This window comes from Pseudobacillus badius, from assembly GCF_002189605.1.
Classification (GTDB): domain Bacteria; phylum Bacillota; class Bacilli; order Bacillales; family Domibacillaceae; genus Pseudobacillus; species Pseudobacillus badius.
This window is the reverse complement of sequence record NZ_MWMM01000016.1, coordinates 1-54,665: the sequence shown is the minus strand read 5'-3', so window position 1 is coordinate 54,665 and position 54,665 is coordinate 1. Positions and strand designations below refer to the sequence as shown.

The following is a 54,665-nucleotide window of genomic DNA, read 5'->3' as shown; positions in this document are numbered from 1 at the left end:
GCTTTCATATTCACGAACGAACAGGTCCACCTTCATACAAAAAAAGCCTTGATCCAGAAGATCAAAGCTTAGCTGATCACGAGCCTTGAGAAATTTGAGCAAGGTATTGGCGCGGGGTCCCATAATAAAAAATGCGGTTATAGGACGGATAAGCAGATTCATAATGGATAAAGATCGGGGCATTCAGCAAAGCCGGATAGCTGCTGTAAAATGACCAATCGCCATATACGATGCCCTTTAGCGCCGTACTCATCTCCCTCTGGAAAATGTTAAACCGGGCACCCGCTTCTTCCTTGCTGAATTCTCCTCCGTCTACATAGGCTTTTCCCGCTAGACGGAGTCTGCCCTCGCGATCTTTTTTCCATTCTGCCAGTACTTCATCTCTCATTTTCCAATTGACGGCTTTATAGTTATATACGTACCCAATGTCCAAAAATAATTGAGCAGTCACATCTGAATGGGTGAGCGTATATTTTCTCCCGTCTACCGGCTGTTCAGACGCAGCAGGCGGGATCAGCTTCACAGATAGTTTTCGCGGATCAAACATCGGCATCGGCTCCTTCACTGTTACTCCATACAGGAAACAACCTTTTCATCCACTCTCTTTTGGTGTTTATATCCCTAGCATATCTTTTGTCTTTCTATAATAGAACCGCCCATTTAGCAAACGGGCGGTCTTTTTGGAATGATCTCTTTAAGGCTGCAGGCGCCGAGCGGCTTGCTGCAGCGGGTCCCACACTCCATTAAATGGCGGGGCATAGGCGAGATCAAGATCCAGCAATTCATCAATGGTCATTTCAGCATATAAAGCTGTCGCAGCGACATCAATCCGCTTATCCACTCCTTCTCCTCCAATCGCCTGAGCCCCTAACAGCCGTCTATTCCTCGGATCATAATAAAGGGTTAGCTTTATTTTCTCCTTCCCAGGGTAATATCCGGCAATATGGTAGCCTTCAAAAGTATATTGTTCATAAGAATAATCAAGCAGTTCCAGCTCGTTGGCATGAAGACCGGTTCTCGCTGCCGCCAAATCAAAAAACTTTAAAATGGAGGTCCCGACAACCCCTTGAAATTGGGCCTGCATTCCGCACATGGAGAGCCCGGCAATTCGCCCTTGCTTATTTGCCGTCGTTCCAAGAGGGATATAATCATATCGCCCCTTCAAGCGATGAAAATGCGCCGCACAATCTCCCGCCGCATATATATCTTTGATGGATGTCTCCATCTGCCTGTTTGTCAAGATCGCTCCGTTATTCAAACGATGAATGCCTGTATGATCTAAAAACTGCGTGGCAGGCTTTATCCCAATAGCAATCACCACAAGATCCGCCTGATACTCTCCCTTGTCCGTCTGCACCTTCTCTACTCGCTTTTCTCCTAAAAAACCGGTTACTTTCTCATTTAAATGAAGAGCTATTCCCTTTTCTGCCGCTTTTTCTTGAATGGCGGCCGCGATCTCTTCATCGAATACCTTAGCTACCCGCTCACCTCTATGGATCAGCCTTACTTGCTTCCCTGCGCAAACCAACGCTTCAGCTACTTCCAAACCGATATAGCCGCCGCCAATCACACATACCTTCTTAACACCGGGCAATCGCTCGACTAATTGATTGGTATCTGGAATGGTTTTGAAATGCTGTATACCCTCTAAGTGCACACCAGGCCAATTCGGCTGGACAGGAGCGGCTCCTGTCGCAATTAATAATTTATCGTAGGATAGCTGGAACGATGTACTTTCCGGCAGTACTGTTCCATGCACCGTTTTGCTTTCACTATCGATCCCGGTCACCAGATGGCCGACCCGGGCATCTACTCCATATTTTTCACGGAATGCTTCCACAGACCGGGCAATCACACGGTCGGTGCTTTCAATTCGGCCATCAATCACATAAGGCAACCCGCATTGTCCATAGGAATAAATAAACCCTTTTTCCAATGTAATGATTTCAGCCTTTTCATCGTGCCGGACAATTTCCATCGCAGCACTCATCCCAGCAGCATCGCCGCCAACAATAACATATTTCATGTCTGATCCCTCCAGTCACAATCCTTTCCTCTTCCTGAACCTCTGCTTCAGCAAGTGCTCGCCTAGTTAACATTATAACCAAGTCCTCTTCCCATCAGCGTACCGTTTGATTATTTCCTCGGAAAACCTCTTTAACAGCTTTGTTTTCCGACAAGCCATCGAATTTGTGCAATTTTTATGGAGTTTTCATTTTTGCGTTTAAATAGCAACTAAACGGGAAGCGTGAGTACCGAAGGCAATAAACAGCATAGGAGGGAATATACATGGCAACTGAACAGTATAGCGGACTATTACAAGCACTGCATGAATGCATGGAAGCCTGCAACCGCTGCTTTGACGCTTGCTTAAAGGAAAAGGATGTCAGCATGATGACTGCATGCATCCGTCTGGACCGTGAGTGCGCAGACATCTGCGGCTTCTTGGAAGCCGCAATCGCGCGTAATTCTCCATTCATTTCCAGCCTTACGAAACTATGCGCAGACATTTGTGAAGCCTGCGGAAACGAATGCAAGAAGCACCATCATGACCATTGCCAGCGATGTGCGGAAGCCTGCATGAAATGCGCAGAAGCTTGCCGAGGTACTCTATAAGAACAAGCAGGGAGTTTGGTCTCCCTGCTTGTTTTTCGTTTGATATGCCTGCTGAATCACAGCCTCCTATTGGTGCTTTAGTAGTATAAATCAAAAAAGACCCCCAACCAAAATGGTTGAGAGCCTTTGAAAACGCCAAAATTAACGTTTTGAGAACTGAGGTGCACGACGAGCTGCTTTAAGACCGTATTTTTTACGTTCTTTCATGCGGGCATCACGAGTTAGGTAGCCAGCACGTTTTAAAACAGCGCGGTATTCAGGGTCTACATGAAGAAGCGCACGCGCGATGCCGTGACGGATCGCTCCCGCTTGTCCAGTGTAGCCGCCACCGTTTACATTAACAAGTACATCGTAGCTGCCAGCTGTTTCAGTTGCTACAAGCGGCTGCTTGATTACTGTACGTAATGCTTCGAATGGGATATAGTCTTCTACGTCACGTCCATTGATGACGATTTTTCCGTCTCCAGGTACTAGGCGCACACGAGCAACAGAGCTCTTGCGGCGGCCTGTTCCGATATATTGAACTTGTGCCAAGATAATAACCTCCTCTTAATAATTAGCCGCGAAGTTCGTAAACTTCCGGTTGTTGAGCTTGGTGCTTATGTTCAGAACCAGCGTATACATGTAATTTTTTAGCCATTTGACGTCCTAAAGAACCTTTTGGAAGCATGCCTTTGATAGCAAGCTCAAGCATTCTTTCAGGGTAGTTTGTGCGCATTTCATTAGCTGTACGAGTTTTCAAACCGCCTGGATACATGCTGTGGCGGTAGTAAATTTTGTCCGCTAATTTGTTGCCTGTTAATTCGATTTTTTCTGCGTTGATGATAATCACATGATCACCAGTGTCAACATGTGGTGTAAATGTTGGTTTATGTTTACCACGTAAAATAGACGCAACTTCGCTAGCAAGGCGGCCTAGTGTTTGGCCTGCAGCATCAACTACGTACCATTTACGTTCGATTTCGCTTGCTTTCGCCATATAAGTCGTACGCATTGGTATTTGCCCTCCTAAATTGAATTCATTGTTTCATTGTTCATTGTATTTTATTTATATCACGAATAAGTTTCCGGGGCTTATCGTGGGGTTAAATAACGTACCATAGGATATAATATAACTTCCAGGAGTCAATGTCAAGAAAAAATGTGACACCCGGGCTAGTTGCCATGGCAGCGGCCGGCTGGAAAGGCTAATAGAATACTTCCCACAAATACAGGCCTTCTGCCGGAGCCGTCTTTCCTGCCAAGGAACGGTCACGGCCGGCAAGAATGTCCGGCATACGATCGGGGGCGATCCTTCCCCTGCCCACTTCCATTAGTGTGCCGGCGATAATCCGGACCATATTGTATAAAAACCCGCTCCCGGCCACCTGGAGCTCCATTTCTTTGCCATGCTGGATAACCTCCAGTTTGGTAATGGTCCTCACCTTGTCCTCAACTTCTGTTTTCGCCGAACAAAAGCTTGTAAAGTCATAGGTTCCGATAAGCGAGCGCGCCGCTTTCTGCATCAGCGCCTGGTCTAATTCCAGCGGCGAGTGACAGGCATAGAAGCGGTGAAACGGATCGCGGACAGCCTCTTGATAAATTTTATAGCGGTATTCCTTGCCGACAGCTGAAAAACGCGCGTGAAAGGATTCTGCCACGATTTCCGCCTGCTTCACTGCTATGTCTTCCGGAAGGCGGCTGTTCAAGGCTGATGGCCAGCGAAGAGCCGGAATAGCGAGAGGTGTATCAAAATGAATGACCTGTCCTTTCGCGTGAACACCGGCATCCGTCCGGCCCGACGCTGTCACCTTCACATCCAGTCCTTTATGAATCACAGACAGCGCCTTTTCCAGCTCTTCTTGCACCGTGCGGCTGTTCGGCTGAATCTGGTAGCCGGAAAAACGTGCGCCATCATAAGCTATTGTACATTTCACTCGCGGCATATCATCACTCCATTAACTTCTTGTCCACCATAGCAGGGCAGCCAGCACGACTAATATAATAAGAGCAGCCGTGTCCCTTCCCTGCCAGTGCAGCAGCCGGTATTTCGTCCGTCCTTCTCCTCCTTTATAGCCGCGCGCTTCCATCGCCACGGCCAGCTCCTCGGCCCGCTTAAACGCGCTGACGAACAGAGGAATTAACAAAGGAATCACTGCTTTCACCCGCTCTTTGATCGGGCCGCTGGAAAAGTCTGCGCCCCTGGCCATTTGCGCCTTCATAATTTTATCCGTCTCATCCATCAAAGTCGGGATGAAGCGCAGAGAAATCGACATCATCAATGCCAGCTCATGCACGGGCAGTTTCAGCTTTTTAAAAGGCTTCAGCAAGCTTTCCAGCCCGTCTGTAATGGATATAGGAGAGGTAGTCAGCGTCAGCAAAGAAGTAACAAAGATTAATAGCAAGAAGCGCAAGGAGATAAAGGCGCCTTGCCGGACTCCTCCCTCATAAACCTTTAAAAAGCCCGCTTCAAACAATAAATCGCCTTCTCTTGTTAAAAAGATATGCAATAAAAACGTGAAAGCAATAAGCCAAATAACCGGCTTCAGCCCAGCGAGAAGAAAGCGAACGTTAATTTTTGATAAATAAATGAATACGAGCGTAAAAACGGCTAATAATCCATAAGAAAGGGCATTGTTCGCCAAAAAAACAACGATCACAAACCCGAATATAAACAGCAGCTTTGCCCGCGGATCAAGCCGGTGAACGACCGATTGCAGCGGCAAATAACGGCCGAAAATCATTTTCTCCATCATTTGGCGCCACCCCGCTCTTTCGCACGCGCCAGCTCTTCAGCCAGCTCTTCAATCGTCAGGCACGTTTTCTCCAGCGTGATGCCAGACAAGGCCTCAAAGCTTTGCTGGAACCGAACGACCTCCGGAACGCTCAGGCCAAAAGCAGCAAGCTCTTCCGGGTGGGAAAACAGCTCCCGCGGCTTTCCTTGCTTACAGACTTTTCCCTGGTGCATAATGATCATTTCGTCCGCGTACAATGCCGCATCCTCCATGCTGTGGGTCACCAAGATCGTCGACAGCCCCCGCTCTCGATGAAGCGTATAAAACATCTCCATAATCTCTTTTCGGCCACGGGGATCCAAGCCTGCTGTCGGCTCATCAAGCACAAGCACCTCCGGCTCCATAGCCAGCACACCGGCAATAGCTACCCGCCTCATTTGTCCTCCCGATAAATCAAAAGGAGACTTTTGCAGCACTTCCTCAGGAAGCCCGACCTGGCCAATTAAACGCCGGGCGCGTTCCTTCGCTTCTGCCTCGGGCACGCCGAAATTAACCGGCCCGTAGCAAATATCCTTTTCTACGGTTTCTTCAAATAATTGATGTTCAGGAAATTGAAAGACCGTCCCTACTTTTTTGCGGACGGATTTTAAGTTCTTCTCTTTCTTTCCGGCTGCAATGACCCGATCACCAATAACCACTTGCCCTTTCGTAGGCTGCAGCAGAGCATTGAGATGCTGAATGATCGTTGATTTTCCAGAGCCCGTGTGGCCGACTACCGCTAAGAAGGCCCCCGCTGGGATGGCAAAGCTGACGTCCTGAATCGCCAGACGCTCAAACGGTGTTCCTGCTGCATAGCGATATTCTACTTCTTGAAGTTGGATGTCCATAGCTCTCTCACCAGCTCTTCTTCTGTTAAATAATTGCTTGCAATCTCAAAGTCTTGCGAACGAAGGACTCCGCTCAATTTGACTGGAAAAGGAACATCCAAGCCAAGTTCCACTAATTCCTCATTCATCTGAAAAATCTCTTCTGGAGTTCCTTCCCGGTAAACCGATCCTTTATTCAATACAATGATGCGATCCGCACGGGAAGCTTCCTCCAAATCGTGCGTAATAGAAATGACTGTTAGGTCCTGTTCGTCCTTCAACTGGCGGACGGTTTGAAGCACCTCTTCCCTTCCGCGCGGATCGAGCATCGAGGTTGCTTCATCTAATAAAATAATATCGGGCTGGAGAGCAATCACTCCGGCGATCGCTACCCGCTGTTTTTGCCCGCCGGACAGATGGTGCGGCTCTTGATTCAGAAAATCAAGCATGCCCACGCGCTGAAGCGATTTTTCCACTCGTTCAACCATCACTTCATGCGGCACTCCATTATTTTCTAACCCAAAAGCCACATCATCCTGTACTGTTGTGCCGACAAACTGATTATCAGGGTTTTGAAACACCATGCCAAGACGTCTGCGTATATCCCAGACAAACTCGTCTTTCAGAGGAAAATCACAGATCGTTACTTCGCCTTCTTGCGGATAATGGAGGCCGTTCAGCATCTTCGCCAGCGTGGACTTCCCTGAGCCGTTATGACCGACAATGGCCAGCCATTCACCTTTTGCTACCTGGAATGTAATGTCTTTTAGAGCGTGTTCTGTTTGCTCCGGATAACGAAAGTGGACGCGATTGATCGAAATAATACTCTCTTTCATGGTTCCCCTCTTTTCCTAGCTGAATAGACGGTCAAAACATTCTGAATACAAAAAAAGCCCGCACCCCGTTCCAAGGAAAAAGATCCTGCCCATAAAGCGGCCTCTTAAACAAGTTAAGAGCGGAAGGGGTGCATGAGCTAGACGAGTCACCTAAGAGAATGCTCATCGTAACGCTCAAGCTTCAAATGATTCAGTCTTTAACGAAAATTACGAGAAAAGGGCAAAACACAGCCGCGCTGGATGGTTCTGCCCTTGTGGTGGTTTTATCGAAAATTACACAAGCTCAATAATAACCATTGGTGCACCGTCACCACGACGAGGACCGATTTTCATGATGCGCGTGTAACCGCCTTGACGCTCGTTGTAACGAGGAGCGACATCAGAGAAAAGCTTTTGCAATGCGTAAACTGGTTTTTCTTTTTTCTTGCCGTCTTTGCCTTCAACTTCAATTGTTGATGCTACTTCGTTGCGAAGGAAAGCAGCTGCTTGGCGGCGTGCGTGTAAATCACCGCGTTTACCAAGTGTAATCATTTTCTCGACAACTGAGCGAAGCTCTTTTGCACGTGCTTCAGTTGTTTCAATACGCTCGCTGATAATTAAATCAGTTGTCAAATCACGAAGCATCGCTTTACGCTGAGCGCTTGTACGTCCTAGCTTTCTGTAAGCCATGAAGATACCCTCCTTTGTTGAATTTTACTTTTATTCGATGTTTAATCTTCTTTTTTCAGACCTAATCCGAGCTCATCCAGCTTTGCTTTCACTTCTTCAAGTGACTTACGGCCAAGATTTCGGACCTTCATCATATCTTCTTCACTCTTATTAGCAAGCTCTTGCACCGTATTGATGCCAGCACGCTTTAAGCAGTTGTAAGAACGGACGGACAGATCAAGTTCTTCAATAGTCATTTCAAGAACTTTTTCTTTTTGGTCTTCTTCTTTTTCTACCATAATTTCTGCATTCTGAGCTTCGTCTGTTAAGCCGACAAAGATGTTTAAGTGTTCAGTTAAGATTTTGGCGCCTAAAGAAATCGCTTCTTTCGGGCCGATGCTGCCATCAGTCCACACATCCAATGAGAGTTTATCATAGTTCGTTAACTGCCCCACGCGAGTGCTTTCCACTTGATAGTTTACACGGGCAACCGGAGTGTAGATGGAGTCAACTGGAATGACACCAATTGGATGATCTTCCTTTTTGTTCTGATCAGCTGGATTATATCCTCTTCCGCGCTGTGCAGTGAGACGCATGCGGAAATGAGCGTTCTCTCCTAAAGTAGCAATATGCAAATCAGGGTTTAAGATTTCCACATCGCTGTCATGTGTAATGTCAGCAGCAGTTACTACGCCGCTTCCTTGTACATCTATTTCCAGCGTTTTCTCTTCATCTGAGTAGATTTTGAGCGCCAGTTTCTTAATGTTTAAGATGATAGATGTAACGTCTTCCACGACACCTTCAATTGTTGAGAACTCATGCAATACTCCATCAATCTGGATAGATGTGACTGCAGCACCTGGAAGTGAGGATAATAGTATGCGACGTAAGGAGTTACCCAAAGTTGTACCATACCCACGCTCAAGTGGTTCCACGACGAATTTGCCATGAGTGGCATCATCGCTGATCTCGACCGTTTCAATTTTTGGCTTTTCAATTTCGATCATTCAATTATACCTCCTTCAATACGTCGAAACTCCGGCCTGAACCTTATAACCGAAATTTCCCCATGTTTACGTTCCCGACTGTGCACCACAACTGGTTTAGTAGTCCTGTAACGAGCGCAACATTCAATTATATCCCATTATTGCCAAAGATATAATTATTATACAGGAAAATTAAACACGGCGACGTTTTGGAGGGCGGCATCCGTTGTGAGGAACAGGAGTAACGTCTTTAATAGCAGTTACTTCAAGACCTGCAGCTTGCAAAGCGCGGATCGCAGCTTCACGGCCAGAACCAGGACCTTTAACTGTTACTTCAAGAGATTTCATACCATGTTCCATTGATGCTTTTGCAGCTGTTTCAGCAGCCATTTGAGCCGCGAATGGAGTAGACTTACGAGAGCCTCTAAATCCAAGGGCACCTGCACTAGACCAAGCAAGAGCATTACCATGAACGTCTGTAATTGTTACGATTGTATTGTTGAATGTTGAGCGAATGTGCGCAATACCTAATTCGATATTCTTTTTCACACGACGCTTACGAGATTGTTGTTTACGAGCCATGTCTAACATTGACCTCCTTTACCAATTATTTTTTCTTGTTAGCTACAGTTTTACGAGGACCTTTACGCGTACGCGCATTGTTCTTCGTGTTTTGTCCGCGAACTGGTAAACCGCGACGATGACGGATACCACGGTAAGAACCGATCTCCATTAAACGTTTGATGTTAAGAGAGATCTCACGACGAAGGTCACCCTCAACTTTCAATTTATCGATGATCTCACGAATTTTGTTTAATTCGTCTTCTGTCAGATCACGCACACGAGTGTCTTCAGAAACACCGGCTTCAGCCAGGATTTTTTGGGCAGTTGGTCTGCCAATACCGTAGATGTAAGTTAATGAGATAACTACACGCTTGTCGCGTGGAATATCAACACCTGCTACACGTGCCATATGAATGTGCACCTCCTATTCAAATTAACCTTGTTTTTGTTTATGTTTAGGGTTTTCACAAATAACCATTACTTTGCCGCGTCTGCGAATGACTTTACATTTCTCACAGATTGGCTTTACTGATGGTCTAACTTTCATTTTTTCCAACCTCCTTATAGTCCGGAGTGCATAAGTTATTTATAGCGGTAAGTAATACGGCCGCGAGTTAAGTCGTAAGGAGAAAGTTCAACAGTTACCTTATCTCCAGGCAGAATACGGATAAAATGCATACGGATCTTTCCAGATACATGGGCAAGGATCGTATGGCCATTTTCTAATTCTACCTTAAACATAGCGTTCGGCAAAGTTTCAACTACAGTACCTTCAATTTCAATTACATCGTCTTTCGCCATTCTTTACTCTCCCTTCTCTTTTCATACAGAACTCGCTGCAAATCAAGCGGCCCTGGTTATTAGACTTATGTGAACCAACCTCTGGAGAAGCACATATGTGTTAGGCTTTAGTTAAAATCTCAAAACCTGTTTCGGTAATTGCAACTGTATGCTCAAAATGAGCGCACATTTTCCCGTCTTGGGTAACAACTGTCCAGTTATCTCCAAGTGTTTTTACATAGCGGCTTCCAGCATTCACCATCGGTTCGATTGCAAGCACCATTCCAGGTTTGAGCTTTGGACCTTTTCCAGGAGGACCATAATGAGGAATTTGCGGGTCCTCATGTAAGTTTTGACCAATCCCGTGTCCTACATACTCGCGCACTATTGAAAAGCCGTGAGATTCTACATATGTTTGAATCGCATGGGAGATGTTTGAAAGACGTTCACCCGGCTTCGCTTCCTCTAAACCAACAAAGAGCGATTCCTCAGTCACTTTCAACAGCTGCTGGACATCAGAAGAAATGGTGCCAACAGGGTAAGTCCAGGCAGAATCACCATGGTACCCCCGATAGTCAGCGCCAATGTCCAGACTGATGATGTCCCCATCCTTTAAAATTCGGTCTCCAGGAATCCCGTGGACGAGCTCTTCGTTAACAGATGCACAAATGCTGCCACGAAAACCATTATACCCTTTAAAAGAAGGAATTGCATCATGCTGCCTAATAAATTTCTCTGCAATTTCATCTAACTGCTTCGTGCTTATACCGGGAGAGATAAATCTCTGCAGTTCCCTGTGTGTCAAAGCCACAATCCGTCCTGCTTCTCTCATAATCTCTATCTCTCGAGGGGTTTTGCAAATGATCATTCAGTTAAGCCTTTCAGAAGCTGATCAATGTCTTCAAAGACTTTGCCGATTTCCTGCTGGCCGTTGATGTCTTTTAAATAACCTTTTTGCCGGTAGAAATCTAGTAATGGTTCAGTTTGTTTTAAATTGACATCCAGACGGTTTTGAACAGTTTCTTCATTGTCATCTGCACGCTGATAAAGTTCCCCGCCGCAACGGTCGCATTTGCCTTCAGCAGCTGGCGGATTAAATACGAGATGGTAAGTAGCTCCGCAGCTTTTGCAAATACGGCGACCTGTTAAACGTGCCATAAGAATATCTTTATCAACATCTACGTTGATTACATAATCGATTTTATTTCCAAGAGCTTCCAGGATGCCTTCAAGCGCTTCCGCTTGGGCAACAGTTCTCGGAAAACCATCAAGAAGAAAGCCGTTTTGACAATCTGGCTTGCTCAATCTTTCGCGAACAATTCCGATCGTTACTTCATCAGGAACGAGCGCGCCTGCATCCATAAAGGATTTGGCTTTCAGCCCTAATTCCGTGCCTTCTTTCATAGCTGCGCGGAACATATCACCTGTAGAAATATGCGGAATGTCATATTTTTCAACAATTCGTTCGGCCTGCGTGCCTTTTCCGGCACCTGGCAGCCCCATTAATACTAGATTCATTTGTATACCCCCCTCAGTCTGATTCGAGACGTGCAACAGCTTGCCTTTATTTAATAAAGCCTTTGTAATGGCGTTTGACAAGCTGGGCTTCCAATTGCTTCATTGTTTCCAATGCAACTCCAACTACGATCAGCAAGCTCGTGCCGCCAATTTGTGCAGCTGGTGGAAGACCTGCAAATTTAATAAAGAATACAGGAAGGATGGAGATGACAGACAGGAATATTGCTCCAACAAATGTTAGTCGGTATAAAACGCTTGTCAGATAGTCCTGCGTGTTTTTCCCAGGACGAATGCCCGGAATGTATCCACCTTGTTTCTTCAAATTATCGGCTAATTGCTCCGGATTGACTTGAATAAACGCATAGAAATACGTAAATGCAACGATCAATGCGATATAAATGACCATTCCTACTGGCTTTTGATAATCAAAGATGTTTTGAATTGTCGTCGTCACTTCATTCGAACCGAAGAAAGACGCTAGTGTTTGCGGTGTAACCAGGAAGGCTACAGCAAAAATGACAGGAATAACTCCAGCAGCATTTACTTTTAACGGTAAATGTGTGGACTGAGCTCCCCGTGCACCCATTCCGCCTTCTCCTGTTACGCGCTTGGCATATTGAATTGGAATCTTACGCAATGCCTGCTGGAAGAAGATGACTCCAACGACAATGGCCAGAACAGCCAAGGCAATCAATAATAGCACGACAATTTTCAGGAACAGCTGCTCGCCAGCTCCCTCAATTTGCTGTGCATAAATTTGATTTATCGCATTTGGGATCCCTGCAACAATTCCGGCAAAGATAATAACCGAAATTCCGTTGCCGACACCTTTAGAAGTTATTAACTCCCCAAGCCACATAAGAAAAGCCGTACCCGCTGTTAATACGAGTGCAATAAGGAGATAAGCGCCTACGCTGTTGCTTTCAATCAGCATTCCGCCGTATAAACGGTTGAAGCCGTAAGACATTCCGAGCGCCTGGATAAATCCAAGAACAACTGTGAAATATCTAGTGAATTGAGAGAGCTTGCGCCGGCCAACCTCCCCTTGCTTTGACCATTCCGTGAACTTCGGAACCACGTCCATTTGCAATAGCTGAACGATGATGGAAGCAGTGATATAAGGCATAATTCCCATAGCAAGGATGGAGAAGTTTTTGAGTGCCCCTCCCCCAAAGGTATTAAGGAAACCAATTAATCCTGCCTGCTCCTGCATCTTCAGTACATTTGCATCCACATACGGAACTGGAATAAATGTGCCGATACGGAAAATGATTAACATAAGGAGGGTGAATATAATTTTTCTTCTTATATCACCCACACGCATAAAATTGGAGATTGTGCGAAACATTAAATCACCTCAGTCTTACCGCCGGCAGCTTCAATTGCTTCTTGAGCAGCAGAAGAGAATTTATGAGCTTTTACAGTCAATTTTTTCTCAACGTTGCCTTTAGCAAGAATTTTGATTCCTGCTTTTTCACTGCTGACAACACCAGTTTCGATAAGAAGCTCTGGTGTGACTTCTGTGCCTTCATCAAAGCGATTTAATGCATCAAGGTTAACGATCGCATACTCTTTTCTGTTGATGTTAGTGAAACCGCGTTTCGGCAAACGACGGAATAAAGGAGTTTGTCCCCCTTCAAATCCAAGACGTACACCACCGCCGGAACGAGCTTTTTGTCCTTTATGTCCTTTACCAGCAGTTTTGCCGTTACCAGAACCTGGACCACGTCCAACACGATTGCGAGCTTTACGAGAACCTTCAGCAGGTTTTAATTCATGAAGTTTCATGTTCGTGCACCTCCTTATTCTCTAGATAAAAATTATTGTTCGTTGACAGTTACTAAGTGAGATACTTTATTAATCATACCTCGGATTGCTGCGTTATCTTGGTGCTCCACTGTTTGGTGCATTTTGCGGAGGCCAAGAGCTTTAACTGTTTCACGTTGATCTTTCGGACGACCGATCAAGCTGCGAGTGAGGGTAATTGATAATTTTTCAGCCATTGTAAATCCCTCCTTATCCTAACAGTTCTTCTACTGATTTTCCGCGTAATTTAGCAACATCCTCTGCACGCTTCAATTGCTTAATTCCTTCAATAGTAGCGCGTACCATGTTGATTGGTGTGTTTGAACCATGTGATTTAGAAAGAATGTTTTCTACACCGCCAAGTTCAAGTACCGCACGAACCGGTCCGCCAGCGATAACTCCCGTACCTTCAGAAGCAGGCTTCAAGAGAATTTCGCCACCGCCAAAACGGCCAATTACTTGGTGTGGAATTGTTGTTCCAACGATCGGAATAGTAACCAGGTTTTTCTTTGCATCTTCGATTGCTTTGCGGATAGCATCAGGTACTTCTTGTGCTTTACCAGTACCAAAGCCTACGTGTCCGTTTTTGTCACCGACAACCACAAGCGCAGTAAAACGGAAACGACGTCCGCCCTTTACTACTTTTGCTACACGATTGACCGTAACTACGCGTTCTTCAAGTTCAAGTTTATTTGGATCAATGCGACGCATTAATTTGTCCCTCCTTCTTTATTAGAATTCCAGTCCATTTTCGCGCGCTGCTTCTGCTAAAGCTTTTACGCGGCCATGATATAAGTAACCTCCGCGGTCAAATACTACGGATTTGATTCCTTTTTCGCTCGCTCTTTTAGCAACTAGTTCGCCAACTTTGGCAGCTGCTTCAGCGTTGCCTGTTTTTTCTAGACCGAAATCTTTTTCGATTGTAGAAGCACTGGCAAGCGTTACACCGTTCGCATCATCGATCACTTGAGCATACAAGTGCTGATTAGAACGGAAGATATTTAAGCGTGGACGAGCTGCTGTACCGCTGATTTTCGCGCGTACACGAGCATGTCTCTTTTTACGCGTTTTATTCTTATCTTGCTTCGTAATCATTGTGGTCACTCCTTTCGTTTACTTAAGCGACATTACTTACCTGTCTTACCTTCTTTGCGGCGTACGTGTTCGCCTTCATAACGGATCCCTTTGCCTTTATAAGGCTCTGGCGGACGAGTTGCGCGAACGTTTGCAGCGAAAGCTCCTACACGCTCTTTGCTGATTCCTTTAACAATTACTTTTGTGTTAGAAGGAACTTCAACTTCTAAGCCATCTTCTGGTTCCATTTCAACCGGATGAGAGTAACCGACATTAAGAACAAGTTTGTTTCCTTGTTTTTGTGCACGGTATCCAACACCGATCAATTCAAGAGATTTTTCGAAACCTTTAGATACACCTTCAACCATGTTTGATAAAAGCGCACGAGTCGTACCATGGATTGTACGGTGTTCTTTAGATTCTGAAGGACGAACGACTGTGATCACATTGCCTTCAATCTCAATTTTCATATCTTTGTTAAATGTTCTTACAAGCTCACCTTTTGGGCCTTTTACAGTAACTGTGTTGTTGTCGTTTGTTACTGTTACGCCTTCTGGAAGCTCAATAGGTTTTTTCCCTACACGAGACATATTGTTGCACCTCCATTCATTACGAGAATATTACCAAACGTATGCTAATACTTCGCCGCCTACTTGTTTAGCGCGGGCTTCTTTATCAGTTAACACACCGTTAGATGTGGATACAAGAGCAATACCTAAACCGTTAAGTACTCTTGGCATTTCGTCAGCTTTCGCGTATACGCGCAAACCAGGTTTGCTGATACGTTTCAAGCCAGTAATAACACGCTCATTGTTCGCACCATATTTTAAGAAAATACGGATTACGCCTTGCTTGTTGTCTTCGATAAATTCTACGTCGCGTACGAAACCTTCACGCTTTAAAATTTCAGCGATCTCCTTCTTGATGTTAGAAGCAGGCACTTCTAATTTCTCGTGACGTACCATGTTCGCATTGCGAATGCGAGTCAACAAATCTGCAATTGGATCTGTCATAACCATTCTATTTACCTCCTTCCCAATTCTGGGTATTACCAGCTAGCTTTTTTAACACCAGGAATTTGTCCTTTATATGCAAGTTCACGGAAACAAATACGGCAAAGCTTAAATTTGCGGTATACAGAGTGTGGACGCCCACAACGTTCGCAGCGTGTATACTCTTGCACCTTAAATTTAGGTGTGCGTTTTTGCTTCGCAATCATTGATTTTTTAGCCACATTTTCGCCTCCCTTTTTATAGAGATTACTTTTGGAACGGCATTCCAATTTGAGTTAACAATTCGCGAGCCTCTTCGTCAGTGTTCGCAGTTGTTACAATTACGATATCCATACCGCGGATTTTGCTTACTTTATCGTAATCAATTTCAGGGAAGATCAATTGCTCTTTCACACCAAGTGTGTAGTTGCCGCGTCCGTCGAATGCTTTTTTAGAAACACCACGGAAGTCACGTACACGTGGAAGTGATACAGCGATTAATTTATCAAGGAATTCGTACATACGCTCACCGCGTAATGTTACTTTCGCTCCGATAGGCATACCTTCACGAAGGCGGAAGCCCGCAATCGAATTCTTAGCGCGTGTAATCATTGGCTTTTGACCAGTGATCAAGGCTAATTCTTCAACAGCTGTGTCAAGTGCTTTCGCGTTTTGAACAGCATCGCCTACCCCCATATTAACTACGATCTTTTCAACTTTCGGTACTTGCATAATTGATTTGTAATTGAATTTATTCATTAAAGCAGGTGTAATTTCCTCATTAAACTTTGCTTTAAGGCGGTTCATATAGTGTACCTCCCTTCATTAACAGACTTATTATTTATCTAAAGTTTCACCAGATTTTTTTGCTACACGTACTTTTTTGCCGTCAACCACTTTGAATCCTACGCGAGTAGGCTCGTTTGTTTTCGGGTCTAAAAGCATAACGTTAGAAACGTGAATAGGTGCCTCCTGGCTAATAATTCCGCCTTGCGGATTTACTTGTGAAGGTTTCGCATGCTTCTTCACGATATTAATGCCTTCTACAAGCACACGGTCTTTTTTAGGAAAAGCTGCAAGCACGATGCCTGTTTTTCCTTTGTCTTTGCCCGTGATGACCATTACTTTATCGCCTTTTTTAACATTCATTTCATCGCACCTCCTTGAATGGCCAAGTTGATAAAATTGCTTTCATTTAGATTACTTCCGGAGCAAGAGAAACAATTTTCATAAAGTTGCTGTCACGCAATTCACGTGCAACCGGGCCAAAGATACGAGTTCCACGAGGGCTCTTGTCATCTTTAATGATTACGCACGCATTTTCATCGAAACGGATATAAGATCCATCGTTACGGCGCATTCCACGTTTTGTACGTACGATAACAGCTTTTACTACGTCACCCTTCTTGACAACGCCGCCTGGTGTTGCTTGTTTCACCGTGCAGACGATGATGTCTCCGACATTTGCAGTTTTACGGCCAGAGCCACCAAGAACTTTGATCGTTAACACTTCACGAGCTCCTGAGTTGTCAGCTACTTTTAAACGAGATTCTTGTTGGATCATTTATGTTACCTCCCTTCGGATTCACTTTCTATCCGAACAATAATGAATTAGATAATAACTGCTTTTTCTACAACTTCAACTAAACGGAAGCGTTTCGTAGCAGATAATGGGCGAGTTTCCATGATGCGGACAACATCACCGATTTTTGCTTCATTCAGCTCATCATGAGCTTTGAATTTTTTAGAGTACTTAACGCGTTTGCCGTAAAGTGAGTGCTTTTTGTAAGTTTCTACGAGAACAGTCACAGTTTTGTCCATTTTGTCAGACACAACACGTCCAGTATAAACTTTACGTTGGTTACGTTCACTCATTGTGCAAACCTCCTCTCAATTATCGATTGTTAACATCGATCTCTCTTTGACGAATAACAGTTTTCATACGAGCGATCGCTTTGCGTACTTCACGGATGCGAGCAGTGTTTTCAAGTTGACCAGTCGCTAATTGGAAACGAAGATTAAAGAGCTCTTCTTTTAAAGACTTAAGTTTTTGCTCAATTTCGGCAGTGGTTAATTCAATAATCTCATTAGCCTTCATTTGATTCACCACCAATTTCTTCTCGTTTTACAATTTTACATTTAACTGGCAACTTGTGTGATGCCAGACGAAGTGCTTCACGAGCTACCTCTTCAGATACACCAGCAATTTCAAACATGATTTTCCCTGGTTTTACTACAGCGACCCATCCTTCAGGAGCACCTTTACCGGAACCCATCCGAACTTCAAGAGGTTTTGCAGTGTAAGGCTTGTGTGGGAAAATTTTGATCCATACTTTACCGCCACGTTTCATGTAACGAGTCATCGCAATACGGGCAGCTTCGATTTGACGGTTTGTGATCCATGAAGCTTCAATAGCTTGAAGACCATATTCGCCAAATGCTACTTCTGTACCGCCTTTTGCTTGACCGCGCATTTTTCCACGGTGTACACGACGGTATTTTACGCGTTTAGGCAATAACATGATTATTTTCCTCCTTCCTCAGACTTCTTCTTCGTAGGAAGAACCTCTCCACGATAAATCCATACTTTCACGCCAAGCTTACCATAAGTAGTGTCAGCTTCAACATGCGCATAGTCAATGTCCGCACGAAGTGTATGAAGTGGAACTGTTCCTTCACTGTAATGTTCAGCACGAGCGATATCAGCGCCGCCAAGACGTCCAGAAACTTGTGTTTTGATTCCTTTTGCACCAGCGCGGATTGTGCGTTGGATCGCTTGCTTTTGCGCACGACGGAAAGATACACGGTTTTCTAATTGGCGAGCGATGTTTTCAGCTACAAGCTTAGCATCTAAATCAGCTCTTTTAATCTCAACGATGTTAATATGAACTCGTTTGCCTGTTAGTTGATTTAAAGACTTGCGAAGTGCTTCAACCTCAGATCCACCTTTACCGATAACCATACCAGGCTTAGCTGTATGAACAGTAATGTTGATGCGGTTAGCAGCACGCTCAATTTCAATTCGAGATACAGAAGCATCTTTTAAGCGGTTTTCGATATATTCACGAACTTTAAGATCTTCATGCAAAAGGTTTGCGTAATCTTTCTCTGCATACCATTTTGAATCCCAGTCACGGATGATACCGACACGTAAACCATTAGGATGTACTTTTTGACCCACGAATTATCCCTCCTTCTTTTCTGATACCACGATTGTGATGTGGCTTGTACGTTTATTAATTGCGCTTGCGCGTCCCATTGCACGTGGACGGAAACGTTTTAAAGTCGGACCCTCGTCAACAAATGCTTGTTTAACAACAAGGTTGTTAATGTCCATGTCATAGTTATGTTCTGCATTAGCAATCGCAGAGTTAAGTAGTTTTTCAACGACCGGAGATGCAGCTTTTGGTGTATGACGCAAAATAGCTACCGCTTCCCCTACTTGCTTTCCTCGAATCAGATCAATCACTAAACGTGCTTTACGAGGAGCAATACGAACTGTTCTTACAACAGCTTTTGCTTCCATTGGGATACCCTCCTCTCATTAGCGTCTTGTTTTTTTATCGTCACTAGCGTGACCTTTATACGTGCGCGTTGGCGCAAACTCGCCAAGTTTGTGTCCTACCATATCTTCTGTTACATAAACAGGAACATGCTTACGGCCATCGTATACAGCGATTGTGTGACCGATAAAAGCAGGGAAGATTGTTGAACGGCGAGACCAAGTTTTTACCACTTGTTTCTTATCAGCTTCATTTAATTTTTCAATTTTATTGAATAGATGATCATCAACAAAAGGTCCTTTTTTCAAGCTACGGCCCATTTTGGTACCTCCCTTCGCAATTGGTCTACGGTTCGCGAAAGGAACCGTAGTGCAATTACGTTATTTTTTACGACGACGTACGATAAACTTGTCGCTTTTGTTTTTCTTCTTACGAGTTTTGTAACCAAGAGTTGGTTTGCCCCATGGTGTAACTGGTGATTTACGTCCGATTGGAGAACGTCCTTCACCACCACCGTGTGGATGGTCATTCGGGTTCATTACAGATCCGCGTACAGTTGGCTTCTTGCCTAACCAGCGAGAACGACCTGCTTTACCGATGTTTACAAGTTCATGCTGCTCGTTGCCCACTTGGCCGACAGTTGCACGGCAAGTAGCAAGGATCATGCGAACTTCACCAGAGTTCAAACGAACAAGAACGTATTTTCCTTCTTTACCTAACACTTGTGCAGATGTACCAGCTGAACGCACCAATTGTCCGCCTTTGCCAGGCTTTAATTCGATGTTGTGAACAACTGTACCTACAGGAATGTTAACTAAAGGAAGAGCATTACCTACTTTGATATCTGCTTCCGGTCCGGACATAACTTCCATTCCGACTTTTAAGTTCTTAGGTGCTAGAATGTAGCGTTTTTCACCGTCAACATAGTTGATTAACGCAATGTTTGCTGAGCGGTTTGGATCATACTCGATTGTGGCAACGCGTCCAGGTATACCATCTTTATCGCGTTTGAAGTCGATAATACGGTATTGACGCTTATGGCCGCCACCTTGATGACGAACAGTAGTTCTACCTTGGTTGTTACGGCCGCCTTTCTTTTTAAGAGGCGCCAACAACGATTTTTCCGGCTTATCAGTTGTAAGCTCTGCAAAATCAAGTGACGTCATGTTACGACGGCCGTTGGTAGTTGGTTTATACTTTTTAATCGCCATGTCATTTCCCTCCTCTTCTTATATTGTTGAATTAAACTTCAAATAGTTCGATTTCTTTGCTGTCTTGAGTTAATGTAACAACCGCTTTACGGCGTTTGTTTGTATAACCTGCATAACGACCCATACGCTTGAACTTACCTTTGTAGTTCATGATGTTTACTTTTGCTACTTTCACGCCAAAGATTTCTTCAATCGCATCTTTAACTTGAGTTTTGTTAGCTTTCACATCAACTTCAAACGTATATTTTTTATCAGCCATAATTTCAGTTGAATGTTCTGTAATGACGGGGCGCTTAATGATATCGCGAGCATCCATTATGCAAGCACCTCCTCTACTTTTTCAACAGCTGCTTTAGTGATGATTAGTTTTTCGTGTCCAAGAACATCTAAAACACTAACGCCGTTTGCATCTACTACTGTCACGCCTGGGATGTTGCGTGCAGACAATGCAACATTTTCATTTAAAGCTTCTGTTACGATTAGCGCTTTGCTGTTCACAGAAAGATTTTTCAATACGCTTGCGAATTCTTTTGTTTTTGGAGCATCGAAAGATAGAGCTTCTAAAACAATGATGTTTTGCTCTGCAACTTTAGAAGAAAGGGCAGATTTAATCGCTAAGCGACGAACTTTTTTCGGTAATTTGTAGCTGTAGCTGCGTGGAACAGGTCCGAATACTGTTCCGCCTCCGCGCCATTGTGGAGAACGAATAGATCCTTGACGAGCACGTCCAGTACCTTTTTGACGCCACGGTTTGCGGCCGCCGCCACGTACTTCAGAACGATTTTTCACTTTGCTAGTTCCTTGGCGTAAAGATGCGCGTTGCATCATTACTGCTTCGAATAAAACATGTTGATTAGGTTCAATACCGAAAACGGAATCGTTCAGTTCGATTTCACCAACTTCAGCTCCGTTTTGGTTTAATAATGTAACTTTCGGCATTCTTGTTTCCTCCTTTCTAGAAAAAGTTGATTATTTTACTTTTACCGCACTTTGAATTTTCACTAGGGATTTTTTCGGTCCAGGAACATTTCCTTTAACCAAAATTACGTTGCGCTCTGCGTCAACTTTCACTACTTGCAGGTTTTGGATAGTGATTTGTTCGCCACCCATACGGCCTGGAAGCAATTTGTTTTTGAATACGCGGTTAGGAGCAACTGGTCCCATAGAACCTGGGCGACGGTGGTAACGGGAACCGTGGGACATAGGTCCGCGGCTTTGTCCGTGGCGTTTGATTGCACCTTGGAAACCTTTACCTTTTGATACTCCTGTTACGTCGATGATATCTCCTTCAGCGAAAATATCTACTTTAACCTCTTGACCAACCTCTACTTCTTCACCGAAGTTACGGAACTCACGAATGAAGCGCTTAGGTGCAGTGTTAGCTTTTGCAACGTGACCTTTAGCTGGTTTGTTTGCAAGCTTTTCACGCTTGTCATCAAAACCTAACTGAATAGCTTCATAGCCATCGCCTTCGATCGTTTTCTTTTGCAGTACAACGTTTGCAGCTGCTTCGATCACAGTAACTGGAATTAGTTCACCGTTTTCAGCAAATACTTGAGTCATACCGATTTTTCTTCCTAAGATTCCTTTGGTCATGAGTCACACCTCCTGAATTAATAATTTTTTATAGTAATTAAAGTTTAATTTCAATGTCAACGCCTGATGGCAGGTCTAAACGCATTAATGAATCAACAGTTTGTGGTGTTGGATTCACGATGTCGATTAAACGTTTATGTGTACGCATCTCGAATTGCTCACGAGAATCTTTGTACTTATGAACCGCACGTAAGATTGTGTAAACAGATTTTTCTGTTGGCAACGGGATCGGACCCGATACGTTAGCACCAGAACGTTTTGCTGTTTCAACGATCTTTTCTGCTGATTGATCTAAAATTCTGTGGTCATATGCCTTCAAACGAATACGAATTTTTTCTTTTGCCATTATTTTCCCTCCTTTTCCGCCTATTTGCTAATAGACATTCTCCGCAGAAATATCCTGACGACACTCGCCATGGCAAAGCGGCCGGGTGTGTCAGCAACCTTCTGCATCATCGCTGTCAAAAACCAACGTTATTGATTATACACGAAGTTTTCGATGTGTGCAACTATATTTACTATATTTCTTCTCTAGCACACCTTTACTATTATACACGCATTGTCTCTGTATATCAATAGCAGAAAGAAGCAAATAAAAAAGCAGGCGGTTTTTCCGCCTGCTTTCTTCAAGCTGTTATTATTTTTCGATTGTAGATACAACGCCTGAACCTACAGTACGTCCACCTTCACGAATAGAGAAACGAGTTCCTTCTTCGATCGCGATTGGAGAGATAAGTTCTACGTTCATTTCGATGTTGTCTCCAGGCATAACCATTTCTACGCCTTCAGGAAGATTAACGACACCAGTTACATCAGTTGTACGGAAGTAGAACTGAGGACGGTAGTTAGAGAAGAATGGAGTGTGACGTCCACCCTCTTCTTTAGACAATACGTAAACTTCAGCTTTGAATTTAGTGTGTGGAGTGATTGAACCTGGCTTAGCAAGTACTTGTCCACGTTGGATGTCTTCACGTGCTACACCACGAAGAAGAGCACCGATGTTGTCGCCAGCTTCTGCATAGTCAAGAAGCTTACGGAACATTTCTACACCTGTTACAGTTGTTTTCTTAGCTTCTTCAGCTAAACCGATGATTTCAACTTCGTCACCGACTTTAACTTGTCCACGCTCTACACGGCCAGTTGCAACTGTACCACGGCCAGTGATTGAGAATACGTCCTCAACAGGCATCATGAATGGTTTGTCAGTGTCGCGCTCTGGAGTTGGAACGTACTCATCAACAGCGTCCATAAGCTCGATGATTTTTTCTTCCCATTGTGCTTCGCCTTCAAGAGCTTTAAGAGCAGAACCTTTGATTACTGGTACGTCATCTCCAGGGAAATCGTACTCAGAAAGAAGGTCACGAACTTCCATTTCAACAAGCTCAAGAAGCTCTTCGTCGTCTACCATGTCGCATTTGTTTAAGAATACAACTAGGTAAGGTACACCTACGTTACGAGAAAGAAGGATGTGCTCACGAGTTTGTGGCATTGGGCCGTCAGCAGCAGATACTACTAGGATACCGCCGTCCATTTGAGCAGCTCCAGTGATCATGTTTTTAACGTAGTCAGCATGTCCTGGGCAGTCAACGTGTGCATAGTGACGTTTGTCAGTTTCATATTCAACGTGAGAAGTGTTGATTGTGATACCGCGCTCGCGCTCTTCTGGAGCGTTGTCGATTTGGTCGTAACCACGTGCTTCACTTCCGCCTTTTTTAGCAAGAACAGTTGTGATTGCTGCTGTTAAAGTTGTTTTACCATGGTCAACGTGACCAATTGTACCGATATTCGCATGTGTTTTGGAACGGTCGAATTTTTCCTTAGCCATTAGGAAATCCTCCTTTGAATTGTCAAATTAATTAATTTATATAGGGACTTTGAAGGCGGAACTTAATTCCGTCTTCAAAGATACCAAAGCTTACATTGTATTTATACTTCATTAAAGAGTATAAATCAATTATTCACCTTTATTTTTCTTGATGATTTCTTCAGAAACTGATTTCGGCACTTCTTCGTAGTGGTCAAAGTGCATAGAATAAGTTCCGCGACCTTGTGTATTAGAACGCAGGGAAGTAGCATAACCGAACATTTCAGAAAGTGGAACGAACGCTTTTACTACTTGAGCGTTACCGCGAGCTTCCATACCTTCCACGCGTCCGCGGCGGGAAGTGATGTCGCCCATGATATCTCCAAGGTATTCATCAGGAATAACAACTTCTACTTTCATCATTGGCTCAAGAAGAACCGGATTACATTTAGAAGCCGCATTTTTCAATGCCATAGATGCAGCAATTTTAAACGCCATCTCACTGGAGTCAACATCATGGTAAGAACCGTCAAACAGTCTTGCTTTAATGTCGATCAATTGATAGCCGGCAAGTACACCGTTTTGCAATGCATCTTCAAGACCAGCTTGAACAGCCGGAATGTATTCACGCGGAACAACCCCACCAACGATGCCGTTTTCAAATTCGAAACCAGCGCCTTCTTCGTTAGGTGTGAATTCGATCCAAACGTGACCATATTGTCCGCGTCCACCGGATTGGCGGGCAAACTTACCTTCTACTTGTGCAGAAGAACGGAAAGTTTCGCGGTAAGCTACTTGTGGAGCACCCACGTTTGCTTCTACTTTAAATTCGCGACGCATACGGTCTACGATGATATCCAAGTGAAGCTCACCCATACCGGAGATAACAACTTGCCCTGTTTCAGGGTTTGTTTCTGCGCGGAAAGTAGGATCTTCCTCTTGAAGTTTTTGCAGAGCAGTTGTCATTTTATCTTGGTCGCCTTTTGATTTCGGCTCAACTGATAAAGAGATAACCGGCTCTGGGAATTCCATAGACTCTAAAATAACGAGATGCTTCTCATCACAAAGAGTGTCCCCAGTAGCTGTATCTTTCAAACCAACTGCTGCAGCGATATCGCCTGCATGCACTTCAGAGATTTCTTCACGGGAGTTCGCATGCATTTGCAGGATACGACCGACACGCTCGCGCTTGCCTTTTGTAGAGTTTTGTACGTATGAGCCTGAATTTAAAATACCAGAGTACACACGGAAGAATGTTAACTTACCTACATAAGGGTCAGTCATAACTTTAAATGCAAGAGCTGAGAATGGTGCATCGTCTGATGAAGGACGAGTAACTTCTTCATCGCTGTCTGGCAGAGTACCTTTAATGTTTGGTACATCTGTTGGAGCTGGAAGATAGTCGATAACTGCATCCAACATTAATTGAACACCTTTGTTTTTGAATGCTGTTCCGCAAAGTACAGGGAAGAACTCAACGTTGATTGTACCTTTACGGATAGCGGCTTTGATTTCTGGAATTGTTACTTCTTCGCCGCCAAGGTATTTTTCCATGATGTCTTCATCGAATTCAGCAATCGCTTCGATTAACTTTTCACGGTACTCTTCTGCTTGGTCTTGCATATCTTCAGGGATATCCCCTACTTCGATTTCAGTTCCAAGGTCGTTTCCGTAGAAAGTTGCTTTCATTTCAACTAGGTCGATAATGCCGCGGAATTCATCTTCGGCACCGATCGGAAGTTGAATTGGATGTGCATTTGCCATCAAACGGTCATTGATTGTGCCGACAGAATAAAGGAAGTCTGCACCGATCTTATCCATTTTGTTAACAAATACGATACGCGGAACGCCATATGTAGTTGCTTGGCGCCAAACTGTTTCTGTTTGCGGCTCAACTCCGGATTGGGCATCAAGTACAGTTACTGCACCATCAAGTACACGAAGGGAACGTTCAACCTCAACAGTGAAGTCTACGTGTCCTGGTGTGTCGATGATGTTTACACGATGGCCTTTCCACTGAGCAGTTGTCGCAGCAGAAGTGATTGTGATACCGCGCTCTTGTTCTTGCTCCATCCAGTCCATTTGAGACGCACCTTCGTGAGTCTCACCAATTTTATGGATACGGCCTGTATAGTAGAGAATACGCTCGGTAGTCGTCGTTTTACCGGCATCGATGTGAGCCATGATGCCGATATTCCGAGTGTTTTCTAAGGAGAACTCTCTTGCCATGTATGTCTTTCTCCTTCCTTAAGTTAAGATGATTTTAAAAGTAATCTTACCAGCGGTAGTGAGCAAATGCTTTGTTTGCTTCTGCCATTTTGTGAGTATCTTCGCGCTTCTTAACTGAAGCACCAGTGTTGTTAGCTGCATCAAGGATCTCGCCTGCAAGGCGCTCTTCCATTGTTTTCTCACCGCGAAGACGAGAATAGTTAACTAACCAGCGAAGACCAAGAGTTGTACGGCGTTCAGGACGAACCTCAACTGGTACTTGGTAGTTTGCACCACCTACACGGCGTGCTCTAACCTCTAATACTGGCATGATGTTTTTAATTGCTTGATCAAATACTTCCATTGGATCTTTGCCCGTACGTTCACGGATAAGATCGAATGATGCGTAAAGAATAGCTTGTGATTTACCTCTTTTACCGTCGATCATCATTTTGTTGATGAGACGAGTAACTAATTTGGAGTTGTACATTGGATCTGGCAGTACATCTCTCTTCGCTACAGGACCTTTACGTGGCATGTAAAATCCTCCTTTCATGTAATTCCTTTAGTATAGTTAATGGTTTTATTTTTTAGCTTCTTTCGGACGCTTCATTCCGTATTTAGAACGGCCTTGACGACGAGTTTCTACGCCGGCAGTATCAAGCGCACCGCGGACAATGTGGTAACGAACCCCTGGTAAATCCTTTACTCTTCCTCCGCGAATCAGCACAACGCTGTGCTCTTGAAGGTTGTGTCCAATACCAGGAATATAAGCATTCACTTCAATGCCGTTGCTCAAGCGAACACGTGCATATTTACGCAAAGCTGAGTTAGGCTTTTTAGGAGTCATTGTACCAACACGAGTACAAACTCCGCGTTTTTGTGGTGAATTAATATCCGTTTGCGCTTTTTTGAAGCTGTTATAGCCTTTATTAAGTGCTGGTGATTTGGATTTAGAAATTTTTGATTTACGAGGTTTACGCACTAACTGGTTAATAGTAGGCATATATAAATCCTCCCTTCCTTTTTCTTAAGCCCACACATCCAGGTGGACCATTTTTAATTAAAAACAAAGTCTTTGCACTTTCATGCAAAAACATTATTCATTAATAATAGCAACAGCAGCTGCCTTGACATCAATCCCGCATGCTTTTCCTAATTTCAGCATAGAATCCACATAAGTAAACGGCACTGCTTTTTGTTTCGCCAGATCTTCCACCTTTTTTCGCAAAAAGGGGCTGGCATCAGCAGCGATCATTACTTGCTGGGCTTGATCTCTCTCAAGAGCTCTTACTGTTTGTTTTGTTCCTATCGCTAAGTGTTGCGCCTTCGCTACTTTATCATAAGACATGTGAACATCCTCCAAAGTAACAAGGTTCATAGGAGCACCTTGATTATATTATCACTCATGTTTTTAAATGTCAACTGTGAAAATAAATTATTATGCCGGAGCCAAAGAAGCAGGCTCCGGCCAATAATCAGCTAAAGAGAAGAGGATCGCTCCCCCCTCATTTAGCGTGCGTTATCATTCTACTGTAACAGACTCTTCAGGTGCCGCTAAGATCGGCTCTGAATTGCGGTACCGCTGCATACCTGTTCCAGCTGGAACAAGTTTTCCGATAATCACGTTTTCTTTCAATCCTAACAATTCGTCGCGCTTGCCCTTGATAGCAGCATCGGTCAGGACACGAGTTGTTTCCTGGAAGGACGCCGCAGACAAGAATGAATCTGTCTCCAAGGATGCTTTTGTAATACCGAGAAGAACAGGTCTTCCTGTTGCCGGCAATTTACCTTCAAGCAATGCTTGCTCATTGGCATCTCTGAATTGATGGATTTCAAGCAGGCTTCCTGGCAGCACATCGGTTTCACCCGCATCAATTACGCGCACTTTGCGAAGCATCTGCCGTACCATAACTTCAATATGCTTATCGCCGATTTCTACCCCTTGCATCCGGTATACTTTCTGTACTTCGCGCAGCAAGTATTCTTGAACAGAAGCCACATCGGTGATCTTCAAGTATTCTTTCGGATCGATAGAACCTTCCGTCAGCTCTTGGCCGCGGGTAACTTGATCATTGACAGCCACTTTCAAGCGAGCTGTGTAAGGAGCCGTATATGTGCGGCTTTCTACATCGCTTTGGACAACGATCTCTTGCTGGCGGTCGCGGCCTTCATTAATGGCTGTAACCACACCATCAATTTCGGAGATAACCGCTTGACCTTTCGGGTTACGCGCTTCGAACAATTCCTGAATACGCGGCAAACCTTGGGTAATATCGTCCCCGGCTACCCCGCCTGTATGGAACGTACGCATCGTTAACTGCGTACCAGGCTCACCGATGGATTGAGCAGCGATGATGCCGACTGCTTCGCCGACTTCCACTTGTTGACCGGTCGCCAGGTTGCGGCCGTAACATTTTTTACATACGCCGTGGCGGGTATTACAAGTAAAGGCAGATCGAATCCACACTTCCTCAATGCCCGCATTGACGATGACACTAGCCATATCCTCATCAATCAGATCGTTTTCCCGCGCGATTACTTCCCCTGTTTCAGGATGAGCAATCGTTCTTCTTGCATAACGGCCAACGAGACGCTCTTCTAATGGTTCAATAATCTCTGTGCCTTCTTTAATGGAACGAATGAGCAGACCGCGGTCTGTTCCACAATCATCTTCACGAACAATAACATCCTGCGCCACATCAACGAGACGGCGAGTTAAGTAACCCGAGTCAGCTGTTTTAAGAGCTGTATCTGCCAGACCTTTACGCGCTCCATGTGTGGAGATAAAGTATTCCAATACGGTTAAGCCTTCACGGAAACTTGACTTGATCGGAAGTTCAATAATCCGGCCAGCCGGGTTGGCCATGAGACCGCGCATACCTGCAAGCTGCGTAAAGTTAGATGCGTTACCACGGGCACCTGAGTCACTCATCATAAAGATTGGGTTGCGCTTATCTAATGAAGCCATCAATTTGCCTTGGATCGTATCTTTCGCTGCACTCCAGACAGAAATTACGCGATCATAGCGTTCTTCCTCAGTGATTAAACCGCGTCTGAACTGCTTCAGGACGTTATCCACTTTTGCTTGTGCTTCTTTAAGGATTTGTTCTTTCTCACCCAATACGACGATGTCGGCGACACCTACTGTAATACCGGCTTTTGTCGAATGTTTAAAGCCTAAGTCTTTCATGCGGTCAAGCATCTTGGACGTTTCGGTAATTTTGAAACGCTTGAACACTTCCGCAATGATGTTTCCAAGAATTTTCTTCTTAAACGGAGCAATCAGCTCTTGTTTTTGGATATGTTCTTTAACATTTTCTGTTGGCTCGACAAAATACTTTTCTGGTGTTTTCACGACCAGGTTCGTGTTTGTCGGCTCATTGATGTATGGGAAGGTATCCGGAAGAATCTCATTGAAAATCATCTTTCCGACTGTAGTAATTAACAGCTTTTTGTTTTGTTCTTCGGTAAATGTTTGATTATTTAAAGCAGAAGCAGCGACTGCTACTCGTGTATGAAGATGTACATAACCATTTTGATAGGCAATTAACGCTTCATCTACATCTTTAAAAATCATGCCTTCGCCGATTGCGTCTTCGCGCTCAAGCGTCAAGTAATAGTTACCTAATACCATGTCCTGAGACGGCGTAACAACCGGTTTACCATCTTTCGGGTTCAAGATATTTTGAGCTGCCAACATCAGCATCCGGGCCTCAGCCTGCGCTTCTGCTGACAACGGTACGTGAACAGCCATCTGGTCACCGTCAAAGTCCGCGTTGTACGCTGTACAAACGAGCGGATGAAGACGGATCGCACGCCCTTCTACCAGCGTAGGTTCAAATGCCTGAATACCTAGACGGTGAAGAGTCGGTGCCCGGTTTAGAAGAACAGGGTGCTCTTTAATGACCTCTTCAAGCACGTCCCATACTTCCGGCTGTACGCGTTCAATTTTGCGTTTTGCGCTTTTAATATTATGAGCAAGACCTTTTTCAACCAATTCCTTCATAACGAACGGCTTGAACAATTCTAATGCCATCTCTTTCGGAAGGCCGCACTGGTACATTTTCAAGTTCGGTCCTACAACGATAACGGAACGGCCGGAATAGTCCACACGCTTTCCTAACAAGTTTTGGCGGAAACGGCCTTGTTTTCCTTTCAGCATATGTGAAAGTGATTTTAATGGACGGTTACCTGGTCCTGTCACCGGACGGCCGCGGCGGCCATTATCGATTAAGGCATCTACCGCTTCTTGAAGCATCCGTTTTTCGTTTTGAACGATAATGCTTGGAGCTCCAAGGTCCAGCAGGCGCTTTAAGCGGTTGTTCCGGTTAATCACCCGGCGGTATAAATCGTTCAAATCAGAAGTTGCGAACCGGCCGCCATCAAGCTGTACCATTGGACGCAGTTCCGGCGGAATAACAGGAAGCACGTCGAGAATCATCCAGCTCGGGTGATTTCCGGAATGACGGAATGCTTCAATGACTTCCAGGCGCTTGATTGCTCTTGTACGGCGCTGGCCCTGTGCACTTTTTAACTCTTCTTTCAAAAAGTCTACTTCTTTTTCAAGATCGATGTCCTGAAGAAGTTTTTTAATCGCTTCAGCACCCATTGACGCTTGGAACTTGTTGCCGTATTTTTCGCGATATGCACGGTATTCTTTCTCAGAGAGAAGCTGTTTCTTTTCAAGCGCTGTATCTCCAGCTTCAGTAACAACGTAAGAAGCAAAGTAAATCACTTCTTCTAGAGCACGCGGAGACATGTCGAGCACAAGTCCCATGCGGCTTGGAATGCCTTTAAAGTACCAGATGTGCGAAACAGGAGCTGCCAATTCAATGTGGCCCATGCGTTCGCGGCGGACTTTCGCTTTTGTCACTTCCACGCCGCAGCGGTCACAGACAACGCCTTTGTAGCGTACTCTCTTATACTTCCCACAATGACATTCCCAGTCTTTCGTAGGTCCGAAAATACGCTCACAAAACAATCCGTCTTTTTCTGGTTTTAATGTACGATAGTTAATCGTTTCCGGTTTTTTCACTTCACCGTATGACCAAGATCTAATCTTATCCGGTGACGCCAGACCGATTTTCATGTATTCAAAATTGTTTACATCTAGCAAGGGGCCTACCTCCCTTTCAGTCTACAGGTTCTAACGAGTATGCTTAAACTGCTATCTATGAAAGACAGCCGGAGAAAGCTGATGAAATTCCCCGGCCTGCTAATAAATTAATCCGTTGAACTTACTTTTTCGGACAGGTTTTCTTCAGGAGCGATGTTTAATGTATCCGCCTGCTGAATGTCATCCTCGTCCTCCAAATCCCGCATTTCAATTTCCTGATCGTCGCCGGACATAATCTTAACGTCCATTCCTAAACTTTGAAGCTCTTTGATCAAGACTTTAAATGATTCCGGAACGCCTGGCTCTGGAACATTTTCACCTTTGACAATCGCTTCATATGTCTTCACACGACCAACAATATCATCGGATTTGACAGTAAGAATTTCTTGAAGTGTATAAGCAGCACCATAAGCTTCAAGCGCCCATACCTCCATCTCTCCGAAACGCTGACCGCCGAATTGAGCTTTTCCTCCAAGCGGCTGCTGGGTAACAAGAGAGTAAGGACCTGTTGAACGGGCATGAAGTTTATCGTCAACCATGTGAGCAAGTTTGATCATATACATGATACCGACAGATACACGATTATCGAACGGCTCTCCGCTGCGTCCGTCATAAAGAACGGTTTTCGCATCACGGGACATGCCGGATTCTTCAATTGTTTCCCATACATCGTCTTCCGTTGCTCCATCGAATACAGGGGTTGCTACATGCATTCCTAAATAACGGGCTGCCATACCTAAATGGAGCTCCATTACCTGTCCGATGTTCATCCGTGAAGGTACCCCTAATGGGTTTAACATAATGTCGATCGGTGTGCCATCTGGAAGGAAAGGCATGTCTTCTTCCGGCAAGATCCGGGAGATAACCCCTTTGTTTCCGTGGCGTCCGGCCATTTTATCTCCTTCAGAGATTTTACGTTTTTGAACAATGTATACGCGAACAAGCTGATTTACGCCCGGTGGCAATTCGTCGCCATCTTCACGGTTAAACACCTTCACATCAAGGACGATTCCGCCCCCGCCGTGCGGCACACGCAAGGATGTATCGCGCACTTCACGCGCCTTTTCCCCGAAGATCGCATGTAAAAGCCGCTCTTCTGCCGTCAGCTCTGTGACACCTTTTGGCGTTACTTTTCCGACGAGAAGATCGCCGTCTTTTACCTCGGCTCCGATGCGGATAATTCCGCGTTCATCAAGGTTGCGAAGCGCATCCTCTCCGACGTTTGGAATATCGCGGGTGATTTCTTCCGGTCCAAGCTTTGTATCACGTGACTCTGATTCATATTCTTCAATATGAATCGATGTATAAACATCATCTTTCACAAGTCTTTCACTCATGATGATGGCATCTTCATAGTTGTAACCATCCCATGTCATAAAGCCGACCATAACATTTCGGCCCAAGGCAAGTTCACCTTTCTCCATGGATGGACCGTCCGCAAGAATTTCTCCTTTTGTCACACGGTCACCTACGCTGACAATCGGACGCTGGTTGTAACATGTACCTTGGTTAGAGCGGATGAATTTCAGGAGACGGTACTTATCAAGATCCCCTTTGATTTCTTTTCCATCCACCTCTTCTACGCGGCGGACCCAGATCTCTCTAGCCTCTACGTGCTCAACGATTCCAGCCCGTTTACAAATGACGGCAGCTCCAGAGTCTTTTCCTGAAACGTATTCCATTCCAGTACCGACAATTGGCGCTTCCGGCTGCATCAAAGGCACAGCTTGCCGCTGCATGTTCGCACCCATCAATGCACGGTTGGAGTCATCGTTTTCCAAGAACGGGATACATGCTGTCGCAGCCGATACAACCTGCTTCGGAGAAACGTCCATGTAATCCACACGCTCACGTTTAACGACGGTGTTCTCGCTTCGGAAGCGGGCTACTACTTCTTCGTCGGCAAACGAACCGTCTTCATTCAGACGAACATTCGCTTGAGCGACTACATAGTTATCCTCTTCATCCGCTGTTAAGTAGTCGATCCGGTCGGTTACCCGGCCAGTATCAGGATCTACTTTCCGGTAAGGTGTTTCAATAAAGCCGAAACGGTTCACCTTCGCATAAGTGGAAAGTGAGTTGATCAGCCCGATGTTTGGTCCCTCCGGCGTCTCAATTGGACACATGCGGCCATAGTGGGAATAGTGAACGTCACGGACTTCAAAGCCGGCGCGCTCCCTCGTTAATCCACCAGGTCCAAGGGCCGACAGACGGCGCTTATGCGTCAATTCAGCCAGCGGATTCGTCTGATCCATGAACTGTGAAAGCTGGGAGCTTCCAAAGAACTCCTTGATTGAAGCAATCACCGGACGGATGTTAATCAATTGCTGCGGTGTGATCGTATTCGTATCCTGGATGGACATCCGTTCGCGAACAACACGCTCCATACGGGACAATCCGATACGGAATTGATTTTGGAGCAATTCGCCGACAGAACGAAGGCGGCGGTTACCAAGATGGTCAATATCATCTGTGTCGCCCACACCATACAGCAGGTTAAAGAAATAGCCGATGGATGAAATGATATCAGCTGGTGTAATATGTTTGACATTCACATCAGGGAAACCATTCCCGATGATATTAATCACTTTTTCATCTTCACTGTTCGGGGCATAAATCTTAATGGATTGGACAACGATATCCTCTTCCACTACCCCGCCGGATTGGCGATAAACCTTAAAGCCGACACCATTTTCCAGGTTCGGTATAATCTTATCGAGTGCACGGCGGTCAAGAAGTGTGCCTTTTTCCGCAATGATTTCACCAGTTTCTGGATCTGCTAAAGTTTCAGCTAAACGCTGTCCAAACAAGCGATTTTTCGTGTGGAGCTTTTTGTTCATTTTGTAGCGCCCAACACTCGCTAGATCATAGCGCTTTGGATCAAAGAAACGGGAAATCAGCAAGCTCTTGGCATTTTCGACTGTCGGAGGCTCGCCCGGACGCAAGCGCTCATAAATTTCAATAAGTGCTTTTTCGGTGCTTTCCGTATTGTCTTTTTCCAGAGTATTGCGGATGTACTCGTTATCACCTATAAGGTCAATGATTTCTTGATCAGAGCCAAACCCGAGAGCACGCAGCAATACAGTCACTGGCAATTTGCGTGTGCGGTCGATACGAACATATACAATATCCTTTGCATCTGTTTCATATTCCAACCAAGCCCCGCGGTTCGGAATAACGGTAGCAGTAAAACCGCGCTTTCCGTTTTTGTCCATTTTTCCGCTGTAGTAAACACTTGGAGAACGAACAAGCTGGGAGACGATAACGCGCTCTGCTCCATTGATAATAAATGTTCCTGTTTCAGTCATAAGCGGGAAGTCGCCCATGAATACTTCCTGATCCTTCACTTCTCCAGTCTCTTTATTTAAAAGACGGACTTTGACTCGAAGCGGAGCAGAATAAGTTACATCGCGCTCCTTAGACTCATCCACCGGATATTTCGGTTCTCCGAGACTGTAATCGATAAATTCCAATGCAAGATTACCAGTAAAATCTTCAATAGGAGAAATATCCTGAAACATTTCTCTCAAGCCCTCATCAAGAAACCACTGATAGGAGGATGTTTGAATTTCAATGAGATTTGGTAATTCTAAAACTTCACTAATGCGCGCATAGCTTCTGCGCTGGCGGTGTCGTCCGTACTGAACTAGTTGACCTACCAACTGATTCACCCCTCAAATCAAGCGTTTTAGTTGCCTATATACTTCTTATAGCAGGGCAGCCAGCCTTGCTGTAAGACAAAAAGAAAAAGGTTTTTTCAAAGAAAACCTCATTTTACGCGTGATGAACTATTATTTTAGCATCGTAGCCATTTCAACCAATAATTATACAACCTAAAAGAATTTATAGCAAAAATGGTCACAATTATTATTCTGGCATTTTACAATAATAACATAGAGCTATTTGCGAGTCAACGCTTTTCCGCCTTGATAATATAATATCCCTTTGAGCGGTCTACCAGCTCCACATTTCCAAACAGCGATTCAATTTCTTTCACAGCAGAAGGCGCGCCTTGCTTCTTTTGAATAACAACCCATAACGTTCCGCCCTCAGCCAGCCTTTCGTAGCTTTGATGAAAAAAGTCAAAGACGACCTTCTTCCCTGCCCGGATCGGCGGATTCGTTAGGACAGCAGCAAAACCGTGCTCTTCCACCCCTTCCAGACGGTCACTCTCATAAATCTTCACATTCTGAATCTGGTTAAGGCCCGCATTGTCTTTCGCTAAAGAAAGAGCCCGCTGATTCACATCAATCATGTGAACGGTTCGATCAGGAAAAGCATGGGCAATAGAAAGACCAATCGGCCCGTACCCGCAGCCGGCATCAAGAATAGGACCTTCCGTTTCAGGAAGCTTGAATGTTTCAATCAAGAGACGCGAACCGAAGTCCACTTCTTTTTTTGAAAAAACCCCCGCATCTGTTTTGAAGCGGAATTTTCGGCCTTTTAAAGAATACTCCCAAAACCTTGGCTCACTCTCGCTATCAGGTGTTTGAGAAAAATAATGGTTGGTCATGCGTGTCCCTCCATTCTGATAATTTATTAGAAAAAGCGGAAGTGCCTTGTTAACTCCGGCAAATATAAGACACGAAGAGGAAAAAGCATGTTTCGGTCATACAGCCGGACCGGCAAATGACCTTGAGGGATTAGTGCCTGCTCACAAATAAAAGCCCGCTGGATCCAGCGGGCTTTGTCATCATCCGTGCTTAATTACTTAACTTCTACGCCAGCGCCAACTTCTTCAAGTTTAGCTTTGATTTCTTCAGCTTCTTCTTTAGAAGCTCCTTCTTTAACTGGTTTCGGAGTGTTGTCAACAAGTTCTTTTGCTTCTTTAAGTCCAAGACCTGTGACTTCACGAACAACTTTAATAACTTTGATTTTTTGAGCGCCTGCATCAGTAAGCACAACGTCAAACTCAGTTTTTTCAGCTGCAGCGTCTCCGCCAGCAGCTCCGCCTGCTACTGCTACTGGAGCAGCTGCAGTTACACCAAATTCTTCTTCAATAGCTTTTACTAGGTCGTTCAATTCAAGAACGGACATTTCTTTAATCGCATCAATGATTTGTTCTTTAGTCATTTTAAAGTTTCCTCCTTATGTTTGCTTTCTGTTTTTATTCGTTTACGCGGCTTCTGAAAAAATCAGCTTACGCGCCTTGTTCTTCTTTTTGATCGGCAACAGCTTTTGCTGCAAGAGCGAAGTTGCGCATAGGAGCTTGCAACACGCTGAGTAGCATAGAAAGAAGGCCTTCGCGGGATGGAAGTTCAGCAAGAGCTTTCACTTCTTCTACCGTTACAACGTTTCCTTCTAATACACCTGCTTTGATTTCTAACGCTTCGTTTTCTTTCGCAAAGCTGTTAAGAATTTTTGCTGGTGCAATTACATCTTCTGCACTGAATGCAATCGCATTCGGGCCAGTTAAGAATTCTTCTAGGCCAGAAATCTCAGCAGCTTCAGCCGCACGGCGAGTTAAAGTATTTTTGTATACTTTAAATTCAACGCCAGCTTCACGAAGCTGTTTACGAAGTTCAGTTACTTGGCTTACTGTTAATCCGCGGTAGTCTACGATAACTGTAGATGCACTGCCTTTGAATTTATCAGCAATATCGCTTACTAACTGTTTCTTTTGCTCAATTACACTGCTCATCTTTTACACCTCCTGTAGATTTCTCAGCAAACAAATGGTTTGCTGCTTTGCTTGTCCATTCATACCTTAGATGAAAGTAAAAAACCTCCACATGTCCGATAGACGTGGAGGTTACGAAAAGCACAGCATACAGCTACACTCTATATATTCGTATTACCTCGGCGGGGAATTAAGCTTTTCAGCACCTGCTGTCTACGGTATAAATGTTCAATTATTTTGCAACAAAACGAATTATATCAAATTCGGCTTTTGTTGTCAATTTATTTTGCAACAGCTACAGAAGAAGGATCTACTTTAACGCCAGGACCCATTGTTGAAGTGATGGTAACGTTCTTCATGTATGTGCCTTTTGCAGCTGACGGTTTGGCTTTCAGCATTGTTTCGAAGATTGTGTTAAAGTTTTCGATTAACTTTTGGTTGTCGAAAGAAACTTTACCAATCGGAACGTGGATGTTTCCAGCTTTATCAACGCGGTATTCTACTTTACCAGCTTTGATTTCTTGAACAGCTTTCGTTACATCGAAAGTTACTGTGCCTGTTTTAGGGTTTGGCATAAGACCTTTAGGTCCAAGCACGCGTCCAAGCTTACCAACTTCACCCATCATGTCAGGAGTAGCTACGATAACATCGAACTCAAACCAACCTTGTTGGATTTTGTTGATGTAGTCAGCATCTCCTACATAATCAGCTCCAGCTGCTTCTGCTTCTTTCGCTTTTTCACCTTTTGCAAATACTAAAACTTTTTGTGTTTTACCAGTTCCGTTTGGAAGCACAACTGCTCCGCGGATTTGCTGGTCAGCTTTCTTCGGATCTACGCCAAGACGGAAAGCTGCTTCTACTGTTGCATCAAACTTCGCAAAGTTTGTTTTCTTTACTAATTCAACTGCTTCGTCAAGAGCATAAGCTGCCGTACGATCAACAAGCTTCGCTGCTTCTTGAAACTTTTTACCTTTTTTAGCCATTTAAAACTTCCTCCTTATGTGGTTTTAGCGGAATAACCTCCCACGAATAAAGGTTGCGTGTGAAGTAATGATAAAATACATTCACAGCGCAACCCTTGAACAACATCTACAGACGATTAGTCTTCAATCACAATACCCATGCTGCGGGCAGTACCTTCAACCATGCGCATAGCTGCTTCAACGCTAGCTGCGTTAAGGTCAGGCATTTTTGTTTCAGCGATTTCGCGAACTTTATCGCGTTTTACTGTCGCAACTTTATTGCGGTTTGGTTCACCGGAACCAGACTCAATACCTGCTGCTTTCTTAAGAAGTACAGCAGCCGGCGGAGTTTTTGTGATGAATGTAAATGAACGGTCTTCAAAAACCGAAATTTCAACTGGAATGATCAAACCAGCTTGATCCGCTGTACGTGCATTAAACTCCTTACAGAATCCCATGATGTTTACACCAGCTTGACCAAGTGCAGGACCAACCGGCGGCGCAGGGTTTGCTTTGCCTGCAGGGATTTGCAACTTAACAACTTTAATAACTTTTTTAGCCACGAGACACACCTCCTTAAGTCCGTGATGTGGTATTTGGGGGTTTCCCCTCCCACTCAATAACATCTTTAACTATAATTAAAGATGGTCAATTAAAATTAGTCTGTCTTTAAAGACATACTGACTTAAAAATATTATCATTATTTACTCAATATTTCAAGACGTTTTCCATTATAATTTATTCACTTGGTTAAAATCAAGCTCGACCGGAGTTTCACGGCCAAACATGTTCACAAGCACTTTGAGTTTTGCTTTGTCAAAGTCGATTTCTTCCACTGTTCCTTCAAAGTTGGCAAATGGCCCTTCATTAACGATAACCGTTTCGTTTACCTCGAAGTCTACGTCCTTGCGTTTTTCATCCATGCCCATTTGCTTCAGAATGTTCTTGACCTCATCCGGCAAGAGCGGGGTCGGCTTTGATCCGTGGCCAGAGGAGCCTACAAACCCGGTAACGCCCGGCGTATTGCGGACAACATACCAAGAGTCATCCGTCATCACAATTTCTACCAGAACGTAACCTGGGAATACCTTCCTCTTTGTTACTTTCTTTTTACCGTTTTTCACATCAGTTTCTTCCTCTTCCGGAACAATGACACGAAAGATTTTATCTTGCATACCCATGGATTCCACGCGTTTTTCCAGGTTAGCTTTTACTTTATTCTCATATCCTGAATATGTGTGTACAACGTACCAATTCTTCTCCATAGAAAGGGACTAAAGCGTCCTTCCCTCCTTTACTTTTGAAAAGCAAATGAAAAAACCCGTTGAAGCGGGCTTTTTTTCTTCTCTATGATGTTTCATTATACCATATCAAAAAACAGTATATTCAAAACGAAGCGGCAAAGTTGAAAATTATAGAGACAAAACCCATCGTACAATTGATGAGATACCTAAATCAACTACCGCGAAAAAGATGGCCAAAAAGAACACAGTTGTAATAACAGTGATTGTATATCCCGTCAGCTCTTTTTTCTTCGGCCAGCTGACTTTTCTAATTTCCGAACCGACGTTGCGGAAAAATTGTGTTATGCTCGACATTTCGAACCCTCCAAAGGTGAAATCAACTTTTCTCCAAAGATGATTAATTATTGGCCGGCTGCAGATGCCAGCCTGGTTTAAGCGGCCGCTTCCAATCGTTATTTCGTTTGTTTATGGATCGTGTGGCCGTTGCAAGTGCGGCAAAACTTCTTGATTTCCAGGCGTTCTTCACTGTTGGCTTTGCTGTGAGCGGAATAGTTTCTTGAACCGCACTCGGAACAAGCTAATATTCTCTTTTTTGTCATTGTGAATCCACCTTATCTATCTCAATTGTAAAAAATAACATTATCAGCGGAACTAGTCAAGTCATTGCCTACAATGTGATCTCTCTAAACTCCAGATAGCGCTCGAGTTTTCGCTTCACACGCTGCAGCGCATTATCAATCGATTTGACATGACGGTTAAGCTCTTCCGAAATTTCCTGATAGGATTGCCCGTCCAAATACAGGGCGAGCACTTTCCGCTCCAGATCGCTCAATAACTCATTCATTTTGTCTTCAATACTATTAAACTGCTCGCGATTGATAATCAACTCTTCCGGATTCATAATTTTTGCGCCGGTGATGACATCCATTAACGTCCGGTCGGATTCTTCATCGTAAATTGGTTTATCGAGTGAAATGTAGGAATTTAACGGAATATGTTTTTGTCTTGTGGCTGTTTTAATGGCAGTGATAATTTGTCTTGTGATACAAAGCTCAGCGAAAGCCTTAAACGTTGTCAGCTTGTCCTCTTTATAATCCCGGATTGCTTTGTAAAGCCCGATCATCCCCTCTTGGACAATATCCTCTCTGTCGGCTCCAATCAAAAAGTAGGAACGTGCTTTTGCCCGGACAAAATTTTTATACTTGTGAATCAAGTAATCCAGGGCATCGCTGTTTCCATTGTGAACTAGTTCTATGAGTTGCTCATCTTGAAGCGTTTCCAATGTTGTATTGCTTGAACGGTTCAAACCCACACACATCCCCTCCGCCTGCAAAGCCATAGATAGCAACATTATACAGCACGAATTTTTCGAACGTCAACGTTTCATTTCTCGCCGCGGCGCCACTTTTCGAAAATTTCTGCCACTTCGTCTGTAAGAGGAATTTTCGAATTGGGTTTTTTTTCATGGAATTTCTTCACGCTTTTGCCGATCTTTTTGCTTGTAACTTCCAGCTCTGTAAGCAATTCTCTAGCAGAGAGACGCAAGGCTCCTTGCCCAAAAATCACCCACTGTTCTGTAAAATCGGAGGTCGCTACAAAAACTTGATTTTTTATATTATTTAATTCGATCGCCAGCTTTTCAATCCGCTCATCCGCCGATTCGTTTTCCCGGGTGAAAATGACCTCGACTTTTGAATCCCGGTATTTCTTCTCTGTGCCTTTGACATAATGGGCATCAAACACGACAATGACCCGGCTGCCCGTGAACCCCTGGTATTCAGCCATCAGCTGAATCAGGCGGTCACGGGCAGAAGCAAGATCATACTTTTTCAGCTTTTGAAGTTCCGGCCAAGCGCCAATAATGTTATAGCCGTCAACTATGAGGATGTTCATTGTTATTCCCCTAAAGGATGCCGCCTTCTATACACTTCGTACATAAGGATACCTGCAGCCACCGAAGCGTTAAGAGAGGTGACGCGGCCGGCCATTGGCAGCTGGATCAGAAAATCGCATTTATCTCGAATCAAGCGTCCCATTCCTTTTCCTTCACTGCCAATCACAAGTCCAAGCGGCATCTTTCCATCAAACCGTCTGTAGTCCTCCGCTCCTTTGGCGTCTGTACCGGCAATCCATACTCCTCGCTCCTTGAGCTCATCAATTGTCCGCGCCAAATTCGTCACCCGGACAACCGGGATGTATTCAATGGCTCCGGTCGACGCTTTAGCCACAGCAGCCGTCAAGCCGACAGCCCGCCGCTTTGGAATAATGATGCCATGCACGCCTACTGCATCAGCTGTTCTCATAATGGATCCGAGATTATGGGGATCTTCGATTTCATCAAGAAGAAGGAAAAACGGCTCTTCCCCGCTCTTTTCTGCCTTCGCGAATAAATCATCAAGTTCCGCATAGTCATATGCCGCAACGGAAGCAACGACCCCTTGGTGATTCTCCTCACTCATCTGGTCAATTTTTTGTTTAGGCACAAATTGAACAAGGACATTTTTCTCTTTTGCTTTTTTGATAATTTGCTGAACAGGCCCTTTCTGTGCTCCTTCCGCTATCCAGATCTTATTAATTTCACGATCGGACCTTAACGCTTCAAGCACAGGATTACGGCCTGCAATAAATTCTTTGGACATCCAGGTTCTCCCCCTTTCTTACTGATTTTCCTGCGGCAGACAAAAGTCGATTATTTCCGTCAGCCGCTGTTCCTCTCCTGTTAAAAACAACAGGCCAATCAACGCTTCAAAGGCGGTGCTATGCCGATAAGTTTGAATATCGGTGTTTTTCGGAACAGTTCCTGATTTGGCATTTCTGCCCCTTTTTACAACAGCAAGCTCGGCCTCTGACAAAAAGCCGCTCTCAATCATGCGGTATAAAAAGCTCGCCTGGGCTTTTGCCGATACGTACCGGGTCGCTTCTCTATGAAGCTGATTCGGCTTCACTTTCCCCAGCTCCAGCAAATGACGGCGGACATACACTTCGTAAATCGCATCCCCCATATAGGCCAAAGCGAGACTATTCATTTGCGCGGCTTCCTTCAACGGTTTAAACTCCAGCATACTTATCCTCTTTTCCACCGCGTGCCTTGCGGCGTATCTTCCAAAATAATATTCATTGCTTTCAGCTTATCACGAATTTCGTCAGCCAGCTGAAAATTACGGTCTTTTCTTGCTTGAATCCGCTGTTCAATCAGTGATTCAACCTCTTCATCTAACAGGGCTTCTTCCGCCTCCAGCTTTAATCCGAGCACAAAGAATAAATCTTCGAATTCCTTTAAAAAGGCATCAATGACTGTTTCCGATGTGTTTTTCTCCATCAAATAATAATTCGCCTGCTTGGAAAGCTCGAACAAAACGGAGATCGCATTCGCTGTGTTAAAATCATCATCCATTTCCTTCTTGAACGTCTGATGCAGCTCTTTTATTTTCTCCAGCCACTGCTCATCATTATCCGTTAAATTGGCGCTTAACTGCTTGCGGTGTTTTAAATTTTCATAAGCTGTTCTTAGGCGATCCAGCGCCGTTTTCGCATTTTCAAGCAGCTCTTCGTTATAGTTAATCGGATGTCTGTAATGAACAGATAGCATGAAAAAGCGCAGGACCTGCGGATCAACGTGTTGAATAATGTCGTGTACCAGAACAAAATTGCCGAGGGATTTCGACATTTTTTCGTTATCAATGTTAATGTAGCCGTTATGCAGCCAATAACGGGCAAATGGCTTTTCAGTCAGCGCCTCTGATTGGGCAATTTCATTCTCATGGTGCGGGAACGTCAAGTCTTGGCCGCCGGCATGTATGTCAATGGTGTCGCCTAAATACTTCCTTGCCATAGCTGAGCATTCAATATGCCAGCCCGGACGCCCTCTTCCCCATGGGCTTTCCCAGTAAATCTCGCCATCCTTGGCTGCTTTCCACAAGGCAAAGTCCAGCTCATCCTCTTTCTTTTCGCCTACACCAATTCTGGCACCGACCTTCAGCTCATCTACTGATTGATGAGAAAGCTTCCCGTAACCTGCAAACTTGCGCGTACGGTAATACACATCTCCTTCAGAGGCATAAGCGTAACCTTTCTCAACCAGTGTCTCAATGAATTCAATAATCGTATCAATATTTTCAGTTACACGCGGATGCATATCCGCCTTCTGGCAGCCAAGCGCTTCAGTGTCTTCAAAATATGCGTGAATGAAGCGTTCCGCAATCGCCGGAACTTCTTCGCCCAGCTCATTGGCTGCTTTGATCAATTTATCATCAACATCCGTGAAGTTGGAAACATACGTCACATCATAGCCGCTGTATTGAAAATACCGGCGAACCGTGTCGAAGACAATCGCCGGCCGGGCATTTCCGATGTGAATATAATTGTATACAGTTGGACCGCATACATACATTTTTATTTTTCCCTCTTCAAGGGGGATAAACTCCTCTTTCTGTCTCGTCAATGTATTATAAACGCGAATGGCCATTTAACTGTTCTCCTTTCTTCGCTTCCTGAAGCTCCTGCTGCAGTCTGGCAATTTCCTTCTCCATAAAGGAAAGACGATCGGCAATCGGATCCGGCAAGTCATGATGGTTCAAATCCTTCTGGACCTTTTTCCCGTCGCGGATCACGATTTTTCCTGGAATGCCAACAACGGTTGAATTTGGGGGCACATCCCTTAAAACAACAGAGCCTGCCCCGATTTTAGAGTTTTCTCCAATGGTAATGGAGCCAAGCACCTTCGCACCAGAGGCAATTAAAGCATTGTCCTTGACCGTTGGATGCCGCTTGCCTTTTTCCTTGCCGGTTCCTCCGAGTGTCACGCCTTGATATAATGTCACATTGTCGCCGATTTCACACGTTTCTCCGATCACTACTCCCATTCCATGATCGATAAAAAGCCGCCGGCCGATTTGAGCGCCTGGATGGATTTCGATGCCGGTGAAAAAGCGGCTGATTTGGGAGATCAGACGAGCGAGAAAGAAAAATTTCCTTTTGTAAAATCCGTGCGCCAAACGATGGCCCCAAATGGCATGCAGTCCTGAATAAGTTAGAATAACCTCCACATAACTGCGGGCCGCCGGGTCCTGCTCAAAAATAGTATCAATGTCTTCCTTCAGTAACTTAAACAACCCCATTGCTATCCCCCTTTGTATGAAAACAAAATAAAAAACGCCTCTGTATAGACAGAGACGTTTTAATTGACGCGGTTCCACTCTGTTTGAAAAACAAGCATCAGCCTGTTCATCCAACTCTAAACTGGTAACGGGTGTTCCCGCTGCTGCCTACTCGCATTCCTTTCGGCAACAGACTCAGAGGGGCATTTCAATAATTGAGTGGCTTAAACCGTTCGCAGCCGGTGACGGTTCTCTCTGTAAAGCTTCAATTACTTACTTCTCCTCATCAACGTTCATTTATAAATAAACTGTACATTTACTATATTACATTTTCGCAAAAATGTTAACTATGGATCTTGCGCAGGCGCTCGGCAACTTTTTCCTTCCCGAGCAGTTCAATCGCTTTCGGCAAATCAGGTCCGTGCGTTTGGCCAGTCACAGCGGCACGGATTGGCATGAAGAGCTTTTTCCCCTTATGCCCAGTTTCCTTTTGAACAGCCTTCATAGCCTGCTTAATTTCATCCGCCTGCCAGTTGTCCATTGCTTCGACTTTCTCAAGGAAAGAAGCCATGACTTCCGGAACTTGTTCTTCTGCAAGCACAGCTTTCGCTTCCTCCTCATAGCTGACGTCTTCTTTGAAAAACAGCTCAGCCATCTCGGCGATTTGTGCGCCAAAGCTCATCTTCTCTTGATAAAGCCCAATCAGCTCACGCACCCACTCTTCTTCCTCAGGAGAACGCTCAGCCGCGATCCATCCTGCCTTTACAAGGTGAGGAGCAGCCAACTCTACTACCCGGTCTAAATCTACTTTTTTCATGTATTGATTGTTCATCCATGAGAGCTTTTGCTGATCAAACAAAGCCGGGGACTTAGACAAGCGGCTTGCATCAAACATTTCAATGAATTCTTCTTTCGAGAAGATTTCCTCTTCGCCGGCAGGAGACCAGCCTAGCAGAGCAATAAAATTAAATAATGCTTCCGGCAAATAGCCAAGTTCTTTATATTGCTCAATAAATTGAATAATGGACTCATCACGCTTGCTCAGCTTTTTGCGGCTTTCATTGACAATCAATGTCATATGGCCAAAGGTTGGAGGCTCCCAGCCAAGCGCATTGTAAATAAGCAGCTGTTTAGGCGTGTTGGAAATATGATCGTCTCCGCGCAGTACATGCGTCATCTTCATTAAATGATCATCAATGGCTACCGCAAAGTTATATGTAGGCGTTCCATCCTTCTTTACGATCACGTAATCGCTAATGCCCTCCGATTCAAAAGACACTTCGCCTTTTACCATATCATTAAATGTCAGCATTTCCCCGGCAGGAACCTTAATCCGAATACTCGGCTTCCGGCCTTCCGCTTCTTTGGCCGCTCTTTCTTCCGGAGTGAGGTGACGGCACTTTCCAGAGTACCCAGCCATGTCTTTTCCTTCTGCCTGCTGCGCTTCCCGTTCAGCTTCCAGTTCCTCTTCCGTGCAATAGCATTTATATGCTTTTCCTTCTTCTACTAATTGATCATAATATTTTTTGTAGATGTCATTTCTCTCAGACTGGCGGTAAGGACCGAATTCTCCTTCTTTGTCGACACTTTCATCCCAGTCAATTCCGAGCCATTTTAAATACTTCAGCTGGCTTTCTTCGCCGCCTGCGATGTTTCGCTTCTGATCAGTGTCCTCGATTCGGATAATAAACTTTCCGCCTTTGCTGCGGGCGAATAAATAATTAAAAAGCGCTGTACGCGCATTGCCGATATGCAGATGGCCTGTTGGACTCGGCGCGTAACGCACGCGGATTTCGTTTGCCATGATTTGTTCCTCCTCCAATCGTTCCTGTAACTTTTTTTATTTTACCACCGGCTTTTACTAGAAGGAAGAGGATTCATTTTCTTTTGCTGTTAACAGAACAACCGCTTGTGCGGCAATTCCTTCTTCTCTGCCGACAAAGCCTAATTTTTCTGTCGTGGTTGCTTTCACATTCACTTGTGAAGCATCCGCTTCCAGCAGCTCTGCAATCCGCTCTCTCATTTGTCCGATATAAGGCGCCATTTTAGGCCGCTGTGCCATAATCGTGCAATCGGCGTTGCCAAGCGTATAGCCTTTTTCTTTCACTAACTTCCATACATGCTGGAGCAAAACTGCCGAATCGGCATCTTTAAATGCCGGGTCCGTATCCGGAAAATGCCGGCCAATATCTCCTTCGCCGATCGCGCCGAGAAGAGCGTCTGCCACTGTGTGCAGCAAAACGTCAGCATCTGAATGCCCGATTAGTCCCTTCTCATGAGGAATCGTCACACCGCCGATAATCAGCGGGCGGTTTTCTGCAAATTCATGTACATCAAAGCCTTGTCCAATTCGAAACATACCTTTTCTCCTTCAGCCTCTATAATGATTTTCTTTTTTGAATAATTGCCTCTGCAAATATAAGATCTTCAGGGGTCGTCAGCTTTATATTATCATAGTCCCCTTCTACAATTTGCACACATCTGCCCGCTCTTTCAACAAGAGAGGCTTCATCGGTGCCAACGTACTGATCCGCCTGTGCTTTTTCATGAGCCTGCATAATCAGCGGCATGCGAAAAGCTTGTGGCGTCTGAACCGACCACAAGCTCGAGCGTTCAACTGTCTCGACAACCTTTCCTTTTTCGACCCGCTTAATTGTATCCTTCACAGGAACAGCCGCAATGGCTGCTCCCTCTTCCGCTGCTTTTTCAACTAGACGGGTAATGATTGGCGTTGTAATAAAAGGTCTTGCCCCATCATGCACAAGAACAACCGCTGAAGGGTCCGCTTCCTTTAACCCGTTATACACACTTTCTTGCCGTTCACTGCCGCCATGGGCCAGTTTTTTCACTTTCGAGACATCGTACTCATTCACTAAGTTCGAAAAAAGCGAGGCTTCCTCCGGCTGAACAACGAGGATAATTCCGCTGCAATTAGGGTCTTTCTCAAAAACCTCCAGCGTGTGAATAATTACCGGGCGCCCCTTCAGCAAAAGCAGCAATTTGTTTTTATCTGCCTTCATTCTTGTCCCCCGGCCAGCCGCTGGAATAACCACTTGATAATTCATGTCTCCTGCTCCTTTAAAGCGCTTTTTCGATTAGCTTCGGCTTAGCAAAGATCATTCGGCCGGCTGACGTTTGCAGCACGCTCGTTACGATCACATCGATTTGCTTGCCGATATAATCACGGCCTTCTTCTACTACAATCATCGTGCCGTCATCCAAATAAGCAATTCCCTGCCGCTGTTCTTTCCCGTCTTTAATGACAAGCACCTTCATTTCTTCCCCAGGGATCACAAGCGGCTTCACTGCATTGGCCAAGTCATTAATATTGAGAACTTGTACTTTTTGCAGCTCGCATACTTTGTTTAAGTTAAAGTCATTTGTGACGACGATGCCATTCATTTCTTTTGCCAATTTGACAAGCTTGCTATCCACTTCCTGTACATCTTCGAAATCCCGTTCAATAATCTCTACTTCCACCGGTATTTCTTTTTGGATGCGATTTAATATATCGAGCCCTCTTCGGCCCTTCGTGCGTTTCAGCGTGTCAGAAGAGTCAGCAATATGCTGCAGTTCTTCCAGCACAAATTGCGGAATAATCAAGCAGCCTTCCAAAAAGCCTGTTTGACAAATATCAGCAATCCGACCGTCAATAATGACGCTCGTATCGAGGATTTTGTATGACTGCTGTGCCGCAGGAGGACTGTCCGCCGCCTCTGCCTCTTTCTTTCGGCTGTTTCGGTTAATTGTAAACAAACCGGTAATCTCGTCACGTTTTTTAAAACCAACCTGGAAACCAAGATACCCTAATAAGATAGTCAGAAAAATCGGAGCTACGGTATTGACGATCGGTATTTCTATCGAATTCAGTGTATTCCCTGCCAAAAATGCAACAATCAAACCTAAAATCAACCCTAAGCTTCCAGAAAGAATGTCGGTCAACGGCGCTGTAACGATTCGATCCTCCATCCATTTAACAAAATCAATAATATAATCCACGACCCAAAATGTCAGCACATAAAAAATGATGGCTCCTAAAATAGCTGCGACGTACGGATTATTAATTAAAGTTAAATGGTCTAAATGAATAAGCTTTAATAAGTCCGGAATAAGAATAATGCCAAGTGTTCCCCCTAAAATAATAAACCCCGCCTGCACGAGACGCTTCAACATCCTGACTTCACCTCCCTATTATCATTATAAACACATTTTTCCACATACAACCGTTTTTTTCAAAAAAATGCCTAAAAGCCTGCAGCCAGCTGTGCAGGCTGGTCTGCAAAAATTATTTGCCAAATACAGCTTGAAGTGCTTCATTCACCGTAGAGACACCAATCGTTTTCACTCCCGGTGGAACTTTCCAGCCGCCAAGATTATTTGCGGGCAGAATGACTCTCGTAAATCCGAGCTTAGCCGCCTCAAAGACTCTTTGCTCTATTCTTGACACCCTCCTTACCTCTCCGGTCAGCCCGACTTCACCAATTATACAATCAGTTGGATTGGTCGGTTCATCGCGGAAGCTTGAAGCAATGCTGATGGCAATAGCCAAGTCAATCGCCGGTTCATCAAGCTTCACACCTCCAGCTACCTTCAAGTAAGCATCCTGGTTTTGCAGCAGCAGGCCAACCCGCTTTTCAAGAACCGCCATTAAGAGCGTGACCCGGTTATGATCGATGCCGGTAGCCATGCGCCGCGGATTTCCAAAAACCGTTGGCGAAACAAGCGCCTGAACCTCGACAAGCACCGGCCTCGTTCCTTCCATAGAAGCAACCACTGTCGAACCTGATGAGCCTTGGGAACGTTCTTCGAGAAAAATCTCCGATGGGTTTTCCACTTCCTCTAGCCCTTCCTCCTTCATCTCAAAGATTCCCATTTCATTCGTGGACCCGAAACGGTTTTTTACCGCTCTTAAAATCCGGTACGTGTGGTGACGCTCTCCTTCAAAATATAACACAGTGTCCACCATATGCTCCAATAATCTGGGTCCGGCAATTGAGCCTTCCTTGGTTACATGCCCCACAATAAAGATCGCAATGCCGTTCATTTTTGCTATTCTCATTAACTCGGCCGTACACTCCCTCACCTGCGAAACGCTGCCAGGAGCAGAAGTGACCTCCGGGTGATAAACAGTTTGGATCGAGTCGATAATCACAAAGGAAGGTGCGAGCTGCTCAATAGCGGTATGAATGAGCTGCAAGTTAGTTTCCGAGTAGATAAAGAGCTCTTCTTCCTTTATCGCTAATCTTTCTGCCCGTAATTTCGTCTGCTTAACAGATTCTTCGCCGGAAATGTATAATACCCTGCTTTTATTTGCTGCCAGCTGGGCAGAAACCTGCAAAAGCAAGGTGGATTTCCCAATCCCGGGATCTCCGCCAATCAAAACGAGCGAACCCGGAACCACGCCGCCGCCGAGCACCCGGTTAAATTCTTTTAACTTGGTTTTTACCCGCGGCTCTTGAACAGTCTCCACGCTCGAGAGTTTCGCCGGTTTGGAAACAGATGTTGTTTCGGAATGCATAAAGGTCCGTTTCGGTGTCCCCGTAATAGCGACCTCTTCGACCATCTGGTTCCATTCTCCGCAGCCCGGACAGCGCCCCATCCATTTTGCCGACTCATAGCCGCAGGACTGGCAAATAAATTTTGTCTTTTTCTTAGCCATGCTCACTCCACCTTTTTACATGATCCTCATTACTTATTAATAGCTGCTTCAACAACAAAAAGCCAGGCCCCTCCAGCGTTGCATATCCATAGCAACCGTTCAAGGAGGAGCCGGGCATTGATAGGACAGCCTCTTTATTTCGCCGCCGTCGATGGTTCTTTAGTTTTTACAACGAATTCACCGTCTTCTACATCCACCAGCACTTGCTGGCCTGCCAGCACCTTGCCCTTCAGCAGCTCTTCCGATAAACGGTCTTCCACTTGCTTTTGCAAAGCGCGGCGCAGAGGACGGGCTCCATACTCTGGATCATAGCCTTCATCGGCAATTTTTTCTTTCGCACGCTCAGATAAGTCAACAATGATATCTTGTTCTTTCAAGCGGCTCGTCAACTGATCCGCCATTAACGTAACGATTTCTTTCAAATGCTTTTTCTCTAAAGCATGGAAAACAATGATTTCATCAATACGGTTGATGAACTCCGGACGGAATGCCCGCTTTAATTCTTCCATTACTTTGCCCTTCATATCTTTGAAGTCCTGCTCGTCATCTTGAATGTTGAATCCGACAAACTTATTGCGGCGCAAAGAGTCAGCTCCAACATTTGACGTCATGATGAGCACGGTATTGCGGAAGTCTACCGTACGGCCTTTCGAGTCTGTTAACCGGCCGTCTTCCAAAACTTGCAGCAAAATGTTGAATACATCCGGATGAGCCTTTTCAATTTCATCAAGCAAGATAACAGAATAAGGCTTGCGGCGGACTTTCTCAGTCAGCTGACCGCCCTCATCATAGCCGACATAGCCTGGAGGCGAGCCGACCAGACGAGAGGTCGAATGTTTCTCCATATATTCAGACATGTCGATGCGGATCATGGCATCCTCATCACCGAACATTGATTCTGCCAGTGCTTTAGCCAGTTCTGTTTTACCGACCCCTGTAGGGCCAAGGAAGATGAAAGAACCGATTGGACGTCTTGGATCTTTCAACCCTGCTCTTGCGCGGCGGACAGCTTTGGACACTGCTTTCACCGCTTCTTCCTGGCCAATTAAGCGGGAATGCAGGATTTCTTCTAGTTTGAGCAGTCTTTCTGTCTCTGTTTGCGCCAATTTGGAAACCGGGATTCCTGTCCAGCTGGATACAACTTTGGCAATATCCTCTACCGTAACCTCGCTGTTTTCTTTTCCTTGCTTTTCTTTCCAGTTATTCTTTGTTTTCTCCAGCTCTTCCCGAAGCTTTTGCTCAGCATCACGCAGGGAAGCCGCTTTCTCAAACTCCTGGCTTTGCACCGCGGCATCCTTTTCCTTACGGATGCCTTCAAGTTTTACCTCCAACTCCTTTAAGTTAGGAGGAGTAGTGAACGAGCGCAAGCGAACCTTTGAACCCGCTTCGTCAATTAAATCAATTGCTTTATCCGGCAAGAAGCGGTCAGAAATATAGCGGTCAGACATTTTCACCGCTGCTTCAATCGCCTCGTCCGTAATAGATACACGATGGTGGGCTTCATAGCGATCCCTTAACCCTTTCAAAATCTGAATAGACTCGTCGGTCGTCGGCTCATCTACTTGGATCGGCTGGAAGCGGCGTTCAAGAGCAGCATCTTTTTCAATGTATTTCCGATATTCATCAAGAGTTGTGGCACCAATGCATTGCAGTTCACCGCGAGCAAGTGACGGCTTCAGGATATTGGAGGCATCAATTGCTCCTTCAGCACCGCCTGCTCCAATTAATGTGTGCAGCTCGTCGATAAATAAAATAATATTGCCAGCCTGGCGAATCTCATCCATTACCTTCTTCAAGCGATCTTCGAATTCGCCGCGATATTTTGTACCGGCTACCACCGTTCCCATGTCGAGCGTCATCACCCGTTTATTTCGGAGTGTTTCCGGCACCTCATTATTCACAATTTGCTGCGCCAGCCCTTCGGCAATGGCCGTTTTCCCGACACCGGGCTCACCGATTAAGACAGGGTTGTTTTTCGTTCTTCTGCTGAGAACTTCGATTACACGCTGTATTTCTTTGCTGCGGCCGATAACGGGATCTAAGCTGCCTTCTCTGGCAATCACAGTTAAATCACGCGCTAATCCGTCCAGTGTAGGCGTATTGGCATTGGATGTAGATCCGCTTTGATGACCATTTGTTTCATTGTTGCCTAGAAGCTGAAGCACTTGCTGACGGGCTTTGTTCAGGCTTACACCTAAATTGCTCAGAACACGGGCGGCTACTCCTTCCCCTTCACGGATTAACCCAAGCAATATATGTTCTGTGCCAACGTATGAATGACCAAGCTTTCTTGCTTCATCCATCGATAATTCTGTTACTTTTTTTGCGCGAGGAGTGTAATGAACTGTTTGCGAGCTTCCTTCTCCTCTGCCGATTAAATTCTCGACTTCTTCTTGAATTTTCTCTGCGCTGAGTCCAAGACCATAAAGCGCCTTTGCTGCAATGCCTTCTCCTTCGCGAACTAAGCCTAATAAAATATGCTCTGTACCAATATTGCTATGCCCCAGGCGAAGTGCTTCTTCTTGTGCAAGCGCTAATACTTTTTGTGCTCTTTCCGTAAAACGACCAAACATCATATCCATCCATCTCCTTTACATCAACAATTTTCTTCTAACTGTAGCCGCTCTCTAATTAATGCTGCACGCCGGATATCCCTTTCTTCAGGGTGGAGCGGTCCGCCGGCATATTGCTGCAGGAAGCCTGGCTGTGTTAAGATCATCAATTCATTTAAAATACTTCTGGAAATATTGCGAATATAACCAATATCAATCCCTAATCTTACATCTGACAAACACTGAGCTGCTTCCTTTGTTTCAATAATCCGGCTATTCGTTAATACACCATAAGAGCGGAATACTTTATCCTCCAAACGGATAGACGATGTGTTGGCTAAGACTTCTCTTGCTGATTTCTCATGGGCGATAATCTGATGAACAATGCTGATCAGATCGTCCACTATATCCGCCTCTGACTTACCAAGGGTTAACTGGTTAGATATCTGAAAAATATTTCCTAAAGCCTCGCTGCCTTCACCATATATACCTCTGACGACAAATCCAAGCTGGCTGATTGCTGGTATGATCCGGCTAAGCTGCTGTGTTAACACCAAGCCGGGCAAATGAATCATGACGGAAGCCCGCAAGCCCGTGCCTACATTTGTCGGGCAACTTGTCAAGTACCCCCTCTGTTCATCAAAAGCGTACTTCACCTTTCCCTCAATCGCATCATCCAGCTCATTCGCTTTTTCTAGCACTTCCTTCAACTGCAAGCCAGGAGCAAGACATTGAATGCGAATATGATCTTCTTCATTAATCATGATACTGATATCTTCTGACTCTGAAAGAAGAACCGCTCCATAAGCAGCGTTGTCAGCTAAGTAAGGGCTAATTAAATGCTTTTCTACAAGCACCCGCTTTTGCAATGGCGATAATTGTTCCATCTCCAATCGCTCAAGCTGATATCCGTCCTGCACTCCTTCACTAATCTGGACAGTCATATCCTTTGCCTCATTTGCTTTTAAAAATAGAGGAAAGTGATAATCAGCTAGATTTCTGGCCAGGCGCACTCTTGAGCTTAGAACAATGTCTGAATGGGGACCTTCATTACTCATCCATGAGCTAACAGCCTGATTAATAAACCTTTCTAGAGACATCACGACTCTCCTCCTTCAGAAAGCACTTTTTTTTCGAGAGAGCGGATTTGGTCGCGAATATCGGCTGCTGATTCAAACTCTTCCTGCCCAATTGCCTGCTGAAGCTTAGCCTTTAATTCAGCTATTTCCTTTTTCAAATGAAGGGTGCCGCCGATTCTGGCCGGTATTTTACCAGTGTGCACCGTATTTCCATTCTGTAACCTTTTTAATATCGGAGTGAGTTGATCTTGGAAAGCTTCATAACATTGCGCACAGCCAAACTTTCCTTGGTTAACAAACTGCTGGAAAGTGGTTTGGCAGTTGCCGCACTTTAGCACCTTTTGCTGTGGATACTGAGCAGGCTGTGATGAGAAAGGCGTATTGAGATTAAATAACCCCCCAAGCAAGTCACCGATAGAAAAATCAAAGTGCTGGTTAAACATGTATTGCTCTCCCTTTTCCTGTGCGCACTTTTCACACAAATGAAATTCCGTCTTTTCACCATTTACTGTTTTCGTGAAATGAAGTGAAGCAGGTCTCTCTTTACAACTTTGACATATCAAAGAGAACCACCTCCCTTATAGATTATTTATATTTCAAGGCCATTAGCATAGAAGTAATCATTCTCGCCCGAAGCTCATCTCTTTCCGGAAGATCAATATATAATACAGAGCGATCCATGACACTGATCATAATTTTTGCCTCACGCTCTGAAATCACTTCTTCTTCCACCAAGCGATAAATTAAATTTTCTGCCGCTGACTGTGAAATTTGGTTGCCTACCAGCGAAACAAGCTGTTCGATTAAATCATACTGGTCATGCACCTTTACCTTTATAATGCGGATGTATCCCCCGCCCCCTCTCTTGCTCTCTACCACATATCCTTTTTCAATGGTAAAGCGTGTATTGATTACGTAATTAATCTGCGAGGGAACGCATTGAAATTTTTCAGCTACTTCATTTCTCTTAATTTCTACAATTTCACTTCCACTCATTTCAAGAACTCTCTTTAAATAGTCCTCGATAATATCAGATATATTACGCATCAAACCTCCTCCATTTCTGACTTTGACTATATTTGACGTTAATTATACATGAAAACCTGATCCATTTGCAATTTTAATGTATGTACTTGATCTTCATTTTTGACTGTTTTCAAGAAATTTAATCCCTTTAAAAATATATTTCTATATTCCACAAGTTTACATAAAATAAACCTAAAAAAGGAAACTGCTCGCCATTTATAACTATTGAAAGGAAAGTACAAAAATTCAACAAACAAATCGCCTTATTCGTCCATCTATCGACATTTCGACAAAATTTTAAAAGAGCAGTGAAACACAAAAAAAGAACAGCTTCTGCTGTTCTTTTTTTGTTGCCTGGCAACGTCCTACTCTCACAAGGGGAAGCCCCTCACTACCATTGGCGCTGAAGAGCTTAACTTCCGTGTTCGGGATGGGAACGGGTGTGACCTCTTCGCTATCGCCACCAGACTGTATAAAATGGAAAGAAATTGTTCTTTCAAAACTGGATAATATGTGTCAGTAACCGGCAATACCATGCCATGGTTTGTTGCTTTACGCCATACGGCGTTTTGGTTAAGTCCTCGAT

At 44.7% G+C, this 54,665-nt stretch carries 70 protein-coding genes, 1 rRNA gene and 2 other annotated features; of the genes, 2 read left to right on the top strand and 69 right to left on the bottom strand.

Annotation, left to right across the window (positions count from 1 at the left end):
- Positions 1-76: 76 nt before the first annotated feature.
- Positions 77-547, bottom strand: coding sequence for a staygreen family protein (locus tag B1A98_RS17405; protein ID WP_305954921.1), 471 nt, complete (start codon positions 545-547; stop codon positions 77-79).
- A 147-nt stretch (positions 548-694) separates the two neighbouring features.
- Entirely contained in the window at positions 695-2,026 is a 1,332-nt protein-coding gene (locus tag B1A98_RS17400) for an FAD-dependent oxidoreductase (RefSeq protein ID WP_063384332.1), read from the bottom strand.
- Between the two features lie 263 nt (positions 2,027-2,289).
- Here B1A98_RS17400 and B1A98_RS17395 point away from each other — a divergent pair, with 263 nt between their 5' ends.
- Positions 2,290-2,616, top strand: a complete 327-nt coding sequence (locus B1A98_RS17395; protein WP_063384333.1) for a four-helix bundle copper-binding protein — start codon at positions 2,290-2,292, stop codon at positions 2,614-2,616.
- Between the two features lie 141 nt (positions 2,617-2,757).
- On the opposite strand, the gene rpsI is transcribed toward B1A98_RS17395, so the two are convergent.
- The 6 genes from rpsI to B1A98_RS17365 all read right to left on the bottom strand — a co-directional run bounded on the left by rpsI (position 2,758) and on the right by B1A98_RS17365 (position 7,032).
- Complete coding sequence (rpsI, locus tag B1A98_RS17390) at positions 2,758-3,150, bottom strand: 30S ribosomal protein S9 (RefSeq protein WP_041101716.1); 393 nt, start codon at positions 3,148-3,150, stop codon at positions 2,758-2,760.
- 22 nt (positions 3,151-3,172) lie between these two features.
- Entirely contained in the window at positions 3,173-3,610 is a 438-nt protein-coding gene (rplM, locus tag B1A98_RS17385) for a 50S ribosomal protein L13 (protein ID WP_041101718.1), read from the bottom strand.
- 193 nt (positions 3,611-3,803) lie between these two features.
- Positions 3,804-4,541, bottom strand: coding sequence for a tRNA pseudouridine(38-40) synthase TruA (gene truA, locus B1A98_RS17380; protein WP_063384334.1), 738 nt, complete (start codon positions 4,539-4,541; stop codon positions 3,804-3,806).
- Positions 4,542-4,553: 12 nt separating this feature from the next.
- A complete protein-coding gene (locus tag B1A98_RS17375) occupies positions 4,554-5,351 on the bottom strand; it encodes an energy-coupling factor transporter transmembrane component T family protein (RefSeq protein ID WP_063384335.1) in 798 nt (265 codons plus the stop codon).
- Positions 5,348-6,217: an energy-coupling factor ABC transporter ATP-binding protein gene (locus tag B1A98_RS17370; protein WP_063384336.1), complete on the bottom strand. Its 870-nt coding sequence runs from the start codon at positions 6,215-6,217 to the stop codon at positions 5,348-5,350. Before B1A98_RS17370 ends, B1A98_RS17375 begins: the two co-directional genes overlap by 4 nt.
- Positions 6,193-7,032 carry an energy-coupling factor ABC transporter ATP-binding protein gene (locus B1A98_RS17365; RefSeq protein WP_063384337.1) on the bottom strand — a complete coding sequence of 280 codons (840 nt, stop codon included), beginning with the start codon at positions 7,030-7,032 and terminating at the stop codon, positions 6,193-6,195. Before B1A98_RS17365 ends, B1A98_RS17370 begins: the two co-directional genes overlap by 25 nt.
- 128 nt (positions 7,033-7,160) lie before the next feature.
- On the opposite strand from B1A98_RS17365, the gene B1A98_RS20590 reads away from it, so the two are divergent.
- Positions 7,161-7,322 carry a hypothetical protein gene (locus B1A98_RS20590; RefSeq protein WP_156136678.1) on the top strand — a complete coding sequence of 54 codons (162 nt, stop codon included), beginning with the start codon at positions 7,161-7,163 and terminating at the stop codon, positions 7,320-7,322.
- Here the strand turns inward: B1A98_RS20590 and rplQ are convergent.
- From rplQ to rrf, 61 genes are all read right to left on the bottom strand, one after another.
- Positions 7,306-7,701, bottom strand: coding sequence for a 50S ribosomal protein L17 (gene rplQ, locus B1A98_RS17360; protein ID WP_041101728.1), 396 nt, complete (start codon positions 7,699-7,701; stop codon positions 7,306-7,308). The genes B1A98_RS20590 and rplQ overlap by 17 nt on opposite strands.
- Positions 7,702-7,742: 41 nt before the next feature.
- Complete coding sequence (locus B1A98_RS17355) at positions 7,743-8,687, bottom strand: DNA-directed RNA polymerase subunit alpha (protein WP_041101730.1); 945 nt, start codon at positions 8,685-8,687, stop codon at positions 7,743-7,745.
- A gap of 171 nt (positions 8,688-8,858) precedes the next feature.
- Positions 8,859-9,248 (bottom strand): 30S ribosomal protein S11, encoded by a 390-nt coding sequence (rpsK, locus tag B1A98_RS17350; RefSeq protein ID WP_041101845.1) that lies wholly within the window; start codon positions 9,246-9,248, stop codon positions 8,859-8,861.
- Positions 9,249-9,273: 25 nt separating this feature from the next.
- Positions 9,274-9,639, bottom strand: coding sequence for a 30S ribosomal protein S13 (gene rpsM, locus B1A98_RS17345; protein ID WP_041101732.1), 366 nt, complete (start codon positions 9,637-9,639; stop codon positions 9,274-9,276).
- 24 nt (positions 9,640-9,663) lie between these two features.
- On the bottom strand, positions 9,664-9,777 hold the full coding sequence (gene rpmJ, locus B1A98_RS17340; RefSeq protein WP_000868344.1) for a 50S ribosomal protein L36: 114 nt from the start codon (positions 9,775-9,777) through the stop codon (positions 9,664-9,666).
- 35 nt (positions 9,778-9,812) lie between these two features.
- Positions 9,813-10,031, bottom strand: a complete 219-nt coding sequence (gene infA, locus B1A98_RS17335) for a translation initiation factor IF-1 (protein ID WP_039234460.1) — start codon at positions 10,029-10,031, stop codon at positions 9,813-9,815.
- A gap of 100 nt (positions 10,032-10,131) precedes the next feature.
- On the bottom strand, positions 10,132-10,878 hold the full coding sequence (gene map / locus B1A98_RS17330) for a type I methionyl aminopeptidase (RefSeq protein WP_041101738.1): 747 nt from the start codon (positions 10,876-10,878) through the stop codon (positions 10,132-10,134).
- Positions 10,875-11,528, bottom strand: a complete 654-nt coding sequence (locus tag B1A98_RS17325) for an adenylate kinase (RefSeq protein WP_063384338.1) — start codon at positions 11,526-11,528, stop codon at positions 10,875-10,877. Before B1A98_RS17325 ends, map begins: the two co-directional genes overlap by 4 nt.
- 46 nt (positions 11,529-11,574) lie before the next feature.
- Positions 11,575-12,876, bottom strand: a complete 1,302-nt coding sequence (gene secY / locus B1A98_RS17320; protein WP_041101742.1) for a preprotein translocase subunit SecY — start codon at positions 12,874-12,876, stop codon at positions 11,575-11,577.
- Positions 12,876-13,316 carry a 50S ribosomal protein L15 gene (rplO, locus tag B1A98_RS17315; RefSeq protein WP_041101744.1) on the bottom strand — a complete coding sequence of 147 codons (441 nt, stop codon included), beginning with the start codon at positions 13,314-13,316 and terminating at the stop codon, positions 12,876-12,878. Before rplO ends, secY begins: the two co-directional genes overlap by 1 nt.
- 32 nt (positions 13,317-13,348) lie before the next feature.
- A complete protein-coding gene (rpmD, locus tag B1A98_RS17310; RefSeq protein WP_041101747.1) occupies positions 13,349-13,531 on the bottom strand; it encodes a 50S ribosomal protein L30 in 183 nt (60 codons plus the stop codon).
- 13 nt (positions 13,532-13,544) lie between these two features.
- Positions 13,545-14,045, bottom strand: coding sequence for a 30S ribosomal protein S5 (gene rpsE, locus B1A98_RS17305; RefSeq protein ID WP_063384339.1), 501 nt, complete (start codon positions 14,043-14,045; stop codon positions 13,545-13,547).
- A 21-nt stretch (positions 14,046-14,066) separates the two neighbouring features.
- Positions 14,067-14,429, bottom strand: coding sequence for a 50S ribosomal protein L18 (gene rplR, locus B1A98_RS17300; RefSeq protein ID WP_041101751.1), 363 nt, complete (start codon positions 14,427-14,429; stop codon positions 14,067-14,069).
- Positions 14,430-14,461: 32 nt separating this feature from the next.
- A complete protein-coding gene (gene rplF, locus B1A98_RS17295; protein ID WP_063384340.1) occupies positions 14,462-14,998 on the bottom strand; it encodes a 50S ribosomal protein L6 in 537 nt (178 codons plus the stop codon).
- Positions 14,999-15,028: 30 nt separating this feature from the next.
- Positions 15,029-15,427, bottom strand: coding sequence for a 30S ribosomal protein S8 (gene rpsH / locus B1A98_RS17290; RefSeq protein WP_041101755.1), 399 nt, complete (start codon positions 15,425-15,427; stop codon positions 15,029-15,031).
- 29 nt (positions 15,428-15,456) lie between these two features.
- Positions 15,457-15,642: a 30S ribosomal protein S14 gene (rpsN, locus tag B1A98_RS17285; protein ID WP_001085700.1), complete on the bottom strand. Its 186-nt coding sequence runs from the start codon at positions 15,640-15,642 to the stop codon at positions 15,457-15,459.
- A 25-nt stretch (positions 15,643-15,667) separates the two neighbouring features.
- A complete protein-coding gene (rplE, locus tag B1A98_RS17280; protein WP_041101759.1) occupies positions 15,668-16,207 on the bottom strand; it encodes a 50S ribosomal protein L5 in 540 nt (179 codons plus the stop codon).
- Positions 16,208-16,237: 30 nt separating this feature from the next.
- The gene (gene rplX / locus B1A98_RS17275) at positions 16,238-16,549 is read right to left on the bottom strand and encodes a 50S ribosomal protein L24 (protein WP_041101761.1); all 312 of its coding nucleotides are present in this window, start codon (positions 16,547-16,549) and stop codon (positions 16,238-16,240) included.
- Between the two features lie 46 nt (positions 16,550-16,595).
- Positions 16,596-16,964 carry a 50S ribosomal protein L14 gene (gene rplN, locus B1A98_RS17270; RefSeq protein WP_041101762.1) on the bottom strand — a complete coding sequence of 123 codons (369 nt, stop codon included), beginning with the start codon at positions 16,962-16,964 and terminating at the stop codon, positions 16,596-16,598.
- 47 nt (positions 16,965-17,011) lie between these two features.
- On the bottom strand, positions 17,012-17,275 hold the full coding sequence (gene rpsQ, locus B1A98_RS17265) for a 30S ribosomal protein S17 (protein WP_041101764.1): 264 nt from the start codon (positions 17,273-17,275) through the stop codon (positions 17,012-17,014).
- 19 nt (positions 17,276-17,294) lie between these two features.
- Entirely contained in the window at positions 17,295-17,498 is a 204-nt protein-coding gene (rpmC, locus tag B1A98_RS17260; protein ID WP_041101766.1) for a 50S ribosomal protein L29, read from the bottom strand.
- Positions 17,488-17,922: a 50S ribosomal protein L16 gene (gene rplP / locus B1A98_RS17255; protein ID WP_041101768.1), complete on the bottom strand. Its 435-nt coding sequence runs from the start codon at positions 17,920-17,922 to the stop codon at positions 17,488-17,490. Before rplP ends, rpmC begins: the two co-directional genes overlap by 11 nt.
- Positions 17,923-17,924: 2 nt before the next feature.
- A complete protein-coding gene (rpsC, locus tag B1A98_RS17250; protein ID WP_041101770.1) occupies positions 17,925-18,581 on the bottom strand; it encodes a 30S ribosomal protein S3 in 657 nt (218 codons plus the stop codon).
- Positions 18,582-18,584: 3 nt separating this feature from the next.
- Entirely contained in the window at positions 18,585-18,926 is a 342-nt protein-coding gene (gene rplV, locus B1A98_RS17245) for a 50S ribosomal protein L22 (protein WP_041101773.1), read from the bottom strand.
- Between the two features lie 18 nt (positions 18,927-18,944).
- Positions 18,945-19,223 (bottom strand): 30S ribosomal protein S19, encoded by a 279-nt coding sequence (rpsS, locus tag B1A98_RS17240; RefSeq protein WP_041101775.1) that lies wholly within the window; start codon positions 19,221-19,223, stop codon positions 18,945-18,947.
- A gap of 60 nt (positions 19,224-19,283) precedes the next feature.
- Positions 19,284-20,114 (bottom strand): 50S ribosomal protein L2, encoded by an 831-nt coding sequence (gene rplB / locus B1A98_RS17235; RefSeq protein WP_041101777.1) that lies wholly within the window; start codon positions 20,112-20,114, stop codon positions 19,284-19,286.
- Positions 20,115-20,145: 31 nt separating this feature from the next.
- A complete protein-coding gene (gene rplW, locus B1A98_RS17230) occupies positions 20,146-20,430 on the bottom strand; it encodes a 50S ribosomal protein L23 (RefSeq protein WP_041101779.1) in 285 nt (94 codons plus the stop codon).
- Positions 20,430-21,053 (bottom strand): 50S ribosomal protein L4, encoded by a 624-nt coding sequence (gene rplD, locus B1A98_RS17225; protein WP_041101782.1) that lies wholly within the window; start codon positions 21,051-21,053, stop codon positions 20,430-20,432. Before rplD ends, rplW begins: the two co-directional genes overlap by 1 nt.
- 30 nt (positions 21,054-21,083) lie before the next feature.
- Positions 21,084-21,710, bottom strand: a complete 627-nt coding sequence (rplC, locus tag B1A98_RS17220) for a 50S ribosomal protein L3 (RefSeq protein WP_041101784.1) — start codon at positions 21,708-21,710, stop codon at positions 21,084-21,086.
- Positions 21,711-21,747: 37 nt separating this feature from the next.
- Positions 21,748-22,056 carry a 30S ribosomal protein S10 gene (gene rpsJ, locus B1A98_RS17215; RefSeq protein WP_019394071.1) on the bottom strand — a complete coding sequence of 103 codons (309 nt, stop codon included), beginning with the start codon at positions 22,054-22,056 and terminating at the stop codon, positions 21,748-21,750.
- Positions 22,057-22,347: 291 nt separating this feature from the next.
- On the bottom strand, positions 22,348-23,535 hold the full coding sequence (tuf, locus tag B1A98_RS17210; protein WP_063384341.1) for an elongation factor Tu: 1,188 nt from the start codon (positions 23,533-23,535) through the stop codon (positions 22,348-22,350).
- 129 nt (positions 23,536-23,664) lie between these two features.
- Positions 23,665-25,743: an elongation factor G gene (gene fusA, locus B1A98_RS17205; protein ID WP_063384342.1), complete on the bottom strand. Its 2,079-nt coding sequence runs from the start codon at positions 25,741-25,743 to the stop codon at positions 23,665-23,667.
- Between the two features lie 46 nt (positions 25,744-25,789).
- Positions 25,790-26,260: a 30S ribosomal protein S7 gene (gene rpsG / locus B1A98_RS17200; RefSeq protein WP_041101791.1), complete on the bottom strand. Its 471-nt coding sequence runs from the start codon at positions 26,258-26,260 to the stop codon at positions 25,790-25,792.
- Positions 26,261-26,305: 45 nt separating this feature from the next.
- Positions 26,306-26,728: a 30S ribosomal protein S12 gene (gene rpsL / locus B1A98_RS17195; RefSeq protein WP_041101793.1), complete on the bottom strand. Its 423-nt coding sequence runs from the start codon at positions 26,726-26,728 to the stop codon at positions 26,306-26,308.
- Between the two features lie 93 nt (positions 26,729-26,821).
- The gene (locus B1A98_RS17190; RefSeq protein WP_041101795.1) at positions 26,822-27,073 is read right to left on the bottom strand and encodes a 50S ribosomal protein L7ae-like protein; all 252 of its coding nucleotides are present in this window, start codon (positions 27,071-27,073) and stop codon (positions 26,822-26,824) included.
- Positions 27,074-27,247: 174 nt separating this feature from the next.
- Positions 27,248-30,841 carry a DNA-directed RNA polymerase subunit beta' gene (gene rpoC, locus B1A98_RS17185; protein ID WP_063384343.1) on the bottom strand — a complete coding sequence of 1,198 codons (3,594 nt, stop codon included), beginning with the start codon at positions 30,839-30,841 and terminating at the stop codon, positions 27,248-27,250.
- A gap of 107 nt (positions 30,842-30,948) precedes the next feature.
- A complete protein-coding gene (rpoB, locus tag B1A98_RS17180) occupies positions 30,949-34,503 on the bottom strand; it encodes a DNA-directed RNA polymerase subunit beta (RefSeq protein ID WP_063384344.1) in 3,555 nt (1,184 codons plus the stop codon).
- A 248-nt stretch (positions 34,504-34,751) separates the two neighbouring features.
- Entirely contained in the window at positions 34,752-35,354 is a 603-nt protein-coding gene (locus B1A98_RS17175; RefSeq protein ID WP_063384345.1) for a class I SAM-dependent methyltransferase, read from the bottom strand.
- 194 nt (positions 35,355-35,548) lie between these two features.
- Complete coding sequence (gene rplL, locus B1A98_RS17170) at positions 35,549-35,914, bottom strand: 50S ribosomal protein L7/L12 (RefSeq protein WP_041101803.1); 366 nt, start codon at positions 35,912-35,914, stop codon at positions 35,549-35,551.
- 67 nt (positions 35,915-35,981) lie between these two features.
- A complete protein-coding gene (gene rplJ, locus B1A98_RS17165) occupies positions 35,982-36,482 on the bottom strand; it encodes a 50S ribosomal protein L10 (RefSeq protein ID WP_041101805.1) in 501 nt (166 codons plus the stop codon).
- Between the two features lie 68 nt (positions 36,483-36,550).
- Positions 36,551-36,698 (bottom strand) — a sequence feature (ribosomal protein L10 leader region).
- A gap of 44 nt (positions 36,699-36,742) precedes the next feature.
- Positions 36,743-37,444 carry a 50S ribosomal protein L1 gene (gene rplA / locus B1A98_RS17160; RefSeq protein WP_063384346.1) on the bottom strand — a complete coding sequence of 234 codons (702 nt, stop codon included), beginning with the start codon at positions 37,442-37,444 and terminating at the stop codon, positions 36,743-36,745.
- Positions 37,445-37,560: 116 nt separating this feature from the next.
- Complete coding sequence (gene rplK, locus B1A98_RS17155) at positions 37,561-37,986, bottom strand: 50S ribosomal protein L11 (RefSeq protein ID WP_041101809.1); 426 nt, start codon at positions 37,984-37,986, stop codon at positions 37,561-37,563.
- A gap of 168 nt (positions 37,987-38,154) precedes the next feature.
- A complete protein-coding gene (nusG, locus tag B1A98_RS17150; protein ID WP_041101811.1) occupies positions 38,155-38,688 on the bottom strand; it encodes a transcription termination/antitermination protein NusG in 534 nt (177 codons plus the stop codon).
- A 147-nt stretch (positions 38,689-38,835) separates the two neighbouring features.
- Positions 38,836-39,021: a preprotein translocase subunit SecE gene (gene secE, locus B1A98_RS17145; RefSeq protein ID WP_041101814.1), complete on the bottom strand. Its 186-nt coding sequence runs from the start codon at positions 39,019-39,021 to the stop codon at positions 38,836-38,838.
- A 98-nt stretch (positions 39,022-39,119) separates the two neighbouring features.
- Positions 39,120-39,266: a 50S ribosomal protein L33 gene (rpmG, locus tag B1A98_RS17140; RefSeq protein ID WP_041101816.1), complete on the bottom strand. Its 147-nt coding sequence runs from the start codon at positions 39,264-39,266 to the stop codon at positions 39,120-39,122.
- A gap of 68 nt (positions 39,267-39,334) precedes the next feature.
- On the bottom strand, positions 39,335-39,979 hold the full coding sequence (gene sigH / locus B1A98_RS17135; RefSeq protein ID WP_223662457.1) for an RNA polymerase sporulation sigma factor SigH: 645 nt from the start codon (positions 39,977-39,979) through the stop codon (positions 39,335-39,337).
- A gap of 71 nt (positions 39,980-40,050) precedes the next feature.
- Positions 40,051-40,560 (bottom strand): NYN domain-containing protein, encoded by a 510-nt coding sequence (locus B1A98_RS17130; protein WP_041101817.1) that lies wholly within the window; start codon positions 40,558-40,560, stop codon positions 40,051-40,053.
- A 2-nt stretch (positions 40,561-40,562) separates the two neighbouring features.
- A complete protein-coding gene (gene rlmB, locus B1A98_RS17125) occupies positions 40,563-41,306 on the bottom strand; it encodes a 23S rRNA (guanosine(2251)-2'-O)-methyltransferase RlmB (protein ID WP_063384347.1) in 744 nt (247 codons plus the stop codon).
- Between the two features lie 18 nt (positions 41,307-41,324).
- Positions 41,325-41,729: a Mini-ribonuclease 3 gene (locus B1A98_RS17120; RefSeq protein WP_063384348.1), complete on the bottom strand. Its 405-nt coding sequence runs from the start codon at positions 41,727-41,729 to the stop codon at positions 41,325-41,327.
- A 2-nt stretch (positions 41,730-41,731) separates the two neighbouring features.
- The gene (gene cysS / locus B1A98_RS17115) at positions 41,732-43,132 is read right to left on the bottom strand and encodes a cysteine--tRNA ligase (RefSeq protein WP_063384349.1); all 1,401 of its coding nucleotides are present in this window, start codon (positions 43,130-43,132) and stop codon (positions 41,732-41,734) included.
- Entirely contained in the window at positions 43,113-43,778 is a 666-nt protein-coding gene (gene epsC / locus B1A98_RS17110; RefSeq protein ID WP_041101849.1) for a serine O-acetyltransferase EpsC, read from the bottom strand. Before epsC ends, cysS begins: the two co-directional genes overlap by 20 nt.
- 53 nt (positions 43,779-43,831) lie before the next feature.
- Positions 43,832-44,062 (bottom strand) — a binding site (T-box leader).
- Positions 44,063-44,106: 44 nt separating this feature from the next.
- A complete protein-coding gene (gltX, locus tag B1A98_RS17105; RefSeq protein ID WP_041101825.1) occupies positions 44,107-45,567 on the bottom strand; it encodes a glutamate--tRNA ligase in 1,461 nt (486 codons plus the stop codon).
- A gap of 57 nt (positions 45,568-45,624) precedes the next feature.
- Positions 45,625-46,122, bottom strand: a complete 498-nt coding sequence (gene ispF / locus B1A98_RS17100; protein WP_063384350.1) for a 2-C-methyl-D-erythritol 2,4-cyclodiphosphate synthase — start codon at positions 46,120-46,122, stop codon at positions 45,625-45,627.
- A gap of 19 nt (positions 46,123-46,141) precedes the next feature.
- Positions 46,142-46,828 carry a 2-C-methyl-D-erythritol 4-phosphate cytidylyltransferase gene (gene ispD, locus B1A98_RS17095; RefSeq protein ID WP_063384351.1) on the bottom strand — a complete coding sequence of 229 codons (687 nt, stop codon included), beginning with the start codon at positions 46,826-46,828 and terminating at the stop codon, positions 46,142-46,144.
- A gap of 13 nt (positions 46,829-46,841) precedes the next feature.
- Positions 46,842-47,936, bottom strand: a complete 1,095-nt coding sequence (locus B1A98_RS17090) for a PIN/TRAM domain-containing protein (protein WP_063384352.1) — start codon at positions 47,934-47,936, stop codon at positions 46,842-46,844.
- A 112-nt stretch (positions 47,937-48,048) separates the two neighbouring features.
- Complete coding sequence (radA, locus tag B1A98_RS17085; RefSeq protein ID WP_041114398.1) at positions 48,049-49,422, bottom strand: DNA repair protein RadA; 1,374 nt, start codon at positions 49,420-49,422, stop codon at positions 48,049-48,051.
- Between the two features lie 134 nt (positions 49,423-49,556).
- Entirely contained in the window at positions 49,557-51,998 is a 2,442-nt protein-coding gene (gene clpC / locus B1A98_RS17080) for an ATP-dependent protease ATP-binding subunit ClpC (RefSeq protein ID WP_063384353.1), read from the bottom strand.
- 20 nt (positions 51,999-52,018) lie between these two features.
- Positions 52,019-53,074 (bottom strand): protein-arginine kinase McsB, encoded by a 1,056-nt coding sequence (locus B1A98_RS17075; protein ID WP_041101837.1) that lies wholly within the window; start codon positions 53,072-53,074, stop codon positions 52,019-52,021.
- Positions 53,074-53,496, bottom strand: coding sequence for a UvrB/UvrC motif-containing protein (locus B1A98_RS17070; protein WP_305954920.1), 423 nt, complete (start codon positions 53,494-53,496; stop codon positions 53,074-53,076). The genes B1A98_RS17075 and B1A98_RS17070 overlap by 1 nt, the downstream gene beginning before the upstream one ends.
- Before the next feature lie 142 nt (positions 53,497-53,638).
- Positions 53,639-54,100, bottom strand: a complete 462-nt coding sequence (locus B1A98_RS17065) for a CtsR family transcriptional regulator (RefSeq protein WP_063384355.1) — start codon at positions 54,098-54,100, stop codon at positions 53,639-53,641.
- Between the two features lie 331 nt (positions 54,101-54,431).
- Positions 54,432-54,547 (bottom strand): 5S ribosomal RNA (rrf, locus tag B1A98_RS17060).
- Between the last annotated feature and the right edge of the window lie 118 nt (positions 54,548-54,665).

Excerpts from the sequence above, each read along its gene's own strand:
- B1A98_RS17405 (WP_305954921.1), bottom strand. The coding sequence starts at position 547 with ATGTTTGATCCGCGAAAACTATCTGTGAAGCTGATCCCGCCTGCTGCG.
- B1A98_RS17400 (WP_063384332.1), bottom strand. The coding sequence starts at position 2,026 with ATGAAATATGTTATTGTTGGCGGCGATGCTGCTGGGATGAGTGCTGCG.
- B1A98_RS17395 (WP_063384333.1), top strand. The coding sequence starts at position 2,290 with ATGGCAACTGAACAGTATAGCGGACTATTACAAGCACTGCATGAATGC.
- rplM (WP_041101718.1), bottom strand. The coding sequence starts at position 3,610 with ATGCGTACGACTTATATGGCGAAAGCAAGCGAAATCGAACGTAAATGG.
- truA (WP_063384334.1), bottom strand. The coding sequence starts at position 4,541 with ATGCCGCGAGTGAAATGTACAATAGCTTATGATGGCGCACGTTTTTCC.
- B1A98_RS17375 (WP_063384335.1), bottom strand. The coding sequence starts at position 5,351 with ATGATGGAGAAAATGATTTTCGGCCGTTATTTGCCGCTGCAATCGGTC.
- B1A98_RS17370 (WP_063384336.1), bottom strand. The coding sequence starts at position 6,217 with ATGGACATCCAACTTCAAGAAGTAGAATATCGCTATGCAGCAGGAACA.
- B1A98_RS17365 (WP_063384337.1), bottom strand. The coding sequence starts at position 7,032 with ATGAAAGAGAGTATTATTTCGATCAATCGCGTCCACTTTCGTTATCCG.
- rplQ (WP_041101728.1), bottom strand. The coding sequence starts at position 7,701 with ATGGCTTACAGAAAGCTAGGACGTACAAGCGCTCAGCGTAAAGCGATG.
- B1A98_RS17355 (WP_041101730.1), bottom strand. The coding sequence starts at position 8,687 with ATGATCGAAATTGAAAAGCCAAAAATTGAAACGGTCGAGATCAGCGAT.
- rpsK (WP_041101845.1), bottom strand. The coding sequence starts at position 9,248 with ATGGCTCGTAAACAACAATCTCGTAAGCGTCGTGTGAAAAAGAATATC.
- rpsM (WP_041101732.1), bottom strand. The coding sequence starts at position 9,639 with ATGGCACGTGTAGCAGGTGTTGATATTCCACGCGACAAGCGTGTAGTT.
- rpmJ (WP_000868344.1), bottom strand. The coding sequence starts at position 9,777 with ATGAAAGTTAGACCATCAGTAAAGCCAATCTGTGAGAAATGTAAAGTC.
- infA (WP_039234460.1), bottom strand. The coding sequence starts at position 10,031 with ATGGCGAAAGACGATGTAATTGAAATTGAAGGTACTGTAGTTGAAACT.
- map (WP_041101738.1), bottom strand. The coding sequence starts at position 10,878 with ATGATCATTTGCAAAACCCCTCGAGAGATAGAGATTATGAGAGAAGCA.
- B1A98_RS17325 (WP_063384338.1), bottom strand. The coding sequence starts at position 11,528 with ATGAATCTAGTATTAATGGGGCTGCCAGGTGCCGGAAAAGGCACGCAG.
- secY (WP_041101742.1), bottom strand. The coding sequence starts at position 12,876 with ATGTTTCGCACAATCTCCAATTTTATGCGTGTGGGTGATATAAGAAGA.
- rplO (WP_041101744.1), bottom strand. The coding sequence starts at position 13,316 with ATGAAACTTCATGAATTAAAACCTGCTGAAGGTTCTCGTAAAGCTCGC.
- rpmD (WP_041101747.1), bottom strand. The coding sequence starts at position 13,531 with ATGGCTGAAAAATTATCAATTACCCTCACTCGCAGCTTGATCGGTCGT.
- rpsE (WP_063384339.1), bottom strand. The coding sequence starts at position 14,045 with ATGCGTCGCATTGATCCAAATAAACTTGAACTTGAAGAACGCGTAGTT.
- rplR (WP_041101751.1), bottom strand. The coding sequence starts at position 14,429 with ATGATTACGAAGCAAGATAAGAATAAAACGCGTAAAAAGAGACATGCT.
- rplF (WP_063384340.1), bottom strand. The coding sequence starts at position 14,998 with ATGTCTCGTGTAGGGAAAAAACCTATTGAGCTTCCAGAAGGCGTAACA.
- rpsH (WP_041101755.1), bottom strand. The coding sequence starts at position 15,427 with ATGGTTATGACAGATCCAATTGCAGATTTGTTGACTCGCATTCGCAAT.
- rplE (WP_041101759.1), bottom strand. The coding sequence starts at position 16,207 with ATGAACCGCCTTAAAGCAAAGTTTAATGAGGAAATTACACCTGCTTTA.
- rplX (WP_041101761.1), bottom strand. The coding sequence starts at position 16,549 with ATGAATGTTAAAAAAGGCGATAAAGTAATGGTCATCACGGGCAAAGAC.
- rplN (WP_041101762.1), bottom strand. The coding sequence starts at position 16,964 with ATGATCCAACAAGAATCTCGTTTAAAAGTAGCTGACAACTCAGGAGCT.
- rpsQ (WP_041101764.1), bottom strand. The coding sequence starts at position 17,275 with ATGAGTGAACGTAACCAACGTAAAGTTTATACTGGACGTGTTGTGTCT.
- rpmC (WP_041101766.1), bottom strand. The coding sequence starts at position 17,498 with ATGAAGGCTAATGAGATTATTGAATTAACCACTGCCGAAATTGAGCAA.
- rplP (WP_041101768.1), bottom strand. The coding sequence starts at position 17,922 with ATGTTATTGCCTAAACGCGTAAAATACCGTCGTGTACACCGTGGAAAA.
- rplV (WP_041101773.1), bottom strand. The coding sequence starts at position 18,926 with ATGGAAGCAAAAGCTGTTGTAAGAACAGTTCGTATTGCTCCTCGTAAA.
- rpsS (WP_041101775.1), bottom strand. The coding sequence starts at position 19,223 with ATGGGCCGTAGCTTGAAAAAAGGACCTTTTGTTGATGATCATCTATTC.
- rplB (WP_041101777.1), bottom strand. The coding sequence starts at position 20,114 with ATGGCGATTAAAAAGTATAAACCAACTACCAACGGCCGTCGTAACATG.
- rplW (WP_041101779.1), bottom strand. The coding sequence starts at position 20,430 with ATGGATGCTCGCGATATCATTAAGCGCCCCGTCATTACAGAACATTCA.
- rplD (WP_041101782.1), bottom strand. The coding sequence starts at position 21,053 with ATGCCGAAAGTTACATTATTAAACCAAAACGGAGCTGAAGTTGGTGAA.
- rplC (WP_041101784.1), bottom strand. The coding sequence starts at position 21,710 with ATGACCAAAGGAATCTTAGGAAGAAAAATCGGTATGACTCAAGTATTT.
- rpsJ (WP_019394071.1), bottom strand. The coding sequence starts at position 22,056 with ATGGCAAAAGAAAAAATTCGTATTCGTTTGAAGGCATATGACCACAGA.
- tuf (WP_063384341.1), bottom strand. The coding sequence starts at position 23,535 with ATGGCTAAGGAAAAATTCGACCGTTCCAAAACACATGCGAATATCGGT.
- fusA (WP_063384342.1), bottom strand. The coding sequence starts at position 25,743 with ATGGCAAGAGAGTTCTCCTTAGAAAACACTCGGAATATCGGCATCATG.
- rpsG (WP_041101791.1), bottom strand. The coding sequence starts at position 26,260 with ATGCCACGTAAAGGTCCTGTAGCGAAGAGAGATGTACTGCCAGATCCA.
- rpsL (WP_041101793.1), bottom strand. The coding sequence starts at position 26,728 with ATGCCTACTATTAACCAGTTAGTGCGTAAACCTCGTAAATCAAAAATT.
- B1A98_RS17190 (WP_041101795.1), bottom strand. The coding sequence starts at position 27,073 with ATGTCTTATGATAAAGTAGCGAAGGCGCAACACTTAGCGATAGGAACA.
- B1A98_RS17175 (WP_063384345.1), bottom strand. The coding sequence starts at position 35,354 with ATGACCAACCATTATTTTTCTCAAACACCTGATAGCGAGAGTGAGCCA.
- rplL (WP_041101803.1), bottom strand. The coding sequence starts at position 35,914 with ATGACTAAAGAACAAATCATTGATGCGATTAAAGAAATGTCCGTTCTT.
- rplJ (WP_041101805.1), bottom strand. The coding sequence starts at position 36,482 with ATGAGCAGTGTAATTGAGCAAAAGAAACAGTTAGTAAGCGATATTGCT.
- rplA (WP_063384346.1), bottom strand. The coding sequence starts at position 37,444 with ATGGCTAAAAAAGGTAAAAAGTTTCAAGAAGCAGCGAAGCTTGTTGAT.
- nusG (WP_041101811.1), bottom strand. The coding sequence starts at position 38,688 with ATGGAGAAGAATTGGTACGTTGTACACACATATTCAGGATATGAGAAT.
- secE (WP_041101814.1), bottom strand. The coding sequence starts at position 39,021 with ATGTCGAGCATAACACAATTTTTCCGCAACGTCGGTTCGGAAATTAGA.
- rpmG (WP_041101816.1), bottom strand. The coding sequence starts at position 39,266 with ATGACAAAAAAGAGAATATTAGCTTGTTCCGAGTGCGGTTCAAGAAAC.
- B1A98_RS17130 (WP_041101817.1), bottom strand. The coding sequence starts at position 40,560 with ATGAACATCCTCATAGTTGACGGCTATAACATTATTGGCGCTTGGCCG.
- rlmB (WP_063384347.1), bottom strand. The coding sequence starts at position 41,306 with ATGTCCAAAGAATTTATTGCAGGCCGTAATCCTGTGCTTGAAGCGTTA.
- B1A98_RS17120 (WP_063384348.1), bottom strand. The coding sequence starts at position 41,729 with ATGCTGGAGTTTAAACCGTTGAAGGAAGCCGCGCAAATGAATAGTCTC.
- cysS (WP_063384349.1), bottom strand. The coding sequence starts at position 43,132 with ATGGCCATTCGCGTTTATAATACATTGACGAGACAGAAAGAGGAGTTT.
- gltX (WP_041101825.1), bottom strand. The coding sequence starts at position 45,567 with ATGGCAAACGAAATCCGCGTGCGTTACGCGCCGAGTCCAACAGGCCAT.
- ispF (WP_063384350.1), bottom strand. The coding sequence starts at position 46,122 with ATGTTTCGAATTGGACAAGGCTTTGATGTACATGAATTTGCAGAAAAC.
- ispD (WP_063384351.1), bottom strand. The coding sequence starts at position 46,828 with ATGAATTATCAAGTGGTTATTCCAGCGGCTGGCCGGGGGACAAGAATG.
- B1A98_RS17090 (WP_063384352.1), bottom strand. The coding sequence starts at position 47,936 with ATGTTGAAGCGTCTCGTGCAGGCGGGGTTTATTATTTTAGGGGGAACA.
- radA (WP_041114398.1), bottom strand. The coding sequence starts at position 49,422 with ATGGCTAAGAAAAAGACAAAATTTATTTGCCAGTCCTGCGGCTATGAG.
- clpC (WP_063384353.1), bottom strand. The coding sequence starts at position 51,998 with ATGATGTTTGGTCGTTTTACGGAAAGAGCACAAAAAGTATTAGCGCTT.
- B1A98_RS17075 (WP_041101837.1), bottom strand. The coding sequence starts at position 53,074 with ATGTCTCTAGAAAGGTTTATTAATCAGGCTGTTAGCTCATGGATGAGT.
- B1A98_RS17070 (WP_305954920.1), bottom strand. The coding sequence starts at position 53,496 with ATGTTTAACCAGCACTTTGATTTTTCTATCGGTGACTTGCTTGGGGGG.
- B1A98_RS17065 (WP_063384355.1), bottom strand. The coding sequence starts at position 54,100 with ATGCGTAATATATCTGATATTATCGAGGACTATTTAAAGAGAGTTCTT.